Genomic DNA, 53,974 nt, shown 5'->3' with positions numbered 1-53,974 from the left:
TGTCGAACGTTCGACATGAAACTGCGCAAACGTCCCCTCTCACACGCTAGAGTGAGGGCTGGTTTTGCTCGCTTGCGGAATCCGGTTCTAGCCAAAGACGGGCTCGTCAACCGTCACCGAAAGCACCTCTTCCACCGTCGTCATGCCAGACATGACCTTGCGAACGCCATCCTCCCGCATCGACCGCATGCCGAGCTGCCTGGAGAGCGAACGCAGTTGGGCCGCCGTGCCGTTCGAGTAGATGAGCCGTTCGACCTCCTCATCTACTTTGAAAATTTCAAAAACCCCAAATCGTCCGCGGAAACCTTGTTCGTGGCACTCGTCACAACCGCGCCCACGCATAAACGTCGCCGCTCGGGCTGCCTCCGGATCGAGACCGATCGCATGCATTTCCCGAATCGTAGGCTCATAGCGTTCCTGACAGCTCGGGCATATCTTGCGCACAAGACGTTGAGCTAGGGCCGCCCTCAGGGAAGTCGCTACCAGATAGGGCTTTACGCCGATATCAACCAAACGCGTAACCGCCGAGGGAGCATCGTTGGTGTGCAGCGTACTGAAAACCATATGCCCAGTCAGAGAAGCGTTGATCGCGATCTCCGCCGTCTCCAAATCCCGGATCTCCCCGATCATGATGATATTCGGAGCCTGACGCAGGATCGCCTTCAAAGCGGCCGAAAAGCTCATGCCGATCTCCTTCTTAACCGGCACCTGATTGATGCCCGGCATCTGGTACTCGATCGGGTCCTCGACCGTGATAATCTTTCGGTCGGGCTTGTTCAAATGGTGCAGACAGCTGTAAAGCGTCGTCGTTTTACCCGATCCCGTTGGTCCCGTAACGAGCAACATGCCGTCTGGCATGGCAATCATCCGCTCGTAGGACTCCTGGTCATCTGGCAAGAACCCGAGCTCCGGCAACCCCAACATGAGCCCTGACTTGTCGAGCACACGCATCACGATGCTCTCCCCGTACGCAGTCGGCAGCGTCGAGACGCGAAGATCGTACTCAGTGCCTTCCACTTTCACCTGGATCCGGCCATCCTGCGGCAAACGCTTTTCCGCGATACTCATCTTTCCCATCACCTTGATACGGGAGATAACCGGAAGCTGTAGCCGACGCGGAGGCGGATTCGGCAGCTCTTGCAGCTGGCCATCTATCCGAAAACGCACCCGAAAACGCGTCTCAAGCGGCTCGAAGTGAATGTCGGAGGCGCGAAGACGCACCGCATCCGAAATGATCACCTGCACCAGACGAATGATCGGAGCATCGTCCTCCCCCATCATGTTGGCAGAAATTTCGACCCCGCTTTCCGCCACCTGCACCTCGTCCGCAAGCTTTCGCTCCTCCTTGCTCAAACGAGCGGAAGCCGTTTCATGCGAATCCAAATAAGAGGCGTCGATAGCGATCTCCAAGTCCTCTTCCGCCGCAAGCACCGGCTCTACCTGCTTACCGAGCAAATGCGAAAGCGTATCCAGTTCTTGGAGCGGATCGGATACGGCGACTCGAATTCGATCCCTCCCAACTGACAGCGGAAACACTTGAAAACGGCGAGCAAGCGCTTCTGGCAGAAGCGAGCGGGCATCGTCTGGCCATGGAGCCTCCGAGAGGTCGATCGAATCGATAGCAAACTCTTTGGCTAACTCGCGAACCACACTCTTCCGGTCAGCGTACCCTTTTGAATAAAGAGCCTCCAAGATCTCCTCGTCGCCAGCCTTGGGCAAGGACTCTCGAACGACACGTAGTTGCTCGTTGGAGACGAGACCACGCGATTCGACAACTTGAAGGATCAGGGTAGAATCTGCCATGCAGATTCTTTGCTAGCGCACAATATCCCTATATGGCCACCTTTTCCGGCACCTCGCTATCGATCTCTCCCAGCTTTCTCAACTCGCCCCCCGCCTCTTTCGTAATTCGCTTGGCCAAGGTCACAAGCTCCCGGTCAAACTCCACGCATTCTTCAGCCTCAAGCGTCACAAGCGTCATCTGATTCAAGTAGTTGCCCAAAATGTCATGAGCCACCCTCACTGTATTCACGACCGCCTCCCGCTTCTCTTTTTCCCGTTGCTGCTCGAGCCAGAACGCACGCTTCGTCAGGACAAAAATCAGCCCGCCAGACAAACAGACATAGGACCAGCCCTTCGCCGTTTGGATGCTTCGCAGCAACTCCGGATCCGAGGTCATCAAGTGCAGCAGGCTATCCGAAAAGAAAATCCACAACGCCCCGAACACCAAATAAGCAATGGTTATCCTTAAGTGATTATTCATACATCAAATAACATTGCATACAAAATATACCCAAACTCAACACCAGCCCAAATCACTCATCTCCAGCCTGTTGAACGATCTTTTACTCGTTCTAAACACAAAAAAAGCCGCCCCCATAAGGAAAGCGGCTTAGTCTCAAATTAGACTGCAAACGCTACTTGAGCGACATCAGGAACTCGATGTTGTTGTTCGTCACCTTCAGGCGCTTGACCAACATCTCCATAGACTCGACTCCCGGTACGCCCTGCATCACGCGACGCAAGCCGTAAACCTTCTCCATCTCTTGCGGGTGATAGAGCAACTCCTCCTTTCGCGTACCGCTACGCTCGAAGTGGATCGCTGGGAAGATACGCTTGTTGATAAGCTCGCGATCAAGGTGGATCTCCATGTTACCGGTTCCCTTAAATTCCTCGAAAATCACCTCGTCCATCTTGCTGCCAGTATCCACCAAGGCAGTACCCATGATGGTCAGCGTGCCGCCGTCCTCGATGTTTCGGGCAGAACCGAAGAAACGCTTGGGCTTTTGCAAGGCCGTCGCCTCTATACCGCCCGACATAATCTTGCCGCTGTTGCTCGCCAATGCGTTGTAAGCGCGAGCGAGACGGGTAATCGAGTCGAGCAGGATTACAACATCCTTGCCCTGCTCCACCATGCGGCGGGCCTTCTCGCAAACCATCTCCGCGCAATGCACGTGGCTCGTCGGGGTCTCGTCAAACGTTGAACTAACGACCTCGCCCTTAACACGACGCTTGAAATCGGTCACTTCTTCCGGTCGCTCATCGATCAAGAGCACGATGAGGTGCGCATCCGGCCAGTTCTCCTGCACCGAATTCGCCAATCCTTGCAGCAAAATCGTCTTACCTGTACGAGGCGGAGCTACGATCAATCCACGCTGACCAAAGCCAATCGGTGTCAACAAATCGAATGCACGCATGGATACGTCCTTCTTGTTGTTCGTCGGGTCCGGACGCTCGAGCACCAGTCGCTTGGTCGGATAGTAAGGGATCAAATCCTCAAACGGAGTGACCTTCGCGATCTCCTCCGGAGCGCCGCCCATAACTGACAAGATCTGAACCGCCGCTGGGCAACGTTCCCCCTCTTCCGGAGCAATCGCTACGACCTCGATCTCATGACCGCGCTGCAACCCGTATTCACGAATCAAAGACGCCGGAACGTACACGCTCTCAGGCTTCAGCTGATAATTGCTGACCGCGTGGACGACATAGCCATGTCCATCGTCGCTCGTATCCAAAAATCCAGTATCCTTAAAAATCTTCTTCCCTTCACGAGCAAACTTGTAAAGGGCTTCGATCACCTGCTTGCGGCTGCACTTCGGCTCGAGCTCTGCTCCCAGGGTACGGACAGCATCCGCCATCGGCTCCACCTTAAGCTCGTAGAGAGAAGTGAGATCGATCGGTTCCGCCACGTCGAGCTCCTTAAGGAGCTCCTCGCAGGCTTCCTTGTTGGGGAAACGAGCTACCGCAGGAAGTTCGCCTTCGATGTGGTCGCGCTCGGATGGAGGTGGCGGCTGGCGCCAACCGCCTTGCTGCTTGCCGCCCTTCTTGCCCTTCTGCTGCTTGCCGTGCGGCTTTCCATGCTGCTTGCCGCCGTGCTGTTGATTCCCTTGGCGGCCGCCCTGTTGCTTGTTCTTGTTGAACTTGCCCCCCTTTTGCTGGCGGTCGTTGCGATGCCCGCGATCATTTCGATCATGCTTGGGCTCCGGCTTTTCGGATGCGTCTTTCTTCTCTTCTGACTCTGAAGATTCCGCCACAACTTTCTTGCGCTCAACCTTCTCCTCCTTCACGTCAGGCACGACCTCCACGGTATCCTGGCCATCGGAGTGAGAGCCACGTCCCTTGAAGTCCGTCGGACGAAACTCGTTATCCGCCGTCTCCTTCTTGGGTGCGGGAGCGTCCTCCTTTACAGACGCTTCCTCTTTCGCTGGAGCAGGCTTTTCCGCCTCTGCCGGCTCCGCTGGCTTCGCAACCTTTTTAGCCGCCTTCTTGGCAGCCTTCTTAGCAGCCTTTTTGGCAACTTTCTTGGTCGCCTTCTTCGCAGCTTTCTTGGCGGCCTTTTTCGCCGCTTTCTTGGCCGCTTTACGCGGGAGATCGTCGAACCCGTAATCGAGCGGCAAACCGTCGTCGGGATTTAGTTCTGAGTCGCTAGACATAGTGAAATGATCCTAGAAATAGCGGGAAATCGCGTTCCCTGAACGCCAACCACAGCGGTCGCGCGTTCTAAAAAAATTGAGCTCTTATTGGGTGTGGAGGGTTTTGATTTTCGATACCAGGCGATCGACCTGTTCAGTTAGGAATTCGAGGCTGCCGTCATTGAGCAAAACGATGTCCGCAAGCTCAGCTTTCTGGGACACCGGCATCTGCCTTTCCATGCGGGCCAGAGCCTGAGTTCGATTCATTCCTCTCTGCTCGAGGCGCTCGACCTGCGTGTGCGGATCAGAGAACACGCATATCGTAAGATCAACGTTTTTCTGAAGGTTTTTTTCGAAGAGCAACGGGATTTCGATCACCCAAACGCCACCGGAATCCGAAGCCTTCTCCCAAGTCTTCCGCACACGCGGATGCAAGATAACCTCCAAGGCCTTCAAGCCCTCCGAATCCCCAAAAACGATTTTCCCCAACTCGGCCCGATCAATGCCTCCTTCGGCGCCTCGCACTCCCTCTCCAAACCTCGAAATCACCTCGGCAATCGTCGCCTCATCCTCCGCCAAAAGGTCATGCACGATCCGATCCGCATCGATCGTCGAAAGCCCGCGCTCAGCCAACAGCTTCGCAACCATAGACTTCCCGCAACCAATACCACCCGTGAGCCCAATTCTCATACACCAACTCCCTAGCCCAACCGCGCCTCCAGACAAACACAAAAACAAGCCACCATCTCCTTCACCAAACAAAACGCTTGCCCACGCCCCACCTGAGCCAGCACACTCCTTAGCTCCTGTTACCCAACTCCTTATCCCTCCATCTCAATATGCTAGCCATCGTCTCTAGCGCGGCTCTGCAAGGAATCCAGGCCGTGCCCGTACTCGTCGAAGTCAACTCCGGCGAAAGCGGAGATCCTCGCCTCATCATGGTAGGTTTGCCGGACGCCGCCGTCAAAGAGTCCGACGACCGCGTTTTCTCCGCCCTCGCCAACTCCGGCTACCGAAAGCCGCAAACCCGCACCACCATCAACCTCGCCCCGGGCGACCTCCGCAAGGAAGGCCCCATGTACGACCTGCCGATCGCCCTCGGCATTCTCGCCGCCACCAACCAGCTCTCCGGCGAACAACGACTCCGCGACTACCTCATCGGAGGCGAACTCTCGCTCTCCGGAGCCACTCGCCCCATTCGCGGGGGGCTCGCCTTCGCCCTCCAAGCCCGAGCCTCACAAAAGCGCGGAGTCATCCTCCCCCTCGCCTCCGCCCGCGAAGCCTCCCTCGTCGACGGCATCGAGGTTTACGCCGCCGAATCCCTCAACCAGGCCAAACGCTTCATCGAAGGCACCCTCGAGCTGCCCAACCTCTCCGGAAAAACCATATTCGACTCCAACGGAACGGGCCACGAGATCGATTTCTCTGAAGTCAAAGGCCAAGCCGGAGTCCGACGAGCCATCGAGATCGCCGTAGCAGGAAATCATAATCTCCTCATGATCGGGCCGCCGGGTTCGGGAAAGTCCATGATCGCAAAACGCATTCCTGGCATCATGCCCGATCCCTCTCTCGACGAATATCTGGAGATCCTGCAGATCGAATCGGCAGCGAGCATCACCCGCGATAGCCCGCTCAAAAAACACCGGCCCTTTCGAGCCCCCCACCACACAATCTCGGACGTCGGCCTGCTCGGTGGCGGCAGCATTCCGGGTCCCGGCGAGATTTCGCTCGCCCATCACGGAGTGCTTTTTCTTGACGAATTACCTGAGTACAAACGCTCCGCCTTGGAGGTCATGCGACAACCGCTCGAAGACGGCCAAGTCACCATCTCCCGATCCGCCGGCAAAGTCACGCTCCCCTGCAACTTCATGCTCGTCGCAGCCATGAACCCCTGCCCTTGCGGATATCTCGGATCCCAACAAAAGGAATGTGGCTGCTCGCCTCATCAGGTGCAAAAGTATCGCCAACGCATCAGCGGGCCGCTTCTCGACCGAATCGACCTGCACGTCGAAGCTCCCGCCCTCTCCATCTCCCAACTCCGAACAGCCAACCCCGGCGAGCCTTCCTCAAGCATCCGCCAACGCGTTGAAGCGGCTCGAGCCGTGCAACGTAATCGTTTTTCAAATACCCCCTTCAACGCCAACGCCGACATGGGCCACAAGCAGATCCAGGACCACTGCGCCATAGCCCCCGATCTAGGCGATCTGCTCCAGCAAGCGATGGAGAGGCTCTCCCTCTCCGCCCGCGCCTACGATCGCATCTTGAAAGTCAGTCGAACCATCGCCGATCTCGCCTCTTCGCCAGAAATCGAAATGCCTCACTTGATGGAAGCCATCCAATTTCGCTCGCTCGACCGAATGGGCAGCGTCTAGACCTCTCGAAACAAACCAGTGAAATCGCCCCTCGTTAAACTCATCATCCGGGCACTCGTCGCCTCCGTCCTCATTTGCTTGATCCTCTCGATCTGGGTAACATTCTACGAATGGAAGGAAGATCCCGCTGGCATTTTCAGGGGAGAAAACGGCACAAACTGGAACTTCGTCTTCGATACCTTCAACAGCTGGTTCTGGCCCAGCCTTATCTCAGTCGCTCCGATAGCTGTCGGTCTCGCAGTAGGCATCGCCTTGCTCAGACGCTTTGCCTTCAAAAAAAAGAAAGACGCTCAATAGCCCGAGCGCCCGCCCAGTACCTAGTTCGACTCCGGCCCCCGCGAGTAGAAAGGCACCAGCTCGTTGAGGTGTCCTTGCACAATTTTCGCGATATGCCCCGGAGCCAGCTCCCGCTTGTGCAACTCGAAAAGAGCCACCAAGAGAGCGAGCTCGATATCGGTCTTCTTAGCGGAAACCGACTTCATCTCAGCCACAATTTCCACCGCTTTCCGCTCTGCTCTTTTATAGTCGTCGAAATTCTTCTCGCTCGGAGTGCTCATGAGGCAAGACATGAGCCTTCCCGCCAAGAATCGTCAAACACGATCTCACGCGCTCGATACGCTTAACTGATCCAGCTCCCTCCGGCAATTGACTCCGCCCGACAGATCAACAGCGTCTCCTTGTCCTCCCAACCTCAACCTTTCGGATCTCCCATGAACACAATTTCCACGAATAGCATCCCCACACAACTTCTACGCTCTGTATTCCTGTTTCCAATACTCCTGCTGCTCGCGAGCTGCAGCGATAAGCAACCCACCTGGAAATCTATCTTCAACGGAAAAGACCTTCAGGGATGGACCGTAAAAACGTGCGGAGCGCCAGCAGGCGAAAACTACAAGAACATCGTCCGAGTCGAAGACGGCCTGCTTCGCATGGACTACAGCGAGTTCGAAACCTTCTCAAACCAGTACACTCACGTCTTCTACGAAGAGAAGCTCTCTCACTTTCGACTCCGCCTCGAATACCGTTTGCACAGCGAACGCGTCCCAGGCGGGAAACACTTCACCGAACTCAATAGCGGCGTAATGTTCCATTCCCAATCCGCGGAAAGCATGGAAGTCGACCAAGAGTTTCCGGTTAGCGTAGAAGCCCAGTTTCTCGCTTGCCACAACCGCGAGGAATGCGATCGCACCACAATGAACATCGCCAGCCCCGGCACGCACGTCACCTTGCTCGATGGAGAGCTTCGCAAAAACCACATGACATACACGAAACATCCAGCGCCACTCCGCGACGAATGGCTAGCTGTAGAAATCGAAGTCCGCGGCAACGAGCTAGTCCACCATAAGATCAACGGCGAAATCGTACTCAGCTACACGAATCCACAAATCGGAGGCACAAACCATCGCCCCGACAATTTTCCCCTCCCTGAAGGCACGCCTTTGGAAAGTGGATACATCGCCCTTCAAGGCGAAAGTCACCCCATCGACTTTCGCAATATCGAACTCATGATTCTTCCAACCGAATAGCCAACGCCCATCATGTTTTCGTCACGCAAAACGATTCCCCTCCCGTCGACCGAAGATCCAGACTACCTTAAACTCTACACCATTTCAGCCACCGGAGCACCCGTCGTCCCTTCCGACTACCTGGAACGACTCGGTGAAATCAAAAACGCCAAGCCAATCCCATGGGCTCAAACGCCAGGATTCGCGATTTTTCACGAAGGAGCATCCTTGCGCTACCTCGTCGTTTGCTGGTGGGGGAACGACAACGAACTATTCAACTCCGTATCAGTCTTCGAAAACGGAAGCTGGATCGAAGACACCTCAAAATACTCCTTCTGCCTTTGGGATCTCGAGGTTATTTGGCACGAACGAAATAGCTACATAAAGCACCTGTATTCGGGAACACAGGACTTAAACGCCTACCGCGAAGACACGTTCGCGAACTAGGAGTCTTGCCCAGCCAGTTCTAGCACGTCCTCGTACAGTTCTCTAGCTAGGACCTTACGATCGCTACCGGGCTCTCTCTGAGAGCCAAAGACGATTTTCGTCTTAACACGCTTCACTTTCGCCATACGCAACAGGTGCTCTCCGAAGCCCATATCGCCCCACCAGCAAACATCCAGAGCAGGATCGCCCTCTTCGCATTCATAATTCAAATACGCAGGAGTGATCGGCCAGCCATTGGACACCAACGGTTGTAGCAACGACGCCCGAAACGGCAGAACAGCCCTACCGTCCGTAGAAGTCCCCTCCAGAAAAAAGGTCATATTCAGTCCAACATCCATCACTTCCGCGAACCCCTTCTCCTTAGTCGCCACGTCGCTGCGACGCTTGCGGTCGATGTAGAGCGTCCCCGCCATACGACAGTACCAACCGACCACCGGCCAGCCATCAACCTCCAGCTTCGAAAGAAAGACCTGCGGAGTAACCGATGCAAGTACCACGATATCCATATACCCCAAATGGTTCGGAGCCAAAAATCCCCCGTCGGGAATCTCCCCTTGCACGGAAACATCGAACCCGAGCACTCGACACATTCGCTTCGCGTTTCGCTTCAACCAAGCCGCGCGATCTTGCCGAGACGGTTTCCGCCTGACACAGAAAAGATAGTCGAGTCCTGCGATTATGAATACGCCTACGACACCCAATAGCCGCCAGGCTTGGCGTAATCTCTTCACGAACGCATTCACGCCCTGTTTCAAAATCTAGCCGTCGGACGATGACAAGCCCCGAACTCGAACCAATCAAGATTACCCAAGAAACTTAGCCATCGCTCGAGGACCCAGCGCCCTCAAATCCAGCAAGGTAAGAAAATCGATCGTCTTGAAATCTCGATCAAGCGCCGGCTCTCCGCAGATCCGAGCTCCTAAGGTCAAGTACGCCCGCATCAAACGCGGAATATCCACCGACCGCGAGAGCTCGATAATCTCCTGCTCCCGTCCCGCCCCAACACTACAGTCAAAGCGTTCGGTGGCCTTCGTCAGAAAACGCTGCTCCGCCAGATAGCGAGTTAGCTTACAGTAGGCCGCCTGCCCGACCAGCGGATCAGTCGAAGTGATCGAGCTGCAACCAATCAAATAACGTGCCTCGCAGAGCTTCGCATACTGAGCGATCCCCTTCCAAAGCAAACCGAGCACCACCATATTCCGATGCTCCTTCGCGATGCACGCGCGTCCCAGCTCGATCGTTTCGGAACGAATAGCCTCGAAAGGTGAGAAATCAAATTCCTGCTCGCTATAGTAACCGATGTTCGCCGCGGCCGAATCCCCCGTTTGCAAACGATACGTCCCGATAATCGCTCCCGTGGTAACATGCTCGATGAGCAAATGGTCGCAAACCACGTCGAACGGGTCCGCATCCTTGCCAGTCGCCTCCGACTCGCTCAACCCCTCACCGAGCTCCACGTTGAATACACCGTATCGCAGCCGCTGGGCGGCAGACACGTCAGAATCGCTTTGCGCAATTCTTACCTTGTATGCAGAAGTTGGAGACGGTGGGATAAAATCCTGGACACGTCGTCTACGTTCGCTGGCGCTGGTGGGCATTTTACTCGTTTGGATTCGAAGGCGGATCGCTAAGAACCGCTCAAAAACAAATCTCACGAACACCCCTTCGAGTCAAGGGCGCCGCCGCCCTAAACACGCTAATTAACCAGCGCGTCACCCTCCGTTCACAAGATCGAAACAGAAAGACCGTCGGATCCAGCCCTAGAAGAACATGTCCTTCGATTTCTCGTACTCGGCAATCGCATCATCCAAGTAGCTGTGCAAGGCATTGAGACGATCCATGGAAGACGGGTGAGTCGAATTGTAGTTGTTTCCGCCCATCGGACCTTCGAGTTCGACCATACGCTCCATCACAGTGATCGACGCATTAGGGTCGTAGCCGGCACGGGCCATGTACATGATACCGATATGATCCGCTTCGGCCTCTTTGCCTTGGTCCCAACTCGCCGCCGCTTGTCCCGCGCCGATTCCGTAAAGACCCATGATCGTCGGAGCCGCGTTGATATACGTTCCGTTACCCAGAGCCGCCGTGCCGCTCACCGCGGCCGCGATTCCGATCAAAGTACTTCCTGCCCCCAACACCATCTGCTGGGATATTCGTTCGTGCGTATGCCGCGCCGTCACGTGGGCGATTTCGTGAGCGACCACCGAAGCCAGCTCGTCCTCCGTCTTCACGATCTTAAACAATCCCATGAAAACCCCGACCTTACCTCCAGGCATCGCGAACGCGTTCACCTCCGGCTGGTCAAAGACGACAAACTCCCACTCCGCGAGCGGCATATCCGCAAACACCTGCTGCGAGATTCGGAATCCCACGTTTTGCAGCATGTCATTGTAAGTCGCATGGCTCGAGATCGGCATCTGCTGCTTCATTTGCTCGAAGGCTGCGATCGACATCTTAGCGACCTCGCTATCCGAAGTCATGTTCAACTGCTTGCGACCGGTAACCGGAGTGGTGCTACAAGAAGAGAACAGAATCGAGGCGGCAAGTAATGGGGCGATTAAATATGAAGTCTTCATTGGCTGTTCGGTGTAATCTACGCTACGCGAAGAACGATTACGTCGTAGATTCAATTTCGGTTTCAAAGACACTCGCCTCAAACCCTCAGATTTGCAATAGATATCCCCAGACTCACGTAGTCTTCAAATACGTTCGACCTGCCCACGCCCAACCTTATAAATGCCTGCAAATGCTAGGGATAGCCCCCACTCCCAGCGACTTAGATGAATCCGGAACCTTAAGCTTTTCGTAATTTCCTACAACCACGCTTCACTTGCAGCCACTCTTGGCATAGTGTGTGCAGAGATCGATTTCTCGACATTTTAACCCAAAACAACCTGACACCCGCGCGACGCGACCTCACCAAAGGAGAGTAGACTATGGCAGATCTTCAAGATCCCTCACGGCAAACGCCAAAAAAACACAAAGTCATCCACTGGAACCCCGAAGAGGACGACCTCAACGCAAACTCGAAACCCGTCGTTAAAGCCTACCTAGGCGGAGCGATCGCCACGATCGTCATCGCTGGCATCGGGCTCATCACCTACTTCCTCTTCTTCTACACGCCGCCCAGCAACGACGTCGCCGAACTCGCGGAGAACGAAATCGCCCAAGCCGACCCGCGCCGGGCCTTCGAAAGCGTCTCTAGAGCCCAAGGCGTGAAAGATGCCGTAGACCGCAAGCTCGAGGCCGCCCGCCAGATGCCGATCACCGGCAACGAAGTCCTTCGCCAGAAGCTCATCAACATAGAGAAGGAGAAGATCGACGCCGACGATCTCATGACCGACTCACGCTTCGCACGAGCCATCGCTCAATACAACGTAGTCGAAGGCTTGATCGAAGATTTCACCACGGAAGTGGAAAACAAGCAAAGAGCCCGCGGGCTCTACGATTCCTTCCTCGTCCGCTCCAGCGAGCTCGAAATCGGCAAGCATCTCAACGAGGAAAAATTCGAAGCCGCGTTCGGGGCCGCCTCGGAAGGTAAAAACTTCCTCGATGCCGGCAGCTTCACACCTGCCCTTCAACGACTGGAAGAAGCCAAAGCGAATCTCGACGAAGTCGAGCAATCCATCCAAGGCTACATCCGATCCAACGCCTCTCAAGGAAACCGCTTCATCGCTCAAGGCAAAAGCCAGGAGGCCGTAGAAGCGTTCACCAAAGTCCTCGAGCTGGACCCAGCCAACGAGGAAGCTCTCAAGCAGCTCGAGCGCTCCCGCGTCGCCGACAAGGTTTTCGCCTCCCTGCAAGCCGCTAAACACAGCGAAGAAAACGGAGATTTCGAAAAAGCCCTCAGCCATTTCCAAGAAGCTGCATCCATCGATTCCGGATCCGCCAAGGCTCAGTCCGGCGTCTCTCGACTCAAGCGAAAGATAGCCGAGCGCGACTTCGCGGCCGCCTACTCCGCAGCTCAAACAGCCATCGCAGAGTCGCGCTTCGAGGACGCCATCAGCAACTACCAAGCGGCTCTCTCCATTTTCCCGGAACGCACCGATATCGAATCAGCCATCGATCGGGCTCGCTCCGAAAAGCGCCAGAACGACATCGTCACCCGCATCACCCAAGCCTACGATTTCGAGCGCGTCTACGATTGGGAAAGCGCCCGAGACCTCTATCAAGACCTCGTCAACATGGAGCCAGATCTCCAGGAAGCGAAAGATGGACTGCTTCGCACCGGACGCATGATTCGCAGCATTCTTCGCTACCAGACCCTGCTCGAGGTTGCTAAGGGCGAGGCCCAACGCACCGAGTTCCAGACAGCGATCCGTACCTTCGACCAAGCCATGAAGTCCAAGCCGGAATACCTCGAGCTCACCGAAGAGGGCGAACGCCTCCGGAAATTTCTCCAGCTTCAAAGCCAGCCCGTCGCGGTTACCATCATTTCAGACGGAAGCACCTGGGTGAGCATCCAAGGACCCTCCATGCGCAAACCCGAGAAATTCGATACCACCCAAGTCAACCTTCTCCCCGGGAAATACTTCATTATTGGAAGAAAAAAGGGATATCAGGACGTCCGCTTCGGTCTACAGATAAGGGCCGGCATGGCCCAAGAGCCTATCACGGTCTCAGCCTCCGTGAAAAACGACTTCTAAGCGACCCCACCTAAACCTCGCCAACCCCCAGCACTATGGCCAACACGCACAAAACTCACCGTCGACTCGAACTACTCTCCGTCGCGCTAGGCTTGGGCATGGTCACCGCTGCTTGGGGAAACTTCGATCCTGACCCCACCATCTACGACGCAGGTCAAAACGGAGCAAGTTCAGGTGGAGCCAATGTCCAGACAAACTCGACTCCGCTGGGCGGGCAAATCCAGGTCGTAAACGAATCGCAACTCCCGCCAATAGACATCCAGACCAACATCCCTGGAATCAACGGAAACGGCATCAACCTGCCCGGAGCAGCCGGAGCGATCGCCCAAGCTGCCGGCGGATCCAGCGGAGGTATCCCGCCGATCTTCGGCGGCGGTAGCGGCGGACAAAGCGGAGGCGGACAAAAAAGCCCCTTCCCCATGCCTTCCTCGCAAAGCCAAGGCGGGCAACAAGGTCAGCAGGGCCAGATGCCGCAGGGACAACAAAGTCAAAGCCAGTCCGGACAACAAGGTCAGCAAGGCCAGATGCAAGGACAACAAGGCCAGCAGGGACAACAAGGTCAACAGGGGCAGATGCAGGGCCAACAAGGCCAGCAGGGGCAACAAGGTCAGCAAGGGCAACAAGGGCAGCAAGGGCAGCAAGGGCAACAGGGACAACAAGGCCAGATGGGCCAACAAGGATCCCAATCAATCTCTCAACAGCTTCCGCCTCCTCCACCTGAGCACGCCATAGGAGACGAAACCGCCCAGATAGATCCCAACGGAGAATCTCAACAACAGGGAGGCGAACAAGGCGGCGAAGATGGTTCTTCCAGCCAAACTGCCCAAAATAACAACAAGCGCAAGAACGGCCCCGGCCAGCAAAATCAGGGCGAGCAAAATAGCGAAGGCGATGGACAAGCGATGCCGGAAGACATCGGCGGTTCCGCTGGCAGCAAGCGCGGCAAGGGCACCATCGACGACGTGGCGGTTCCGTCAAATCTGTAGTCGCTCCGCAATTTCGAATGAAAAAAATCCTCCTCTTCGCATTCAGCCTGATCTGCGGTAGCGTCCTCCACGCCCAGCAAGAAAAAGTAATCGTGTTTCCCGTCGAAGCCATCGTAGACGGCGCCCGATTCTCCAAACAGAAATTCAACGAGACCTACCCGGGAATCGACGTCACGCTCTACGGCCTCTCCGACGAAGGCTGGTACGTTCGCTACAAACACGAGCTGCTCACTTATCTCTACGGCCCCATCGACGACCTCACTTTCGCCCGCCGCCAGAAAAAGATAATGGAAGAGATACGACTCTCTATCGTGCTCAAAAATCCGTCGCTGAGTAGCAGCACCGTCGACATAATCCGCTTCGACTTCAACGCGACCCCCGAAAACATGGGCCAAGTCGAAGACGTCGACAACCCCTACCTCATTCCGGAACTCACCGAAGATAAAGATAAAGAATAGGGAGCGTCTTCACGCCCCCTTTCAAGGTTAGAGGCCGAGCCTACAAACTCACCCAAGCGGAATCTTCCGCGAGCGACTTGATCGCCGCGTCGGTGAAACGCATGTAGGCGAGTCCATCTTCGAAATTGGTTAGCCTGATCGGAGCCTGCTCGCGAATACTCGCTACAAAGTCCGCCTCCACATTCCAATCCGCGGTATCCTCCTCCTCAGGTTCGATCAACTCCTCTTCGCCACCCAGCAACGTTTTCGTCAAACGCCCTTCATTCAAATCCAAACGAAGCGTTCCCTTACTGCCCGCCAACACGTAGTAGTCGCTCCCCTTCCCCAACTCGAGGCCAGTCATACGACAGTTCAAGCGAAGTCCGCTCTCGTATTCCGCAATCACATCGATCGTTTCCGGAATCTCGACCTCAGACTGCTCATCAGTTTCCGCATCGTGTCGTTCCTTGGTGAATACAGCCCCGCTCGCAAGCAACCGGTCAGGCTCGATCCCAAGCCAACGCTGCACCACTTCGTAATAAATCCCGAGCATCAGAGTATTGTTGCCGCTCAACGCCCGATTCTGTCGCCAATTCAACGGAGCCTCCGAGTCGACATTCAGGCCCAACGCCTTCGAGAAGCTCACCTCTCTCAAATCCCCCAGCTCCCCCGATTCCAAGATTTTCCGGATGGTTGCGTCCCATTTCAAAGTGAACGGCGAAGGAACGATCTGAGCCACTAACTCGGAATTATCCAAAGACGCCTCAACCATTGCCTCACCTTGAGCCGTATTCATCGCCATACGAGCTTCCGTGAGCACGTGCTTCCCTGCCTTCAAAGCAGCAATCGAGATTTCCGAGTGCAAGTAAGGCCAGGTACCGATACAAATCGCGTCGATCTCGGGATCCGCTACCACATCCTCCCAACGTTCCGCGATTCGAGGAATATCAAATGCCTCCGCCGCCGAACGCGAAGACGCTTCGCTTCGGTTGCAAACGACATCGACACGAACGCCTTCAATCGCTTGAAAACCTGGTATGTGGCGAAGTCGCGTATTTGTGCCCGCGCCTATGATCCCAACTCTGAGCTCTTCCATGCCGCAGAAGTTGGCGTATCCCAGAGCTGACTACAATTCTATTTCGCGTTCGGATAGCTGCCCAGCCACTTCACAAAGGGGCAGAACTCTTTGAGCTCCTTAACCGCTTCCGCCACCGACTCTTCCTCGATATGCCCCTGAGCATCGATAAAGAAGCAATACTCCCAAGCAGTCTTACCGCTCGGACGCGACTCGATCTTGCTCAAGTTTAGTTTCCGCGAAGAAAAGACGCCAAGAGCCTTCTCCAACGCGCCCACCGTATGGTCGACAGAGATCAGGAAGCTCGACTTGAAATCTACGCCAGCCGCATGACCGCTCGACTCCTTTCCGATAACGAGAAAACGAGTTGTATTATCCAAACGATCCTGTATCCCTTCAACAACTACTGGAACACCGTAAAGATCAGACGCCAACACAGAAGCGATTGCCCCAGCCTTTGGATCCTCTTTCGCGATCTGCACTGCCTTGGTAGTGCTATCGCAGGTATGCAATGACGCATTCGGCAAATGGGCATGCAACCACTTGCGACATTGCCCGATCGCTTGATCCTTCGAATAGACACGCTCGATCGAATCCGGCTGAGATTGCGAAATCAGGCTGTGGGAAATCGGAGTAAAGATCTGCGCGCAAATCTTCAGGTCCGACTCGAAAAACATGTCCATCGAGTGAGACACCGCGCCTTCAGTGGAGTTCTCGATCGGGATCACGCCATGGTCAGCCTCGCCTTTCGCTACAAGGTGGAAGACATCCGGGATCGCTGGAGCTGCAATGTACTCGATGCTCGCCCCGAACTTCTTGATCGCCGCCTGATGCGTGTAAGTCGCTTCCGGACCGAGATACGCGATCCGCATCGGCTTTTCCAAAGCGATCGCAGCCGACATGATTTCACGATAGATCGCTCGAATCGCCTCATCGCTTAGCGGGCCTTGGTTCAGTTTTCCGAGCTTGCGAAGCACCTGTTCTTCGCGGCTTGCCACATAAATAGGCGAACCTTCCAAACGCTTTACATGGCCGATTTCAGCGGCAGTACGAACGCGCTCATTCAACAGCGTGAGCACCTCTTGATCGATCTCGTCGATCTTCTTTCTTAGCGTATCCAAATCCATGCTACTGATTCTCTTTAATATCCTCTTCCTCGGAACCTGCGTCTTCCTCCGAAGTCTCTTCTGCTACTTCTTCAGCAACTTCAGCTTCCACGGAATCGTCAACCGGCTCCTCCGCTTCTTCAACCGAGCTTTCCTCAACTGTGTCAGTGCCTTCAGCGCTTTCAGGCTCTTCCGCAGCCGTATCCGCCTCGCTCTTACGCTCTCCTTCCGGCAGCCCCATGTCCTTCTCGGTCATTTCGTGCTGGTTAGAGACCTCGTGCAGCCACTCGTCCAATTGTCCGGGAGAAAGCACGTCTGAAGCAGGAAGCTCTTCGATTGAGCGGATCCCAACGAATTCTAAAAACGATTCTGTCGTTCCGTACTGAATGGGGCGTCCCGGCAGGTCCGCACGTCCCACCACCTGTACAAACTCTCGCTCAAGCAGCTTGCTCAAAGGCGAATCGATCGAAACGCCACGGATTTTCTCCACCTCTGCACGAACGACCGGCTGGCGGTACGCAATCACCGCAAGCGTCTCAAGCGCCGATTGGTTGAGCTTGATCGGGCGCGGCTCGTCTCGCAGCAAACTGATCCACTCCCCAACAGTCGGCGAAGTCACCAGCAAAAATCCGCTATGTCGCTCGATCAGACGATACACCTCGTCCTTGTCGATCAGCTCTTCAGCGATGCGATCCATCGACTCCCGAATCTGAGCCGATGTAATGAGAGAAGGCACCTCGGTGGTCGGCATCCCGTCACCCGGCAAAAATGGTTGCTCCGGTTCCTCGAAATCGATCGGCGGCTCCGCCCCCTCCTCACCTTCCGGTTCTTCCCTCGCGGCATGGTACTTCGTGAAGACGCCTTGGATGTCCTTGACGCTCAAGGGTCCGGACGCGCCGAAAAGGAGTGCTTTTAAAACTCGGTCTAAGCTGAATGCCATGGGTTAGGAAAGGAGGGAAAAAGTGGCTGAATTTGGGCCAAAGTATAACTTGATCGCAATCCGGCCCTCTGATGTAAAGGTTCTCTTTTTTCTGGAGAGACCGCTACGGGCTCCTCGGAAGAAGGCAAATCAAAGTTTCTCAACCACCACTTCCTTTGAGCGAACAATCTAATTGCAACCGTCCTTTCTCATCTACGCTCGTTGACGGCAACGACCGCGCCCCAGCCCGCTCCATGCTTCGCGCAGTGGGCTTCACCGATGAGGATTTCAAGAAACCCCAGATCGCGATCGCATCCACTGGCTCCGACCTCACGCCGTGCAACATGCACATCGACGAGCTCGCCGAACACGCCACCAAGGGTGCCGACGCAGGTGGAGCGAAGCCGGTCAACTTCTCCACCATCACCATTTCCGACGGTATCTCAATGGGTACCAAGGGCATGCGCTACAGCCTCGTTTCACGCGAAGTCATCGCCGACTCCATCGAGACCGTAGTCGCCGGCGAAAGCATGGACGGCCTCGTACCCATCGGTGGCTGCGACAAAAACATGCCAGGCTGCATGATCGCCATCGCTCGCCTCAACCGCCCAGCCATTTTCGTCTACGGCGGCTCTATCCTCCCTGGCCTCCACAAGGAAAAGCCAATCGACATCGTCTCCATCTTCGAAGCGGTCGGTCGCCACGCAAAGGGTGAAATCGACGACGGCGAGCTCAAGGAGATCGAGTGCAACGCTATCCCAGGTCCTGGATCTTGCGGCGGCATGTACACGGCCAACTCCATGGCCACCGCTATCGAGGCCCTCGGCATGTCCCTCCCTGGTTCTTCCGCTCAGCTCGCAGTCAGCCAAGACAAGCGGGAAGACTGTTTCAACGCAGGCAAGCAAGTCGCCAAGCTCATCGAGCTCGACCTCAAGCCACGCGACATCATGACCAAGGCCGCCTTCGAAAACGCGATCAAGACCTGTATCGCACTCGGCGGCTCGACCAACATCATTCTCCACCTTCTCGCCATCGCACACGCGGCGGACGTCGATCTCACTATCGACGATTTCGAGCGCCTCGGCGAAGAGATCCCTCTCCTCGCGGACGTGAAGCCTTTCGGCAAATACAACATGTCCCACCTCATCCGCATCGGCGGCATCCAGCCAATGATGAAGATCCTCCTCGACCGCGGACTCCTCGACGGCTCTTGCATCACCGTTACCGGCAAGACCATCGCCGAAAATCTCGCAGACGTTAAGCCTTACCCAGCGTACCCAGCCGAGCAGGACATCATCCGTCCTTGGGACGACCCAATTAAGGAAACCTCCCACCTCCGCGTCCTCCGCGGAAACCTCGCTCCAACTGGCGGCGTGGGCAAGATCACCGGCAAGGAAGGTCTCTACTTCAAGGGCACTGCCAAGGTTTACGAAAACGAAGAAGACTCGCTCCAAGGCATCCTCCGTGGCGACGTTGTTGCCGGAGACGTAGTCGTCATCCGCAACGAAGGTCCAGTTGGCGGTCCAGGCATGCGCGAAATGCTCTCGCCCACATCCGCAGTTGCAGGTCGTGGCCTCATCAAGGAAGTCGCCCTTATCACAGACGGGCGCTTCTCAGGCGGTTCTCACGGTTTCGACGTCGGCCACATCACTCCAGAAGCGGCTTGCGGCGGTCCAATCGGCATCGTCAAAAACGGTGACGAAATCGAGATCGACGCGGTCAAGAACACCATCTCGCTCAACATCCCACAGGACGAGTACGACGCCCGCATGGCCGCCTACGAACCAAAGGGACCAGGTGAACGCCGTGGCGTTCTCGGCAAATACGCCGCCCTCGCCTCCTCCGCCTCAGAAGGCGGCGTGACCGACAAGAATCTTTAACTCCAATCTTCATCTTCCTCCTCCTCTTAATCCTAATCTAAAAGAGGAGGATTAAGATTATGATGAAGAGGAAGACTATGAGGTGAACAAAGCGACGCACCAAGAAGCTAAAATTCACCATTCACACTTCACACTCCACCATTACAAAAATGTCTTGGGATACATTCAAAGCACTGACCTTCGATTTCCCCGAAGTGTCGCTCTCTCTTGATCTCAGCCGTCTGGGCCTCCCAGAAGGCTACGTCGACTCCCAACGCGATGCCTTTGCAAAGGCCTTCGCTGCAATGGACGAACTGGAAGGCGGCTCCATCGCCAATCCAGACGAAGGACGCATGGTCGGCCACTACTGGCTGCGCAACGCGGACCTCGCTCCAAACGACGAGCTCAAGAACACAATCAACTCTAGCGTCGCTCAGATAAAAGCCTTCGCCGAGAAGGTTCACTCTGGTGAAGTAAAGGGTGCCAACGGCGCTTTCACCGACGTTCTCGTAATCGGCATCGGCGGCTCCGCCCTCGGCCCACAGTTCATCGCTCACGCTCTCGGCGTACCAAGCGAAGACAAGGCTCAGGTGCACTTCTTCGACAACACCGACCCGGACGGCATGGACCTCGCCCTCAACGCGATTGGCGACCGTCTCGGCAGCACCCTCTCTCTCGTCATCTCCAAGTCCGGCGGCACAGCGGAAACCCGCAACGGCATGCTCGAAGCCCAGAAGGCTTACGCCGACATGGGACTCGACTTTGCCAAGCACGCCGTGGCGATCACTGGCGTCGACTCCAAGCTCGACAAGGTAGCAGCATCAGAAGGCTGGCTCGAGCGCTTCGAGATGTGGGACTGGGTAGGCGGACGTACCTCCGTACTCTGCGCGGTTGGTCTCGTAGCAGCCGCTCTGCAAGGCATCGACATCCAAGCTCTCCTCGACGGAGCCGCTGCCATGGACAAGGTCACTCGCTCCAAGGAGATCGAGAAAAACCCAGCCGCCCTGCTCGCGCTCTCTTGGTTCTTCGCCACCAACGGCAAGGGCGAGAAAGACATGGTCATCCTCCCTTACAAGGATCGCCTCCTCCTCTTCTCCCGCTACCTCCAGCAGCTCATTATGGAGTCGCTCGGTAAGGAGTTCGATCTCGAAGGCAACGTGGTCAACCAAGGTATCGCCGTTTACGGCAACAAGGGTTCCACCGACCAACACGCTTACGTTCAGCAGCTCCGCGAAGGCGTACCAAACTTCTTCGCCACGCTCATCGAGGTACTTAAGGATCGCCACGGCCCATCCATCGATGTCGAGCCAGGCGTGACCGCCGGTGATTATCTCCAAGGCTTCCTCCTCGGCACCCGCGAAGCGCTTTCCGAAAAGGATCGCCAGTCCATCACGATCACAGTTGCCGAAATCAACGAAGGCAGCGTCGCCAACCTCATCGCCCTCTACGAGCGCGCAGTCGGTTACTACGCAACTCTCACCGGCATCAACGCCTACCACCAACCAGGAGTTGAAGCGGGCAAGAAGGCCGCCGGTTCTGCAATCGACCTCGGCAAGGCCATCGTCGAGACGCTCGAAGCAAACAAGGGTGAGTCCTTCGACGCGCCAGCCCTCGCTGAAAAGCTCGGCAAGCCGGAGTCTACAGAGCTCGTCTACAAGATCGCTCTGCACATGGCAGCCAACGCGAAAGCCGGCATCTCCAAGATCGACGGTGCCGCGTGGCACGAAGCTAAGTTCCTTGTGCTTGCCTAAGCTCTAAGCATCCGTATATTCACGGCCTGCACTTCAGTAGATACTGGGTGCAGGCTTTTTTTGGATCCACTACAGCCTACCTCCCTAAAACCCTAAAACCGGACAGTATTGACACTTAGTGTTTGCCCCTAATTGTCTATTCATACGTATCCACCGCTCGACTCGAGGTTCCCTATGCCTCATTTACAAATCAGATCGTTAATCGACCGATTCTGCTAAGTAAGTTCCTACTTCCCTCCTCTTTTCATGACCTCCTCCTCCCTTCACCCCGAAAAAGACGAGATTCGATCATGAGGCGATTCGCCGCCCGTCTGAAACAGCGCTTCCGCTCCGCCCCGCTGTCCAACAAACTGCTGCTTATCGTACTGGCCTGCAGCCTCTTAGCCCTTTCCCTCATCACTATCTCTAGCGTCGTTCGCGAATACCGAATGGCCGCCCAAAGAGAGATTGAATCGCTCAACACTCTATCGGACGTGCTCGCAAGCAGTACCGATGCAGCGCTCCGCTTCGAAGACCCAACGGCTGCGACCGCCATCCTCGCCGCACTTCGCAACGAGAAGCACATCACTTGCGGGTTCATCCTGGTGGAAGAAGGCAAAACCTTCGCGGAGTACCATCGCGACGAGCCCTGCCTACCCGCAGATGCCCTCGCTACGAACTTAGAGCCAGACATCTTCGTCGTCTCAAAACCCATACAAGTCGGTGGCGAACAACTCGGCACCTTGATCATACGCTCGGACAACAGCGACTTAAGAGCCCAGCTCATCACGGCCATAACCATAAAGTTCGCCATCCTGATCCTCTCCCTAGGAGCCTCCCTCCTGCTGGCAAAACGCCTTCTACCAATCATCACCGACCCAGTAACTGAGCTCGCAAACCTCGCACTGCGCGTATCGGAAGAGCGGAACTACGACCTTCGGGCCCTTAAGCGAAACAACGATGAAATCGGCACCCTCGTGGACAGCATCAACTTCATGCTCTCCACCGTCCGGCAACGAGACAAGTCGATCAACGAAACGAACCGGAACCTCGAAGCCCTCGTCGCAGACCGCACCGTCAAACTGGTCAAAGCTCGCGAAAAAGCGGAAGCCGCTCTCGAAGCCAAAAGCGATTTCCTCTCCACCATGAGCCACGAGCTACGCACTCCGATGAACGCCATCATCGGCATGAGCTCCGTGCTACAGGCCGACGGCCTAGATCCCAACCGGGCCCGCCAAATCGAGATCATCCAAAAAAGCTCCAGCAACCTTCTCAACCTGATCAACGACCTCCTCGATTTCTCGAAGATCGAAGCCAATCGCCTAGAACTGGAAAACATCACATACGACCTAGTCTCCTGCGTCGAAGAGTCCCTCGATATCGCGGCCGCCGCCAAAAAGAACAACCGACTCGTCTACTGCGCCAGCTTCGCCCCTAACCTCCCCTCCCAGCTCAAAGGCGATGTCACTCGCCTACGGCAGATTCTGGTCAACCTCCTCAGCAACGCCTTCAAATTCACCAAGACGGGCTCAGTCACAATCGAAGTCAATCACGTCCCCGCAGATCGGGCCACCGGCGAACGCATGCAAATCTCGGTCCGCGACACCGGCATCGGCATCCCGGAAGATCGCCTGAACAGCATCTTCGAATCCTTTACCCAAGCCAGCCAGTCCACTTCTCGCGAATACGGCGGAACCGGCTTGGGGCTGACCATCAGCTACCGGCTAGCCCTCGCCATGGGCGGCAACATCCAAGTCGAGAGCGAGGTCGGCACCGGCTCCGTCTTCCACCTTACCCTCCCCATCGACCGAGCCCAATCGCTCAACACCGTCGTCGGCAAGCCGCTTTCCGTAAAGAAGCCACTGCAAGTCGAGCTGCGAGACCTCCCGCCGGCCCTCGATGCCTCCCTCCGAATCACGCTCACCGCATGGGGTTGCAAGCTGGTCGGCCAACGCAAAGAAGCCGGAACCGAAGCGGACTTGATCGTCGCCTCCGCCCTCTCTGAGGACGAATTCCGAGCCGTGGAAAAAGCGACACGCATCCACCCAAACGACCGCGTCATCCAACTCTGCCATTCCGACCACGCCATCCTCATTCGCAAGACCACCACCGCCTCAGTGCTGACGCTTCCCATTCGGATCCGCGACCTGCGAAACACCTTGCTCAAGTACGTCGAAACCAGCGAATCCCCCCTTTACGACCCCACTAGCCCATTCGCCTCCTACCAAACCGAGAAGTGGCGCAACCTACGCATCCTGCTCGCCGAAGACAACGAGCTCAGCCGCAACGTCTTCCTCCACCACATGGAGCTCATCGGAATCGATATCGATACCGCATACAACGGAGAGCTCGCCTGCGAACTCGCCCTCGAGCACGACTATGACATCATTTTCATGGATGTACGCATGCCCAAGCTCGACGGGCTGAAAAGCGCCCGGCAGATTCGCGACAAGCAAAGCGAAAACCGGAAACGCCCCTGGATCGTGGGCTTCACCGCCAACACCGATCCCGACGCCCTGCTCGAGATAGAAAAGTCCGGCATGGACGACTACCTGTCAAAGCCAGCCGTAATCGGAGACATCGCTGACAGCGTAAACCGCTACTTCTTCGAAAGAGGTGAAGATCCCAGCTCCCTCAAGGACGCTTAAGGGGACTCCTCGAAATTAACTCCCTCGGCTCTTGCCCACCGTAAAATTCGATCCATTGTCTGGGGACCAAAATCATGAGTTTGTCCCATCGACTTGAATACTGGACCCTAATCGCCGTCGCCCGTTTCCTCTGTATCATCCCACGCCAATGGGCATTCCAGATCGGCCACGGGATAGGCAGGCTGGCCTGGGCGCTCGGTATCCGAAAGAAGCTCGTCCTCTCAAACATCGCTCAAGCACGGCCAGACGCAGACGAAGCAGAGCTCAATCGCATCGGCCGAGCAGCCGCCAGCAACTTCGGCCGGACCACCTCAGAATTCATCCGCTATGGCATCAAAGATCGCGACATCGTAAGCGGCATCGTCAAAATCGAAGGCCTCGAGGAGTTAAGAGAAACCCTCAGCCAAGGCAAAGGGGCACTCCTCCTCTCAGGACATTTCAGCTCCTGGGTCATCCATTTCGCAGCCATCTCCCTCGCAGACATTCCCCTCTCGCTCCTCATCGGCCGTCAACACAACCAAAAGGTCGACGAATTCATCAGCAAGATCCCAGGCGATCGGGTCGAAATGATCAACAAAGGCCGCGCTGCCGTAAGGAGCATCCTCGCAAAACTAAACGAAGGTCGCGCCATCGTCTTCGCTTCCGATCAACACGCAGGCAAAGGCGGCCTCATCCTACCCTTCCTCGGGAAAAACGCATCCACTCTTCCACTACCGGGATCAATCTCCGCTAAACACGACGTCCCTGTATTCACAATGTTCGGACACCGAAACGAAGACGGAACCCATTTGGTAAAGATCGAGCCCATGCCCCTTCCCGGCGGCATGACAAAGGAAGAACACAAAGTAGAAGTCATGCGACGCTATAACATAAAGCTCGGCGAAATCGTTTCCGAACACCCCGAACACTACTTCTGGTATCACCGACGCTGGCGCGAAGAGAGCGAAACACCCGTTAGTTAAACACAACCAACTCGCCGGGCTTGGACGGAGAAGAATTGAAACGATGAACAGGCTTAGGAGTTTGGTTCTGCGTTTTATTCCTAGCCTTCTTCCCTTCCAGCAAGCTGTTTAACTCATCCACCGCATTACGCAATCGGTGCGACTCCTTCTCGAGCGTATCCGCAGCATGGGCACTGTACTTCGCGCTATTGGCAGTAGATCGAGTCACATCGTCCATCTGACGCATCGCTTCCGTCGTTTGCGTGATACCCGCCGACTGCTGGGAGGTCGCGTCCGCGATCACTTCCACATAACCATCCGCTTCCCGAATTCGCTTCACGATATTCTCAAGGCGCTCCTTCGCGCGAATCGAAATTTCCGCTCCACGAGCAGAGTCATCGATCGCCTGCTCGATCTTGCTCCCCGTTTCGCTTGCCGCTTTCGACACGCGCTGGGCCAAGCTTCGTACTTCATCCGCAACGACAGCAAACCCAGCCCCCGCCGCTCCGGCCCGAGCCGCCTCGACAGCGGCATTGAGCGCCAGCAAATTCGTCTGAAAAGCGATATCCTCGATCGTCCCAATGATGTCAGCCGTCTCCGCGCTGCTCTTCTGAATCCCCGTCATCGCAGCCTCTAGCTCCGAAATCTCGCTCACTCCATCCTCCGCCGTTTCCCGAGCTAGCCGAGTCGCCGCCACCGTCTTATCCGCATTTCCTATATTCTCAGTCGAGCGATTCGAAATCTCCTGCAACGCCGCAAACGTCTCCTCCAAAGAAGAAGCCTGCTGATCACTTCCTGAAGCAAAAACGCTACTCGCAGCCAACACCTCGCCCGAAGAGGCAGACAAAGCGGCCGTAACCTCGGACATCTTCACTGAAGCCGACTGCAACCTACGATTGATAACCCTAGGTATCCAAACGCCCATGACGATCGCCACCAACACCGCAACGCCACAAATCCAAAGAATCGTCTTTCGCCCAGCAATCGCCTTTGAAACAATTCCAGCAAGCTGCCGATCAAGTTCCCCCACCATCCCATGCGAACGGGAAATAGTGCCACGCTGGATCTCTCGAATCGATTCGTACAAATTCGAAGAAGCCGCATCGATCGAGTTCGCCTTGATCGACAATTGCTCCAATTGCCCGGAGAGTCCTTCCTCGTCGACGAATCCAATGAGAATCCCCCCGAACTCGCCAAACGCGTCTTCCGCCAGCGATTCACCCACGGTGCTACCAGCCAAACTCTCCTCCAAAGTCGCCAATGCCTCCTGCGCTCCGACAATCGAGTTCATCACCTTCTCTTCAAACTGTGAAAACGCTCGGTCGTTATGCGAGAGAGCGACCGTACGTTGGGCAGCGGACACGATTTTCGACGCGGAATAGGCAAGCTCCGTCAGCGCTCCCTCCGCGATTCCTCGCTTCTCGACGCTCAATAAGTCCGCCGAAACCTCGTCCAATCGATATCCATAAGTTTGATACAACCTTTGGTACTGATCGCTGATCTTATCGAGCTCGCGAGGCAGTTCTTCCTTCATCTGAAGATAGTTCTTCCGCGTCAGATGAAGCTGAGCGACCTGAGTACGAATATTTTCAGGAAACCCCAAACTCGCCCCTTCCGATCCGAAAACAGCCTCCAGCGCCTCATCCGGATCGAACCGCTGCAATTGATCAAAAGAATTCATCGCTTCAATCCGCCTCGAGATGGCGACAATCTCATTCGCCTTGCCGACCAAAACCGAATCGCGCTTCAAGTTCGCGACAACCCGATCTTTTCCGGACTCCATCTGAGAGGACAGCTGTCCAATCGTCATCACCGCAAACGCAGAGAGAACGAGCACCAGTACAACGCTCCCTAGGAAACCTAGGAAAATTCGAAATTTTAAGCTCATGAAACGTGGGATGTGGCAGGGTTGGAAAGCTGCTTAACATGCGCTCCGATCTCGGAGTTTCGCATACCCCATCAGTCGGCAGCCACCTCCATAGCCTAAAACGCCTAACGTTACAGTCGCGTCACGAACGCGAAACATTTCGTCTCGCTAGCGAGACGGCTAAAAAATCCCACTAGGATCCCGGGCCTCTACTGATAAGAGATCTGTGACGGGCTGCAGAAATTCTGCGGAGCCCAAGGCCCATTGTAGGCAAAGGTGAAATGAGGCGAGAAACGTTCGCCCGCGTCGTAAATCGACTTTTCAAACACCCGCAAACGCTCCCGATTCACCAAGCAATTGAAGGTAACCACATCCTCCTCGGAACGAGGCAAACGGCTTTCGCGAATCTCCGCGCACCAAGGGCCAATCATCTCTTCAAGCTGCGTTTTATAGATCTCCTTCTCCTTGGCCAAGGTACGGGTGAACTTCTCACACTTCTTAGCCCGATCTCCCAAGAAGTAGAGCAAACGACCATTGAGCACCTTTCCTTTCTCATCACGAAGGTACGGGTACTTCTCGATCAAGTGGTCCAGCAGATCCGGAACGTCGAAACGCATGGTCACCTCCATCTCTACCTTCCGGTAGACCCGATGCAGCTCCTTGAGGAGGTCCTCTTGATTGTTCTTAAGAACCTTCTCGACCTGAGAAAGACTAGAAAGCGTCAAACCATACTGCAGCGGGATGATCGAAGACTGAGACATCAGCAACCGCTGCACGTGCTGGTGGGCAAAGATGTCGTCGCCCGCCAACGTCAAAGTCTGCTGGCCATAAGCGCTCACCACCGCGGACACCTCGCCAACCGTCACCATGAAGAGGTTCCTCCCCTCCACTCCGGTCAAGTCCTCTAGGTCGTGAGGTGCTTCGGATAAAGTGTATGCGTACAGGAAGATGCTCATCTCGAAAGTGGTCAGTTTCACGAGCTCGGAAACAAACTCGTAAAAAAGATGTGAAGCCACCCTCGTTCGGAGTCAATCAGCCCCTGATCCCTTTACACGGAATCGGGGAATCCATGAGAGGCCGGAACTCCCAACCCTAGGATCTCCGGCCTAATCATGGCAAATTCGCTTAAACAAGCTCTTCTCTGAGCAACCAAGCCGCATGGGCCGCCCCAACCAGAGAGATCGAGTAGTCCTTCACGATATAGACCGGAATCTTGCGCAACACCTTCTTCACCTGCTCCCGCGCATTCTGCTCGAAAAAGTAGATGAACTGGCTGCCTTCGAGGAAATAGCGCTCGTTCTTGCCCACGATACCGCCAGCGAGAAACAGGCCGCGACGCGGCAAAACCGTAGCCGAGAAATCGGCTGCCACACGTCCGTACACCTTCACGAACAAACGGATCACGTCGCGGCAAACAGGGTGGTTCTCGGCATGACGGGAAATCATGGCCGGACGCTGCAAAGCATCCGTGTCCAATATCCGTTGCAAGGTCTCATCTATCTTCATCCCCCTCATCAGGATGAAATAGTCGAGAATCGTATTCAGGCCGCGACCGGACAACAGGTCCTCGATCTCCACGATCGTGTTCGCCGACCCCTGAGCATGAGCCCGCAACTCCTCCGTCTCCAGGTCAAAGGCCGCGAAACAGGCGTGCCCCCCTTCCGACGGAAGCGCCCGATAACGGTCCCCCTCCTTGATCAGCATACCCACGCCAAGCCCCGTTCCCGCTCCCACGATCAAACTCACTGGACCGATCGGCTCCGGATCATGGCCATCCGTATGAGGCAAATGAGTCACCTCCTCAGGATTATCCAGATCAAGCAACGGCACGCCGTAGCTTATCGCCTCAAAATCGTTGATGATCCGAGTCGGGAAACCAAACGCCATCTCGATCTCCGTCCCATCCAGATTCCACTCCAGATTCGACAGATCGCAGTGGTTGTTCGAGATCGGTCCGGCGCCGCTGATCCCTGCCACCGCCACCTTGATTTCCGGAAACTTCGCTGTCGCCGCTTCGAGCAGATTGTGAATCGCCGGCATGATCGAATCGATCTCATTGCTCGGAGTCGCCGTCTCCACCAACAAATCAAACGAGCCATCCGCAACCTTTACCAAGGCTAGATTCGAGTTCGTTCCACCGATGTCTCCCGCCAGGACGACGGGCTCGCCATTCCAGGATTCACTGTGCCAGATCGCTTTCGTTTGATTCGCTTGCATAGCCATATGTCGGAAAAACGCGCAACAAAGAGCATTCCGTTCCCCGTTTCCAACACAAAATGCCTCTTCCAATTCAACGCGGCAATCCCCACTCTTGCCCACGCCCAACCTTAACCTCGCAAATGCCAACCCCCGATCAATTCGCCATCGCCCTCGCCGCACTCAATTGCGTCAGCCTTCTCCTCTTCGGAGTCGACAAGGCCCTTTCCAAAACCAAACGGCAACGCGTCTCCGAAAAAGCCCTGCTTGTCTCAGCCGCTCTCGCCGCCGCCCCCGGCGCCCTAATCGGAATGGTTCTCTTTAATCACAAGACCTCCAAATCCAAATTTCGCTACGGCGTGCCAGCCTTGCTCGCCGCCCAAGCCGGCGTCACCTACTGGCTCGCCTACGCCTAGACCTCCTGTTCCGCCCGCTCTTTCAGTTTCGCCAGTCCGTCCTCGAAGAGAGGTCCAATCATATCCGGCATCAAAAAGGCGAAGTAACCTCCGAGAATAGCAGAGGGCACGCTCCCATTCATCTCCCAGGTTACGACCATCGTTTCCCCTGACTCAGCAAAGGTGATCGAGGAAGTGTTCACGAACACATCATCGTTAAACAATAGATCAAACCAGACTCCACGTTTTGGATCAGCTTCGGTAAACACCAACCGTCCATTTCCGTCCTTATCGGTCCAGCTTTGAGAAGCTCCGACACCGGTGGTCTTATCGCCAAGAGTAACCTCAACCGAAGGATCAGCATCTTTCCACGGTCCCCACTCTGGCCACCGCTCAAGATCTCCAATCAGCGCGTACAAGGTTTCAGGTGATGCCTCCACTGCCACTTCCCGCGTCACAGTGAAATCCTTTGGCAAGAAATAGCCCACCACGAGGCCAAGGACGAACATTAGCGAGATGAAGGTTAAAATGCGGACGAGAAACTTACCCATTCTAGATATCTGCTAAGAAGTCGCCTTGCAGGCAAGCGAGGAAAGCACAGCGCCCTGCTACAATTGCTCTAGAGCAGTACTGACAATCTCATCAATCGGTAGCCGAATATCCACTACCACCGCGTCGGTCGGTTCCTCCAAGGCCTCGAGCTGCGAATCAACCAAGGTCGTCGGCATAAAATGATCCTGCCGATTGCCCACCCGTTCGAGAATCGTCTCTCGATCCCCCTTGAGATAGAGCCAGCTCACACGCGACAATCCCTCTCCAAGCGCATCCCGATAGCGTTGCTTCAGAGCGCTGCAAGCAAGGACCACGGACTCGCCTTTGGCCAAACGCTCGGACAAAACACCGTTTAGCGTCTGCAGCCATCCCGCCCGATCCTCATCGGTAAGCGGGATTCCCGAGCTCATCTTATCGACATTACTTTGCGGATGAAAATCATCCGCATCCAATATCTCGATACCCTTCGCCTCCGCGATTCGAATCGCGATAGTGGACTTCCCACTACCGCAGATCCCCATCACAAAATAGGCGACCGGCACCTCAGCCTTTTCTTCGATTACCCTTCCCACTTGAAGTACAGCGTGGAAAGCGGAGGCAGCGTAAACTCGCCTGACTGAGGGAAGTTATCGTACTCGATCGGCTCGGAATTCACGCCATTCACGTTTCCGGCATTGCTTCCGCCGTAATACTCGGAATCCGTATTCAAAATCTCACGCCAATGCCCTGCAGAAGGCAGACCGATACGGTAGTTCTCAAGCGTCACCGGCGTGAAGTGACCGATCACCAAGATCTTGCTACGGCCATCAGGCGAAGTCCGCACATAGCTGATGATGCTTGATTCAGCATCCCAGCAAGCGATCCAGCGGAACGACTCCGGTTCGAAATCCGTATAAGCCAACGCAGCCTCCGTGCGATAGATCCGATTCAAATCCTTAATCAAGGACGAGATGCCATTGTGGTCCTTAAACTCGTTGAGATGCCACTGCAGAGACTTGTCGTAATTCCACTCTTCGGACTGGCCGAACTCGCTGCCCATGAAGAGCAACTTCTTGCCCGGATACGCCCACATGTGGCCATAAAGCGAACGCAACGTCTGAGACTTATCCGTGATGGAACCCGCTCCCATCTTCATCAGCATCGAACCCTTTCCGTGCGTCACTTCATCGTGAGAGAATACAGTCACAAAATTCTCGGCATACTGGTAGAGCATGCCAAACGTCAGGTTGTTCTGATGATGCTTACGGTAGATCGGATCCTTTTCGAAATAGGACATGTTATCGTGCATCCAGCCCATGTTCCACTTCAAGTCGAAGCCAAGGCCACCCTCAGAAGGTGGTTTGGTCACGCCTCCAAACGAAGTCGACTCCTCCGCGATCATCAGCGTGCCAGGATAGTACTTGTGCACGAGATCGTTCGCTTCGCGCAAAAACGCGATCGCTTCCAAATTCTCGTTACCGCCATACTGATTCGGAATCCACTGCCCCTCTTCGCGAGAATAATCGAGGTAAAGCATGGAAGCCACCGCATCCACGCGCAGACCATCGATGTGGTAGCGGTCAAGCCAGCTCAGAGCATTCGCCACCAAGAAACTCTTCACCTCGTGACGACCAAAATTGAAAATCAAAGTGCCCCAGTCCATGTGAGCCCCAAGGCGAGGGTCTTCGTGCTCGTACAAACACGTTCCGTCAAACCCGGGCAAAGCGAAGATATCACGCGGAAAGTGAGCCGGCACCCAGTCCAAGATCACGCCGATATCGCGTTGGTGCATATAGTCGACGAAAGCCTTGAAATCATCGGGCGTGCCAAATCGATGCGTTGGCGCGTAGTATCCAGTCACTTGATACCCCCAGGAGCCATCAAACGGGTGCTCCGCCACCGGCATCAGCTCGATATGCGTAAACCCATGCTCGGTCACGTAATCGGCAAGCTCCACCGCTAGCTCCGCGTAGGTCAACGGACGTTGGTCTTCATCCCAGCGACGTTTCCAAGAGCCGAGATGCACCTCGTAAACACTCATTGGCTGATCGATCGCCTGATGGTTCACGCGCTTCGCCATCCAAGCCTGGTCACTCCAGCCGTACTCAGAATGATCATAAACGATCGACGCATTGTTCGGCGGCGCTTCGAAATAGCAGCCATACGGATCCGTCTTTAAGAAAATGTCACCATTCTTCGCTCGAAGCTCAAACTTGTACATCTCGCCCGGTTCCATCCCAGGCACAAAAAGTTCCCAAACGCCGCTCGCGCCCAAAGAGCGCATCGGATGGTAGCGACCATCCCAATCGTTAAAGCTCCCCACTAGGGAAACCCGTGACGCATTTGGCGCCCATACCGCGAACGAAACTCCCGGCACTCCATTCACCACCTTCGGGTGAGCCCCGAGCTTCTCATAGATGCGGTGCTCGTTCCCCTGGTTGAACAAGTACAAATCCGAATCGCTGATCGTCGGCAAAAACGAGTACGGATCGTAAAACTGGCGAATCTCCTTGTTTCGCTGCTCCGACCGCAAACGGTAGGCAAACACCTGGTCGCGGTCCTCGATCAGGACTTCGAAAAAGCCATGCTCGTCGACTTTCTCCATCGGATAGCGAGGGCCGTCCTCAGAGCCGGCGTCCACCACCTCGCACTTCTCCACGCCACTTAGGAAAGCGCGGACCAATATCCCCCGCTTCTTCCCCTTCGTGAAGGGGTGCATCCCCAGAATATCGTGCGGCGTGCCCGCCGTCGCGTCGATGAACCGTTTTAAATCTTGCTTCGAAGTGTACATAAAAATGTCCGAATTGAGTTGGCTAATGACTGTCGAACCCGATGCCATCCTTGGATAGGATACACAAGGCTAAACAAGTTACAAACCCATGATAATGAGCAAACTCCCTGCCAACTTTTTCACAATATTTCCCCTCGCCAGCCAGCGCCCTCCGGCAGCCCCCTTAAGCGAACTCTCGAAGCCCCTCTTGATCCTTGCCAGCCCGCTCTCCGCCTCCCTTATTAGACAGCTCTCAATCCTGACCTGATGATCGAGCTTATCCGCAAACTCACTTTCCCTCTCCTTCTCGCCCTGTCTCTCGGCCTCGCCACGCTGCAGGCCCAAGACATCGAGCTCATCCCGAGCGGTCCCGTCACCTACGACCAGAACACCGGGGAACTCGTGGCAACCGATGGAGCCCAAATCACCTACGGCGACTGGCTTCTTTCGGCCGAGACCATACGATTCAACCAAGAGTCCGGAAACGCCACCGCCACCGGCAAAGTCGTCTTCTCCCGCTACGACCTGCGCCTCACCGCCGACAACCTGACCTACCGCCCCAGCGACCAATTCGCCCGCGCCGAAAATTTCAGGGCCGGCAACGGGCTCTACTACGTCGAAGGCAACCTCCTCGAAGGCAACCCCGACAACTTCCGCTTCGAAGGCGTCAACTTCCACCCCGGCGAGCCCGGCACCTTCCTCTTCGTCGCCAAGGCCGGCGAACTCGCCCTCATCGACCAAAACGAAGTCCGCGGCAAACGCCTCTTCTTCAAAGTCGGCGCCGTCCCATTCCTCCTCATCCCCAACATCACCCAGCCGCTCGACGCCGAAACCAACCTCTTCAAACCCACCATCGACTACAGCGGACACATCGGAGCCCTCATCGGAGCCGAAGCCCTCGCCCCCGTCAACGAGCACATCCGCCTCGGCGGAAACGTCGCCCTCACCACCGAACGCGGGTTCCTCGTAGGTCCCGCCGCCCGCTACAGCTTCGACGAAGAGAACTACACCGTCAGAGGCGCCTTCATCTCCGGCTACATCGACGACGACGGCGAACCCGGACGCGGCGTCGACGGCGAGCTCATCGACTCGGACCGCTACTTCGCCGAGTGGAAGCACCGCCAGATGTGGACCGACAACCGAGCCAACATCAACGCCTACGCCCGCTACTGGTCCGACTCAGAGGTCACCCGCGACTTCTACGAAGAATCCTTCGACCGCATGCAAGATCCAGACTCGTATCTGGAAGCCAACTACAACGCCGACAACTGGCAACTATCCTTCTTCACTCGAGCCGCCCTCGGAGAGTTCCAAACCTACGTCGAACGCCTCCCCGAGCTCCGCTTCACCTACTTCCCCACCGAGCTCGGCCACGGCTTCAGCCATAGCGGATTCTTCTCCGCCGCCCGACTCCAGCAAAACACGGTTTCCAACCAAAGCGTCTCCAGCAACAAGCTCGACGCCCACTACGGAATCGAGTGGAACAAATCCCTCTCCGACGGCATCAACCTCCGCCTCAAAGCCGGAGCCCGCGGCCTCCGCTACGACGACGCCGAATCCTACATTCAATACTCCTTCGGCGGCAACCCCGCCCCCTCTCCAGACCAGCAAACCTTCAGCGGCAACCGCGCCTACGGCGAGCTAGGAGCCGACCTCAACCTCAAAGCCTACGCCACCTACGACTTCCAAAACGAGTCCTGGAACATCTCCGGCATCCGCCACATCTTCGAGCCACGCCTCTCCTACCGCTACGTCCCAGAGCTCACATTCGACGACTCCCTCAATGGCCGCCAGCTCTTCTACCAGCCCAACACCCCCATCAACGCCCGCGGCGTCGATTCCCTCTACATCGAGCAAGGAGCCTTCGCCAACTACCTCCCCTCCCTCGATCTCGAAAACCGACGCGACGCCGACAACATCCGCGAAGACCACAAACTTCGCCTTGAATTGAGAAACCGGATACAAACCCGCCACAAAGACGGCGGATCCCGAGACCTCGCCCGATTCGACCTCGCCACCGACTACTACCTCAAAGGCTCCGAATACGCCGAAAAATACTACTCCCTCCTCAACCTCGATTTCGAGCTCACCCCAGCCCCATGGCTCGAGCTCACCGCCTTCACCCGGCTCGATCCCGAAGACGGATTCTCCTTCCAAGAGTTCAACTCCAGCATCGCCATCAAAGACGAAGGCTACTGGAAAATCGCCTTCGGCTCCCACTACCTCGACGGAGACTCCAGCTTCAACAACTCCTTCTACCAATTCCAGTCCCCCTTCTACTCCTGGCAAACCTGGCCCAACTACGGCCGCAGCTGGCCCGAATACCGCAACCTCCGCCTCGAGCAATACTTCGCCCACCTCGAGTACCAGTTCTCCGAAAACCTCAAGCTCTACGCCACCACCCGCTACGACGACGAATCCGGCGTCTTCTACGAACAGCGTATCGGCATCATGCAACGCGCCCTCGAGCAATTCGGACTCCAATACGAGCTCCGCATCTACGACGGCGATCGACGCGAATCCGACTTCGGCGTATCCATCGGTATCGACCTCTTCGACGAATAGGAACGCAACGCCCCATCCTCACCAACCCCGGAGGGCAACGCTCCGTCGTTGCCGCAGAACCCGATCACAATTGTCCAAGCCGCTCCTAAACAAAGAACTCAGACTCGCCCGGCTACACAACCAGCGACGCATCGCCTTCTCGCTGATCGAGCGATCCCGTACCCTGCTCAAGCCAGGCACCGCCTTCACCCGCGAACTACACGAGCTCTTCCGCTCCCAAGGCAGATTCGGCTCCAAAGACCGCCGCCTCTACCGCGAGCTCATCTACACCTTCCTCCGTTACCTCCCTTGGCTTGAAGAAAAGCTCAAAGACCAAGACAACCTCCTGGATACACTCATCCAACTCGCCGCCCCAACCCCCGAGATAAGAAGCCTGTATCCAACCCTCTCCGACAAAACCGCCCACGAGTCGATCTCCGAACAACGCTTCAAAATCCTCAAACGCGAAGCCCATCAACTCGAAGAGCTCCTCCCTCCTTGGTTTGGAGAACACACAAACCGCAAAGTATCCATCCCCACACTACTCACTCTCATCACCCGCCCCCCACTCTGGCTCCGCATCCAAAGAGATCCCAAAGAAGACCTCGTCGACCGCCTCAAAGCCACCGCCACTCCCGAACAAGCGGAGCAAATCGCGAAGCACCCGCTCATCCCCGACTGCCTGCACGCCCCAGCCGACTATCCGCTCGCCAATCACCCCAGCTACCTCGAAGGCGAAGTCGAGATCCAAGACATCTCCTCCCAGATCCTCCTCAACCTCCTGAAAGAACCGCCCCGAGGCAAATGGCTCGACGCCTGCGCCGGAGCCGGAGGCAAGACCCTGCAACTCGCCAACCTCCTCAAGCCCTACGGAAAAGTCACCGCCTTCGACCCGCGAAGCTCCGCCCTACGCGAACTCCAGTCCCGCGCCAAACGCTCCGGACTACGCAACATCTCCGTCCTCCAGCAACGCCCCACCAAAGGCAGCTACGACGGCGTGCTCGTCGACGCCCCCTGCAGCGGCTCCGGCACCTGGCGACGCCACCCCTACCTCATGCGCCAGACCCGCGAGGAAGACATTTTCGACCACGCCAAAACCCAACTCTCCATCCTCAAGAGCTACTCGACGCTCGTCGCCGACGGCGGCCTGCTCGTCTACAGCACCTGCTCCCTGAGCCGACACGAGAACGAAGCCGTAGCCGAACGCTTCCTAGAAACCGAAAAAGCCTTCCGTCACGAGCCGCTCTCCCCTCGGTTCGGATTCCAAGACCGCGGACGAGGCATCACCGTCCACCCCGAAGACCACAACGGCGACGGCCTCTACGTCACCACCTTCCGCAAACAAGACTAGGAACTCGCCCCGCATCCTCCACTTTTCACCCTTCACATTTCCCACTTCCCTCAGCACTCTTCCCACATGCCCGAACCGACCGAGACCGGAGTAGACTATTTCGCCAACGCCCTTTCCAACCCGCTCAACACCCAGACCGAGTCTCTCCTCCGGCCCCCTTCCTTCGACGAATTCGTCGGGCAAAAAAAGACCGTCGAGCGACTCAAGATCATGTCCGGAGCCGCTCGCAAGCGCGGCGAGCCCCTCAACCACATCCTCCTCTCCGGCCCTCCCGGGCTCGGCAAAACCTCCCTCTCCTTCATCCTTGGAGCCGAAATGGGCCGCAACGTGCGCATCACCTCCGGCCCCGTCGTCGAAAAGGCAGGCGACCTCGCCGGCATGCTCACCAACCTCGAAGAAGGCGATATCCTCTTCATCGACGAGATCCACCGCATCCCCAAAACCGTCGAAGAATACCTCTACTCCGCCATGGAGGACTACTGCATCGACATCATGATCGACCAAGGGCCAAACGCCCGCAGCGTCCGCCTCAACATCCCCCGCTTCACCCTTGTCGGAGCCACCACCCGCAACGGCCTGCTCACCGCGCCCCTACGCTCCCGCTTCACTCTGCAAACCCGGCTCGACTACTACGGCCCCGAAGACCTCCTCAAAATCGTGCAACGCACCTGCCAGCTCCTCAGCGTCCCCGTCGAAACCGAAGGCGGACTGGAGATCGCCCGCCGCGCCCGCGGCACCCCGCGCATCGCAAACAACCTCGTCAACTTCGTGCGCGACTACGCCGAGGAAAAAGGAAACGGCACCATCACCAGACCGATCGCCCAAGCCGCCCTCGAGCTCCTCGAGATCGACGCTCGCGGACTCGACGAAATGGACAAACGCATCCTCCGCGTAATGGCCACCACCTACAACAGCCGTCCTGTCGGATTGAATACACTTGCAGTCGCAGTCGGAGAAGAAAGCCACACCCTTGAGGAAGTCCACGAACCCTACCTAATCCAAAGCGGCTACATCCAACGCACCGCCCAAGGCCGCGTCATCACGCCAGACGGATTACTCGCCATCGGACTCACCGCAAGCGAAGGCTAAAAGGTGTCCCATCCGGGGAACAATTCCTCCCCGCCGAACACTAACTCCCTTGTTGTTACCCCATGGGAGCGAAGCATTCCAACTCAGCTCGAATCCTCAAGACCGTCGGCCTCACACTTCTCGCCGCAGGTTCCTTCGCCATTGCCCGCTTCCAAGCGCCACCCGAGCCCCAAACGACAGGGATCACAGCCGATCGAGCCCCCTCCCCGGGCACCCCGCCCGACCTTGTGCTCGAGTCATCTCAGCTCGCCGCAAACCACCCTCTCGGAACGCTCAACTCCGCTTTCTCATCCGGAGAACGCTTCAATATACACTACACCGCGCTACTCCTCACCCAAAACCACAGCCCCCAACAAATCGGCCAACTCTTGCTCGGCTGCGCAGACTTCGAAGGCTCCGACGCCGATATCGTCAGCCTTATCTTCGCCCTCGACCTCGCCTACCGAGACCCGAACCTGCTCACCCAGGTCCTCCGCCAGACCCACAAGTCGGGGAATCGCTACCTAGACCTATCGAGCCTTTTCTACTACTGGGCTTCAGCCGCTCCCCAAGACGCTTTTGACACAGCTCTCAAGCTCCCTCAACACCTTCAACGCCAAGCGTTCCAAGGAGTATCCAGATCAGGAATACGAGAAATAAAGAAACAGGTCGAAGCCTACTTGAGTAGCTCCAACTACCGATCCTCCGGCAACAGCGAATCCCGAGAGAAAGCCATCCAGGCCATCGCCCAAAAAAGCTGGAAATCCGATCCCGAAGGCTTCCTCCGCTTCTTCTCCAAAGGATTCCAAAACCGCCCCCTCGACGGGCTCGAGCACGCTCTCGAGATCGACGATCCCCACTTGCAAAGCCGAGCCCTAGACAGTCTGCGGCACTCGAAATGGGAAGACCCCATCGAAGGACTCAAAACCGCACTCGCCCTCGTCGACGAAAACAACATCCCCAACCCGCAGAAGCGACGCGGATTTATCGCCAACATAATTAACCGAGCCGGCCCCGAACACTACATCGAAGCCATCGGCGTCCTCGAAGCCGCCACCTCGCCCCAGGAGCGAGCCAAATACCTCCCCCTAATCCAACCCGGCGATCACAAATCGATCGCCACGCTCCTCTCCTCCAGCTTCATCCAGTCCATTCCCGATTCCCCGAGAAAAACGAACTTCCTCCGCAATACCCTAAACTCCTTTGCCCACACCGACTGGGAGCGTTCCCTCGAACTCCTCAACCAACATCTCCCCACGCATATCGTCGAACAAAGCATTCCCATTCTCGCCAACAACGCCTACCGCATAGACGGAAGCCAAGCCGCGATCCATCTCCTAGAAGCGACAAGTTCAAACGAGCTAAGAACCCAAACCATCCAACAGCTCGCCAACTCCTGGGGACAAAAAGATCCCCTCGGCTACCTCAGCTGGACCCTCTCCGAACCCAACCAAGCCGAACTCCTAAGTGCGCAAAAAAACGCCATCAACTATTGGGCGAAAAGCGATATGGAGTCCCTCAGGCTCTTCGAGTCCGAAGTCGAAGAAGGACAATTCAAAACAGCCCTTCAGCAAGGCATCGGCGTGGGGCTCGCCGCAAGCGATCCGTATTCCGCTATCGAATACGCTTCCACCATCAGCGATATCGAAGCGGCAGTCCCCATCGTAAGCCAAGCTGCCTACACCTTGTCCCAAACAGAACCGCGAGCCGCAGCGGAGCTCATCGTTTCGATCTACCCGGACAACCCATCCGCTCAACGAAGCCTGCAGCGAATCGGTAGAACCTGGGCCGATTCAGATCCCCAAGCCGCCTCCGTTTTTTTCAGCAACCTCCCCGAAAGCCACTATACCACACGAGCACTGGCCAGCACCCTACAACGCTGGGTACATCAAGATCAGAATGCCGCCATCGACTTCATAACAAACCTGCCTTCCGGAAACAGAAGGGACCAGGCCATTACCAACACCGGATTGCTGCACAGCCTACAAAACAGCCAATCGGACGATCTTCCCAAACTGCTTGAGATGATCGAAAACCCAGAACTTCGCACCAATCTTCAAAAGAGGCACCTCAATCCAGGCTCCGGAAATGGATAAACGCCCCACCAGTCAATCTCTCTTCAAGGCGCTATCCGTCCTAGCGATCGTAGTCGCGGGGTACCTTATAGGCGTATCCACAAACCGATCACAAACGCTTGAGACTGTCACCTCATCCCAGCAGCAGTATAAATCCACTCCCACCAGCAACCAGGCCCCTTCGCCTGAATCAAAACAATTCGACTCCTCAGCCTGCATTAAGAAACTCAAATATTGGGCCAGTTCCGCAGACGCAATTTCACAGCAGTTTCCACTCTACGACACCATAGCAAACACCCGAGTCGACGCCTTCGAGGAAGTCGCGCTCCATCTGATCTTCGACCAGAGTCCCACCGGTAAAGAAGCGATCGAAGTCCTCTTCCTCCATTGGCGAGTCGAGAACCCTCTTTCGCTCCTCCGCTTCCGACACAGCGCCAACGAGTTCTGGGGCCCCTTCACCTACTACAACACAAGCTTCATCGTAGAGCGCCTCCTCCATCACGATCCGAGCGAACTTCTCTCCACCCTAAAAGAACTCGAAGCCAAAGGCGCCAAACTCGAAGCCGAGTACAAAGCCCTCTTTCGCCTACTCAATGAAACCCCGCCAAACGAGCAAACTCGCCTTCTCGCCGCACACATCCAGCAGCGAGCTCTCGAACTTGGCATCGATCTCACGCCCACCCTCAAGCAACCGCCCTCCTCTCAGCAAACACCCGTCACCGTCGCTAATGTACTGCTCGAGCTGGAAAACAACCCCAGCAATGCCCACAGCGTCTTTTCAAAACTCGTCACGCAAGACGTAGAAACCGCAGTTGAACTAGCCCTCAGCATCCAAGATCCGAATACACGTCAATCTTTCATTTCAACATCCATAAGTCATTACACCTCCGCCTACCCACACGACTCCGTATGGCTACTCACAGAACTCTACAAACCCAACGACTACAACACCTCGAACCAGCTGATCAGAGCCCTCGGCTCCGCCCTCAAAGCCGACCCCTCCGCCGCAAAATCATGGGCTGAAAACGAAGAGGCCAGCCCCCTGCTCACTCGCCTTCTGCGAAACAACCATCTCTCCGATCCCAACTTGCTCCCAATCCTCCTCCATCAGCCCGATTCCCAGTGGAGAACCGAGCGCATAAAGTACTGCCTCCGCAGCCTCGGCCAAAATGACTACGCCGCCGCCGACGCCTGGATCTCACAAAACCTCAGCGGCCGAAACGAACTCCAGTCACGAATCAGCCTCATGCATCACTCCCTCGAGAAAGATCATGAGGGAACCCTGGCGTTCGTGCAACAAATCCCGCCCGGTCCCGACCGAAATTTAGCGGTCAGAACCATGGTCCAATCCTGGGTACAGAAGGATTTCGACGCCGCCCTCGCTTGGGCCAAAAAACGAACCGACCCAAGCGACCGATCAGAAGCCTTCCAAGCCCTCGCCCACCAATGGGTCTCAACCGACTTCGCCGCAGCGAAAGCCTTTTCGGAAGGAGATATCCCTAGCCAAACCCTAAAGGCCTATCAACAAGTCGTCTTCGAGCACCTACGGCAATACAAGACACCCCAGGAAGCGCTGGACTACATGATCAACACCTCCAGTGAAAACAACCACACCCACCAACTACGAAGAGCCCTTTCAGACTACGCCAACGAGGACCCCCGAGCCGCCTTCGAGGTAGCCGTCAAGTATCCTCAATACAATCACATCACAGCGCGAGCCATTCACTCCTGGTTCGAACAAGATCCACCCGCCGCCCTAAACGCCGTACTGAAGCAGACTGGGCCCGTCGCCGAAACCGGTATTCAACAAGCCGTAAACACCTACACCCACTACGACCCAAAAATGCTACTCGAGCTTGAACACAAAATGACAAGCCCCGAGCAAGCAGACGCCTTTTACCACGCAGTCAAAAACAACCGGCAACTCCGGCTATACAGCCAAGACATCTACCAGCAGCTCGTCAGCACTCCCAAAAACTAGCCGGGGCTTCACTACGAAAAATCCCAATCGCCTCCCCACAAGCTCGCAGGAGCAAACTCCACGCTATTCCCCGCCGGGTCCCTTACATAGAGTGAAGTCCCGCCACTCTGCCACTGCATCTCTTGCTCGATCTCAACGCCAAGCTCTTTAAAACGCTGCCTCCATCCAGAAAGTTCCTCCTCCGTCGCCGCAAAGGCGATGTGCCCCTCTCCTCGCGCCCCATGACTCGGAACCGGACGCCCAGCCTCCACGCTCCGGCGAGGGTCAAACAAAAGCAACACACTATCCTGTAGTCTCAAAGAGACTACAACGTCAGACTCGCTGTAAAGCTCTAGCCCGATAACATCACGATAAAACCGAGTCGTCTCCGCCAGATTCTCCGCATACAGAATGGTTTCGAAAATACGTTTCGCCCTCACAGGTCGAAATCTAGGTCAAAATCGAGTTTGAGCAACAAAAAGCCCGCTCCCGATAAGGAGCAGGCTCGTAAATTCAGATTCTCGAAAAACGGACTAGGCGTTCGCTAGAGCGTCCTTGATACGCCCCATCGCCTCTTCGATCTTTTCACGAGAGTTGAACGCGCTGATACGGATGTGACCTTCTCCACAAGTACCGAAACCAGCACCCGGCGTACAAACGACACCCGCTTCGTTCAACAGCTTGTCAAAGAAATCCCAAGAAGGCTGTCCGGTTTGGATCCAAACGTAAGGAGAGTCATCACCTCCCACGCACTTGTATCCAAGCCCTTCCATCGCGCCACGCACGATCTTCGCGTTATCGAGGTAGAAGTCAGTAAGAGCCTTGATCTCAGCCTTCCCCTCCTCCGAGTAAACAGCTTCCGCAGCCTTTTGCACCGGATAGGAAACGCCATTGAACTTCGTGCAATGGCGACGGTTCCAAAGCGCATGCACGCTGTGCTCATTCCCAGCAGCATCCTGAGCCTTGAGAGACTTCGGCACCACCGTGTACGCGCAACGAGTACCCGTGAAACCAGCATTCTTCGAGAAACTGCGGAACTCGATCGCGACATCACGAGCGCCTTCGATTTCGTAGATGCTCTGCGGCAACTCCGGATTACGCACGAATGCCACGTACGCCGCATCGAAGAGAATGATCGCTCCACACTCCTTCGCGTAGTCAACCCAAGCCTTCAACTGCTCCTTGGTCGCAGTCGCGCCAGTCGGATTGTTCGGGAAGCAGAGATAGATCAAGTCAACCTTCTCTTCCGGAATAGAAGGAACGTATCCGTTTTCTGGAGTCGAATCGAGATATACGAATCCTTCGTAGCGTCCATCGACGTTCGCGCCCGTGCGGCCGGCCATCACATTGGTATCGACATAAACTGGATAAACCGGATCCGGAACGGCGATCTTGATGTCTTCGCCAAAGATTTCCTGGATGTTACCAGAGTCACACTTGGCGCCGTCGCTCACAAAAATCTCGTCCGCATCGATGTCCGCTCCGCGGGATTCGAAGTCATTCTTGGCAATTGCTTCGCGCAGAAACGCATAGCCCTGCTCCGGACCATAGCCGTGAAACCCTTCACGCGTCCCTTGCTCATCGATCGCCGCATGAAACGCCTTCTGACACGCTTGCGGAAGCGGCTCAGTCACATCGCCAATGCCCAGACGAATGATCGGCGAATCAGGATTCGCCTCCTGGTAGGCAGAAACGCGCTTGGCGATGTCAGAAAAAAGGTAGGAAGCCTTAAGCTTCAGGTAGTTTTCGTTGATGCGGATCATGATTGGAAATTAGGTTGAGCAGGCATCACAGCCAAGAGCTCCAACGAGTCAACAAAGGACGAACACTCGGGCAGCAGGAATCCCTACGAAACAGTCAATTCGTTCGCGTTTTCTTCGCTCCTCAATTAGATAGGACGCCTCGGTTCCTCAACGACTCCTCCCATGAACTCCGCAACACCAGCCCCAAGCATCGCCTCTATTCGAGATACGATCGGCCTACGAGCAGGTCGCCATTTCGAACTCGCGATGCGACACTGCATCGACGACCCCAAGGTCGTCAAAAACGAGTCCTACATCCGAATCCTTACCGGAGAACCAAACCCATTAGGCAACTTGGCGGCTATTGCCACCTCTACCGACAACGCTTCAATCGCCGAAATAGCCAAAACCTACCGATCCATCTCAGCGCCCTCGGCCTTCGTCTTCGTAGAAGCAATCGACGAAACCGTCCGCACCACCTTGGAATCACACGGATTCAGCGACACCGGCGGGATGCCAGCGATGGCTGTCGACATAGATACCGTCAAAGAAACCAAGCTTCCCGACGGCTACGCGTGGAAACGAATCGGCACCGAAACGGAAGCCAAGAAATGGACCTCAACGCTCGCCCTCGGCTACGATCTCCCCGTCAGGGTGGCGGAGCTCTTCTCGCCCGAGCGCTACGGCGATAGTCTGCTAGAGCACGAGTCCCTCCAATTTTGGGCCGTCTACTGGGAGGATAAACCAGTCGCCACCTCTATGCTTTTCCTCGCCGACGGGCTCGCTGGAATCTACTGCATCGCAACGCTTCCTGATCACCGCAAAAAAGGCATCGGCGCATTCGCGACCGCTCAACCCTTGAAAATCGCCAAAGCCTGCGGCTACTCGGTCGGGGTCCTGCAGTCCTCAGAAGCGGGTCACTCGGTCTACCTAGGGCTCGGGTTCTCCGACTACGCCCTCATGCCCATGTACCTGCGGATTCCAAGCTAAGAGCCGGCACTCAATCCTACTTGCCGTCGTCGACCGACTCAAACGGCACCTCGATCTCCTCGTCCTCGGAAGCCAAATAGTGGCAGCCTTTGCTTTCGGGATTCAAGCTCGCCGCATGCACCACCAGCATCGCGGACTTCACGGCGTTGCGAAGCTCCACCAAGGAGCGCGTCAATCGAGCCCCCGCGTAAAATCCGCCGATCTCCTCCGCAAGTTGGCTCAAAATGCGTCGAGCCCGCATCAAGCGGCGCGGCGAGCGGATCAGCCCCACGTAATTCCACATGGTGCTTTTGATCAAACGCATATCCTGACGAATCAAAACCTCGTCGGCTTGCCGCTCCGGGCTCACCCACTCGTGAACTTCGGGCAAGTGAAACTCTTCATTCGCAACATCCTTAGCGTCCGCGAGCGCCGTCATCTTCGCGCCAACAAGACACTCCAGCAACGAAGTGCTCGCCAAACGATTCGCCCCATGCAGCCCCGTACAAGCCGTCTCCCCAATCGCATTGAGATTGAGCACCGAGGAACGCCCTTGCAGATCGGTATAAACGCCCCCGCAGGTGTAATGCGCCGCTGGAGCGACCGGAATCGGCTCCCGGCTAATGTCCACTCCGCAAGCCAACGCCCGTTCGTAGATCGACGGGAAGCGATCCTTGATGAAGCCAGGCGACTTACTGGAAAGGTCGATGTAAACGCAGTTGTCTTCCGTCCCCAAAAGCTCGCGATGAATCGCCCTCGCCACGATATCTCGAGGGGCTAGAGACTTCATTGGATGCTGCGTATCCATAAACGCATGACCATCGCCATTGACCAGTACACCCCCTTCTCCTCTAACCGCTTCCGAAACCAGGAAGAGCTGGCAATTCTTCTTCAGAAATACCGTCGGGTGAAACTGAACGTATTCAAGATCTATGACACGCGCCCCAACTCGCTGAGCCATGGCAACCCCGTGCCCCACCACACCTTGCTGGTTAGTGGTATTGCGGTACACCTGGCCAAGGCCACCCGTGGCAAGAATCGTTTTCTTCGCCTTGATCGCCTTGATATCGCCGCTGAGAGCGTCGAGAGCGTAAACGCCGATACACGTGATCGGGCGGTACTTGTCGAGTGGATCCGCGGAGTTGTGCGAAAGCGTCAACAAGTCGATCGCCACATGGTTCTCAAGCAAGCGGAGTCCCGGCATCTCACGCACGTAATCGTGCATGTTGTTTAGAATAGCCCGTCCCGTAACATCCTTCGAAAAGATGATCCGCTTGTCGCTGTGCCCGCCCTCGCGGACGTATTTGAGCTTACCAGCCTCATCCCGATCAAAGGGCACAGTCACCGTGTCGAACAAAAGCTCGTCCACCGCCGACTGCCCTTCCCTCACTAAGGTTGCAACCGCCTCAGGATTCGCAGTGTGGCCCGAAGCCACGATGATGTCCTTTTCAAGCTGCTCCGGATTGAAGGCGGTATCATAGATGATCCCGCCCTGAGCCCATTTGCTGTTGGCCCCCATCGAGAGCTCGTCAGCGCATATCATGGTGACCGAAAGCCCTTGGCGGGTCGCGTGGTGAGCATAGGCACTCCCCGCAAGCCCAGCGCCGATCACGAGGCAGTCTGTATAAAGGGTTTCCACTCTATCGAGACACGAAAACGGAAACTAGCAACCCTTGCCAGGCTGGTGCGGAGCCCCTTCGGCGATCTCAAACATGCGATCGATCGAATGCAGAGCCTTCAGTCGGAGATCCTCCTCCAACTCGATCACCTGATCCTCACGCGGGGCGATCAACACATCGCGAATCTTCTGCAAAGAATTCATCTTCATGTACGGGCAAAGCTTACAACCAGATATAAAGCGCTTTTCAGGAGCTTCCACTTCGATGCGCTCCACCAAACCACATTCGGTGAGCATCATGAAATAAGGCGCTTCCGTCGCCTTCACGTACTGCATCATTCCGCCAGTACTGCCGACATAGTCGCTCTTCTCCGTGATGTTCAAAGTACACTCCGGATGCGATACCACCTTCAGCCCCGGGAATTTCCCCCGAGCGTCCGCAATGATTGTCGGATCAAAGTCATCATGCACGATACAAGTGCCATCCGAGGAAACGATCTCCTTATCGATGCCGAGCTTCTTCATTTCGACCCGGATGTTCTCAGCCATCAACTTGTCCGGCACAAAAAGGATCTGCTTCTGAGGAAGAGAAGCCACGATCTTATAGACGTTGCTCGAAGTCACACAAACATCGCACTCCGCCTTTACCTCGGCCGTGCTGTTGATGTAGCACACCACGGCAGCATCAGGATATTGCTTTTTCAGCTCCCTCAACTGCTCGCCCGTCAAAGAGTCCGCCAAGGAACAACCCGAAGCGCGATCGGGCACGACCACTTCAGATTCGGGAGAAAGAATCTTGGCCGTCTCGGCCATGAAAACCACTCCAGAAAAAACGATGCTCTTCGCTCCCGACTGCTTCGCCTTCAGGCTCAGCATATAGGAGTCCCCCGCAAAGTCCGCCACGCCGTACACGATTTCCGGTTCGACGTAGGAGTGAGCCAACACGACAGCCCCCTTCTCCTTTTTAAGATCATTGATCTCTAGCGTGAGCGGAGCGATTTCGCGACACTCCTCTATATTCCAAGAACGGCTCGCCTCGCACTCCACGTGCATAAGCTTGGCGAGGAGACGTTCCGCCTCCGCCTCGATTTGGGCTTCCGAATAGTTTCTGTTTTCTGCGGCGCTAACCATGGTTTGAGCACTAGCTAAAATTAAAGGCATAGAGCTTGAGCGCTTCACCCAAGAAAGGAAAGCATTTGTAGACACTTCATCATTCTACATTCCTACCTCTTAATTCAAAGAGTGGTACCCAGGGTGGGATTGGATTGAGGCTAGAACGCCTCAAGTCCTTCGGACCGCCTGCGGCGCCCCATCTCCGCTCGAGAGACTCGCTCCGTCGAACCAAGGTTCTCGTCCCACAAAGTCTCATCTCGCAAAACTTCATAGTTCTGCATTCCAACCTCTTACTTCAAAGAGTGGTACCCAGGGTGGGACTCGAACCCACACTTCCGGAGAAAGCGGATTTTGAATCCGCCGCGTCTACCAATTCCGCCACCTGGGCTTCCTCGATGGGAAGATGCAAACCTGTTCAGCCTGCAGAGAAGATTGGGAGTTGTGCCACGCCTAGGAAGTGTTGCAAGCCAAATTGAAAACCACTCCGCACCTTACGCGATTTTCGCCCCGCCAGATCATAAAAAAGATTCGAGCAGGAGAACCGAAAGAAACATATCTAACTGATAGTCTGCAACTTAAACAACCTGCAATAAATATTCAGAAAAACACCAACAAACTTTGAACGTATCCCCCATCACTACGTCTATCTTTGCAGGACATAATAAGGGTTTGTTCAATTTTGTATCTAGTTTGTAGTTTGATAAGTCGAAAGAGGTGCCGCTTAGCGGCGCCTCTTTTCGTTTTCAGAGTCCCTCTTTCCCGTAAAAAGAAAAAGACGAAAAAACTCCCAAAACTTTTGAACGAATCCGCTCCCAGCGCGCCTATCCCAGCATATAGGTAGTTTAAATTTCTAGAATCTGGTTTGTAGTTTGATAAGTTAGGAAAGGCGTCGCGAAAGCGGCGTCTTTTCTATTTGTAAGGCCAAGCCTCTCGCTTCTTAGCTTAAGCATATGCCAGACTTCCGATGCTTCTGCGAAAACTTGCCCGACTCGATTGGATCTCTCGTCGATCTTAGTCCTGAGGAATCGAATCATCTGGTAGCAGCCAATCGCGCCCGAGAAGGAGACCCCGTCCGCGTATTCGACGGAAAAGGCCTAGAATGCGACGCCCGTCTCACCAACGCCAACAAACGTAAGGCCACCCTCACGCTCGAGACGATCCAACGCGTTCCTCACCCTCCCTTTCGCATCGCCCTCGGCCAAGCGCTCCCCAAAGGCAAACTGATCGAAAGCATCATCAAAAAAGCGACCGAGATCGGTATCCAGGAAGTGTACCCGCTATCCAGCAGCCGAGTGGAATCAAAGATCGATCCGAAAAAGGCCTCCTCCAAAAGCGCGAAATGGGAGCTTGCCGCTCTCGAAGGAGCCAAACAAAGCGGCAACCCAAGGCCTGCTGAAGTTCATCAGGTTTGCAGCCTCCCAGAACTCCTAGACCTTTCCCAAAGCTACGAGCTCAAACTGATCGCCAGCCTAGAGGAGCAAGCCGTCTCCCTAAAGCAACACCTAGCCCGTTTTTCCAGTTCTCAAAACGGCAAGTCTCCGAAGTCCGCGATCTGGCTAATTGGCCCCGAAGGCGACTTCACTCCAGAAGAGTACGAACAGGCCTACCAAGCGGGGTTCTTGCCCACGACCCTCGGCCCCCACGTCATGCGCAGCGAAACCGCAGCCATCCACGCCCTGAGCATCACACACTACGAACTCAACTCATTCTCCAACGGCGAGTAATTTCCAAGCGGTTCCCTGACCGGCCAATAGTGTAAAGAACTAGGTCTAGCTGTAAGAAACAGCAACAGATCATGCTTCGCCATTGTTTAGAGCGAGAGACGATCTCACTCATTCTCAATGCCTTACGGGAAGCATCGCAAAACTGGCATCAACAAAGCTAGTACGTAAGAGCCTAAGGCCAGCGGGCTTCAAAGCCTGCACTCGCAAATCGATGAAACTCCACTCAGCTTTCCTAGAAAATCTCCCAATCGCGGCTCAGCTTTCGGACGAAGCGGAAAGCTCCGACGTCGGACTCGCAATCAGCGGCGAAGTCGGCTTCATCATCCTAGGCACTTTGCTCCTCGCAGTCGGAAGCTACGTTTTGATCGCTAAGCTTTGTCGCAGCCTTGCATCGAGCGGGAGCGAATAATCCCGCTAAGCAATTTTCTTTTGAACAGTCGCACTTCACTTCAGGCATCTTAAAGTGGGAAGCGGCCTTGTGCCGCGATTCTCAGCACCTAAACAAAAGATAAAATCCCGCTAAGCAATTCTAGAGAGCTCTACCAAGTCATCAAACCGCCGGCGAAGGTGAATCCAGCGCCCACCGAGCAGAAGATGATATTGTCGCCCTCTTCGAAAATCTCCTCTTCAGCGGCCCATCCAAGAGCCATTGAAACCGACGCGGCAGACGTGTTTCCGTACTTGTTGATCGTTACCACAAACTTCTCGTAAGGAATCCCCACGCGCTTGCTGACCGCTCTTAAAATACGGGCGTTCGCCTGATGAGGCACAATCCACGAAACGTCCTCCGGCTTCAGGCCATGACGCTCCAAAGCGCTTTCGATAATATTCGAGAATGCCAATACCGCACGCTTGAACACCACGCCTCCATCCATCTTCAGATAGAAGGAATCCAGATCTTCACCCGGCTTCGGCATCGGATACAAAGCTCCGCCGCCCACTCGAGAAATGGCATCCGTGAAACGCGCATCGCCGCTGAGCTCCAAACGATGCAAACGATGTCCCCCATCCCCTTGAGTCAGAATCGCCGCCCCCGCGCCATCTCCGAAAAGAAACGCGGTCTCGTGATCCTTGGGATTGGTGATGCGCGACAAAATTTCCGCCGTCACTACTAGGATGTTTTTGGCAGTGCCGCCGTAGATAAGGCTACGCCCGACCTCCAAAGCATACAACCAGCCAGAACACGCAGCATTCAAATCAAAGGCCAAAGCCTGTTCGATCCCAAGCTCCTTCGCCAAAATGCTAGCGGCTCCGGGAACCGGATGATCCGGCAAAAGCGTCGCCACTACCACCGCGTCGATGTCGGAAACCTCCAGCCCTGCCATCTTAAGAGCGTGACGGGTAGCCGTGCTTGCCAAACTCGTCGCCGACTCGCCCTCGGAAATCACGTAGCGCTGCTGAATGCCAGTCACCTTGACGATCTCCTCCTCGGTCTTACCGGGAAACTGTTTCAGGATCTCGGCGTTAGAACGCATGTTCTTAGGAACCGCATAGCCGATCCCCGCGACACATGCAGTGTGCGTCGCGCCTGACCCAGCCACGCCAACGCCAGACACAGCCAATGGAGCAGCCTCTTCAGCTGGCTTATACCCTTCGATGTCATCACCCGTCACACGTCCGCCAGGACCTGTTCCCACGATATCCGTTATCGCAGCCGGATCCAGCCCTCGCTCGAGCGCAAGTTTCTTGGCCCGTGGAGTCCAACGAATTCCATTGGCCTTCGCCACCGGAGCCGGGGCTGCCACAGCCGCCGGAGCAGGCGTCGCAACCACCTCTTGCATCACTTCCACAGCCACAGGTTCAGCAACCTTCTCAGGCGCCGCTTGCGGAGCAGCCGCGCCATCCACCGCAAGGTGAGCGACAGAAGTATCCTCCGTCTCGATACGGACGAAAGGCGTACCGACTTCCAAAATATCGCCAGCTCGACAGTGGATCTCCTTGATAACCCCATCGCACGGAGCCTCGAAATCGAAAACCGACTTATCGCTTTCTAGTTCCGCGAGCTTCTCGCCCTTGGAGATTTCCTGACCCGCCTCGACCTCAAGGTCGATCAGGGTCATTTCGTTCACCGTTGCTCCCATAGATGGGATCGGCACGTCGATTTGGAAGCTCATGGCCTGGCTCGTTTTTTCAGAAAGACGTTCGGGAAAAATCCTGCGAATTAGCGATTTTCTTCCCTCTTGATGGCGGCTCCCACAAACGCTTCGAAAAGCGGGTGGGCCTTGTTCGGTTTGGATAGAAACTCAGGATGCGATTGTACAGCGAGGAACCACGGGTGTTCCTTAAGCTCAACCATTTCCACGAGATTGCGCTTTGGATTAACCCCGCTCACAAGCAAGCCAGCAGACTCGAGACGCTCGACAAACTCGTTGTTCACCTCGTAGCGGTGGCGGTGACGCTCACGCACGCTCTCTTCGCCATAGGCTTCAAACGCCCTCGTTCCGGGCTTAACTTTACACTCGTAAGAACCGAGTCGCATCGTGCCGCCCTTGTCCACGACCTCCTTCTGCTCCTCCATCAAATTGATGACCGGGTTCTCCGTGTTTTCGTCAAACTCCAAGCTGTTCGCATCCGCCAAGCCCAACACATTGCGGGCGAACTCGATCACCGCGATCTGCAAGCCAAGGCACAAACCGAAATAAGGAATATCGTTTTCACGAGCAAAACGGACCGCCGCGATCTTACCTTCCGTACCGCGATCACCAAAACCGCCCGGCACCAAGATCCCGTGCAAGCTCTTCAGCGACTCCAGCCCCTCCGGATTCTCCAGCGACTCGGCGTCCAAACGCTTGATCGTCACCGCGCAATCATTCGCGATTCCCGCGTGCGTGATCGATTCGTAGACCGACTTGTAAGCGTCCTGCAACTCGATGTACTTGCCGACAACGCCAATCGTCACCCGCTTCGATGGCGACTTCAAGCGACGCACAATATCCGTCCAATAGCTCTCGGCCGGAGGCGGCGCGTCGAGCTTCAACAAGTCCACCACCAAGTCGTCGAGCTTCTCGCGGCGCAACATAACCGGCAACTCGTAGATCGAAGACTCCACGTCGATCTCCTCAATCACCGCCTTAGCAGGCACATTACAGAAAAGACTCATCTTCTCCCGCAACTCGTCTTCGATCGGATGCTCCGTACGGCAAACCAAGATGTCCGGCTGGATACCGATCTCGCGCATCTTCGCCACACTCTGCTGGGTCGGCTTGGTCTTCAGCTCTCCCGCTGCCGCCAAGTAAGGCAAAAGCGTGCAGTGGAGGAAAATCACATTGTCGCGCCCCGCCTCGAGCGCGAACTGACGCATCGCTTCCAAAAACGGCAAGCCCTCGATATCGCCCACCGTGCCACCGATTTCGGTGATCAGGATGTCCACGTCCTCGCTCGCTTCCGCGATACGCTGCTTGATCTCGTTGGTCACGTGCGGAATCACCTGCACCGTCTTGCCCAAGTACTCGCCGCGACGCTCCTTCTGGATGACCGACTCGTAGATCTGCCCCGAAGTGAGATTGTTAAACTGGCTCAGCTTGCCCGAAGTGAAACGCTCGTAGTGGCCAAGGTCGAGATCGGTCTCCGCCCCGTCATCGAGCACGTAAACCTCGCCATGCTGAAACGGATTCATCGTGCCCGGATCCACGTTAAGGTAAGGGTCGAACTTCTGGATTCGCACCGTGCAGCCACGCTCTTCCAGGAGCGCGCCCAGAGATGCGGCCGTCAAGCCCTTGCCGAGCGACGAAACGACACCGCCCGTCACGAAAATATACTTCTTTGCCTTACTGTTTTCCACGTTGGCTGCCATGAGAATTAGAATAAAAAGAGGAGGTCAAACTACATCGCGCTACTGAGCTAAAATCATCCAGCCGGCAAACACCACGATCGCCAAAAGCGCCACCGTCACCAGCACCACCATGCCGATTCGCAACAACTTCCAGACGACCCAGCCAAGACCGAGCCCGACGATAACCAAGCATGCCGTGACAAGCCAGGACGGGTATACTTCGTAGAGTCCTTTAAATTCGTCGATCAGCTGCGCCATGGGGGGCGACTCTAGGAGAGCCCTCTCCACCGCATCAACCCCCAATTCCCAAATCCGTAAAATTGCAGTCCACCCGCCACCCGAAGAACTTTTTTCAAAAAACTCCCGACTCCCCCTTGACCCTGCGCCATACTACAAGCCCTACACTGCTCAACATCATGAATCAGGAAACACTCACCCGAGGCCAACTCGCCAAGCAATCAGGCAAAACCTTCGAAACCATCCGCTTCTATGAAGAGAAAGGCCTGCTCACCCACGCCTACCGCGACAGCTCGAACTACCGCCGCTACCGAGCCTCCGATTCAGATCGCCTCATCTTTATAGAAAAGGCCAAGCAACTCGGATTCACTCTCCGCGAAATCGGCGAAATCCTCGATCTCCACGACCGCGAAGCCGGAGCCTGCAAGACCCTCGCTCAAAAAGCCCAACGAAAGCTCGCCGAAATCGATCAGCAAATCGCCGACCTCGAACGCCGCCGCGAACTTCTCAAACGCTTCGACAGCTGCGACGCCCTCGACCTCGTAGACTGCGATTGCGACGTCATCGAACACGCCAAAAACGGCGCCGCCGACTGCGACTGCTAAAGATAGGGCGGTCTGGCCCAGACCGCCGCGATACCCTCCATCCCACACACCGCCAACCCAGCGGCCCAAGCTACCGCTTACCCAAAATTCAACCAACAACACACAAACAAAATGAAAAACGAAACAAAGATAGAAATCATCACCGCAACCGCATGCTGCGCCGATTCGGCAGATCAAAACTGCTGCCAAGACCAATCCTGCAACTGCGAACTCACCTTGTATTCAGCCGATACCGACAACGGTAAAGCGCGAGCCGCCGAACTCGGAGCCCAATGCTTCCCCGCCGTCGCCATCAACGGCCAGCTCCTCCCCTGCACCCCCACCGCAAACTGCTGCTAAGGTAGCGGCCGC

46 protein-coding genes and 1 tRNA gene are annotated in these 53,974 nt (G+C 55.8%); 22 read left to right on the top strand and 25 right to left on the bottom strand.

Annotated features, from left to right (window positions below; all coding sequences use genetic code 11):
* Positions 1–87 precede the first annotated feature (87 nt).
* The 4 genes from JIN87_RS21960 to coaE form a co-directional block, all read right to left on the bottom strand.
* On the bottom strand, positions 88–1,803 hold the full coding sequence (locus JIN87_RS21960) for a GspE/PulE family protein (protein WP_200357777.1): 1,716 nt from the start codon (positions 1,801–1,803) through the stop codon (positions 88–90).
* Positions 1,804–1,831: 28 nt separating this feature from the next.
* Positions 1,832–2,263 (bottom strand): hypothetical protein, encoded by a 432-nt coding sequence (locus tag JIN87_RS21955; RefSeq protein WP_200357776.1) that lies wholly within the window; start codon positions 2,261–2,263, stop codon positions 1,832–1,834.
* A gap of 154 nt (positions 2,264–2,417) precedes the next feature.
* Positions 2,418–4,433: a transcription termination factor Rho gene (rho, locus tag JIN87_RS28955; RefSeq protein ID WP_200357775.1), complete on the bottom strand. Its 2,016-nt coding sequence runs from the start codon at positions 4,431–4,433 to the stop codon at positions 2,418–2,420.
* A gap of 84 nt (positions 4,434–4,517) precedes the next feature.
* Positions 4,518–5,102, bottom strand: a complete 585-nt coding sequence (coaE, locus tag JIN87_RS21945) for a dephospho-CoA kinase (protein WP_200357774.1) — start codon at positions 5,100–5,102, stop codon at positions 4,518–4,520.
* 149 nt (positions 5,103–5,251) lie between these two features.
* Here coaE and JIN87_RS21940 point away from each other — a divergent pair, with 149 nt between their 5' ends.
* Together JIN87_RS21940 and JIN87_RS21935 are read left to right on the top strand one after the other, a co-directional pair.
* Complete coding sequence (locus JIN87_RS21940) at positions 5,252–6,784, top strand: YifB family Mg chelatase-like AAA ATPase (protein ID WP_200357773.1); 1,533 nt, start codon at positions 5,252–5,254, stop codon at positions 6,782–6,784.
* Positions 6,785–6,802: 18 nt separating this feature from the next.
* A complete protein-coding gene (locus JIN87_RS21935; RefSeq protein WP_200357772.1) occupies positions 6,803–7,081 on the top strand; it encodes a hypothetical protein in 279 nt (92 codons plus the stop codon).
* A gap of 20 nt (positions 7,082–7,101) precedes the next feature.
* Here JIN87_RS21935 and JIN87_RS21930 read toward each other — a convergent pair whose 3' ends face one another.
* Entirely contained in the window at positions 7,102–7,341 is a 240-nt protein-coding gene (locus tag JIN87_RS21930) for a hypothetical protein (protein ID WP_200357771.1), read from the bottom strand.
* A gap of 153 nt (positions 7,342–7,494) precedes the next feature.
* On the opposite strand from JIN87_RS21930, the gene JIN87_RS21925 reads away from it, so the two are divergent.
* Both JIN87_RS21925 and JIN87_RS21920 read left to right on the top strand, forming a co-directional pair.
* A complete protein-coding gene (locus tag JIN87_RS21925) occupies positions 7,495–8,310 on the top strand; it encodes a 3-keto-disaccharide hydrolase (protein ID WP_200357770.1) in 816 nt (271 codons plus the stop codon).
* 12 nt (positions 8,311–8,322) lie between these two features.
* On the top strand, positions 8,323–8,736 hold the full coding sequence (locus tag JIN87_RS21920) for a hypothetical protein (protein ID WP_200357769.1): 414 nt from the start codon (positions 8,323–8,325) through the stop codon (positions 8,734–8,736).
* Here JIN87_RS21920 and JIN87_RS21915 read toward each other — a convergent pair.
* The 3 genes from JIN87_RS21915 to JIN87_RS21905 form a co-directional block, all read right to left on the bottom strand.
* Positions 8,733–9,467, bottom strand: coding sequence for a lysophospholipid acyltransferase family protein (locus JIN87_RS21915; RefSeq protein ID WP_200357768.1), 735 nt, complete (start codon positions 9,465–9,467; stop codon positions 8,733–8,735). The two genes, JIN87_RS21920 and JIN87_RS21915, sit on opposite strands and share 4 nt — an antisense overlap.
* A 72-nt stretch (positions 9,468–9,539) precedes the next feature.
* The gene (locus JIN87_RS21910; RefSeq protein WP_200357767.1) at positions 9,540–10,334 is read right to left on the bottom strand and encodes a GNAT family N-acetyltransferase; all 795 of its coding nucleotides are present in this window, start codon (positions 10,332–10,334) and stop codon (positions 9,540–9,542) included.
* Between the two features lie 162 nt (positions 10,335–10,496).
* Complete coding sequence (locus JIN87_RS21905) at positions 10,497–11,315, bottom strand: M48 family metallopeptidase (protein WP_200357766.1); 819 nt, start codon at positions 11,313–11,315, stop codon at positions 10,497–10,499.
* Between the two features lie 360 nt (positions 11,316–11,675).
* Here JIN87_RS21905 and JIN87_RS21900 point away from each other — a divergent pair, with 360 nt between their 5' ends.
* Genes JIN87_RS21900 through JIN87_RS21890 form a run of 3 tightly spaced genes read left to right on the top strand, consistent with a single transcriptional unit; the run spans position 11,676 to position 14,829 of the window.
* Positions 11,676–13,385, top strand: coding sequence for a hypothetical protein (locus tag JIN87_RS21900; RefSeq protein WP_200357765.1), 1,710 nt, complete (start codon positions 11,676–11,678; stop codon positions 13,383–13,385).
* A gap of 35 nt (positions 13,386–13,420) precedes the next feature.
* Positions 13,421–14,371, top strand: a complete 951-nt coding sequence (locus JIN87_RS21895; RefSeq protein WP_200357764.1) for a hypothetical protein — start codon at positions 13,421–13,423, stop codon at positions 14,369–14,371.
* Positions 14,372–14,388: 17 nt separating this feature from the next.
* The gene (locus JIN87_RS21890; protein ID WP_200357763.1) at positions 14,389–14,829 is read left to right on the top strand and encodes a hypothetical protein; all 441 of its coding nucleotides are present in this window, start codon (positions 14,389–14,391) and stop codon (positions 14,827–14,829) included.
* A gap of 40 nt (positions 14,830–14,869) precedes the next feature.
* On the opposite strand, the gene JIN87_RS21885 is transcribed toward JIN87_RS21890, so the two are convergent.
* The 3 genes from JIN87_RS21885 to scpB are packed head-to-tail and all read right to left on the bottom strand — an operon-like array spanning position 14,870 to position 17,929.
* Positions 14,870–15,904 carry a Gfo/Idh/MocA family protein gene (locus JIN87_RS21885; protein ID WP_200357762.1) on the bottom strand — a complete coding sequence of 345 codons (1,035 nt, stop codon included), beginning with the start codon at positions 15,902–15,904 and terminating at the stop codon, positions 14,870–14,872.
* 38 nt (positions 15,905–15,942) lie between these two features.
* Entirely contained in the window at positions 15,943–17,010 is a 1,068-nt protein-coding gene (pheA, locus tag JIN87_RS21880) for a prephenate dehydratase (protein ID WP_200357761.1), read from the bottom strand.
* 1 nt (position 17,011) lies between these two features.
* Entirely contained in the window at positions 17,012–17,929 is a 918-nt protein-coding gene (scpB, locus tag JIN87_RS21875; protein WP_200357760.1) for an SMC-Scp complex subunit ScpB, read from the bottom strand.
* A 155-nt stretch (positions 17,930–18,084) separates the two neighbouring features.
* On the opposite strand from scpB, the gene ilvD reads away from it, so the two are divergent.
* The 4 genes from ilvD to JIN87_RS21855 all read left to right on the top strand — a co-directional run bounded on the left by ilvD (position 18,085) and on the right by JIN87_RS21855 (position 25,107).
* A complete protein-coding gene (gene ilvD / locus JIN87_RS21870) occupies positions 18,085–19,788 on the top strand; it encodes a dihydroxy-acid dehydratase (RefSeq protein WP_200357759.1) in 1,704 nt (567 codons plus the stop codon).
* 149 nt (positions 19,789–19,937) lie between these two features.
* On the top strand, positions 19,938–21,518 hold the full coding sequence (locus tag JIN87_RS21865) for a glucose-6-phosphate isomerase (RefSeq protein WP_200357758.1): 1,581 nt from the start codon (positions 19,938–19,940) through the stop codon (positions 21,516–21,518).
* A gap of 290 nt (positions 21,519–21,808) precedes the next feature.
* Positions 21,809–24,145, top strand: coding sequence for an ATP-binding protein (locus JIN87_RS21860; protein WP_200357757.1), 2,337 nt, complete (start codon positions 21,809–21,811; stop codon positions 24,143–24,145).
* Between the two features lie 74 nt (positions 24,146–24,219).
* On the top strand, positions 24,220–25,107 hold the full coding sequence (locus tag JIN87_RS21855) for a lysophospholipid acyltransferase family protein (protein ID WP_200357756.1): 888 nt from the start codon (positions 24,220–24,222) through the stop codon (positions 25,105–25,107).
* Here the strand turns inward: JIN87_RS21855 and JIN87_RS21850 are convergent.
* From JIN87_RS21850 to JIN87_RS21840, 3 genes are all read right to left on the bottom strand, one after another.
* The gene (locus tag JIN87_RS21850; RefSeq protein ID WP_200357755.1) at positions 25,100–26,974 is read right to left on the bottom strand and encodes a methyl-accepting chemotaxis protein; all 1,875 of its coding nucleotides are present in this window, start codon (positions 26,972–26,974) and stop codon (positions 25,100–25,102) included. The genes JIN87_RS21855 and JIN87_RS21850 overlap by 8 nt on opposite strands.
* A gap of 188 nt (positions 26,975–27,162) precedes the next feature.
* Positions 27,163–27,909, bottom strand: a complete 747-nt coding sequence (locus tag JIN87_RS21845; RefSeq protein WP_200357754.1) for a GvpL/GvpF family gas vesicle protein — start codon at positions 27,907–27,909, stop codon at positions 27,163–27,165.
* 169 nt (positions 27,910–28,078) lie between these two features.
* Positions 28,079–29,170 carry a glucokinase gene (locus tag JIN87_RS21840; RefSeq protein WP_200357753.1) on the bottom strand — a complete coding sequence of 364 codons (1,092 nt, stop codon included), beginning with the start codon at positions 29,168–29,170 and terminating at the stop codon, positions 28,079–28,081.
* Between the two features lie 122 nt (positions 29,171–29,292).
* On the opposite strand from JIN87_RS21840, the gene JIN87_RS21835 reads away from it, so the two are divergent.
* Entirely contained in the window at positions 29,293–29,565 is a 273-nt protein-coding gene (locus JIN87_RS21835) for a DUF1294 domain-containing protein (protein ID WP_200357752.1), read from the top strand.
* On the opposite strand, the gene JIN87_RS21830 is transcribed toward JIN87_RS21835, so the two are convergent.
* The 3 genes from JIN87_RS21830 to glgB are packed head-to-tail and all read right to left on the bottom strand — an operon-like array spanning position 29,562 to position 32,866.
* Positions 29,562–30,095, bottom strand: a complete 534-nt coding sequence (locus tag JIN87_RS21830; protein WP_200357751.1) for an SRPBCC family protein — start codon at positions 30,093–30,095, stop codon at positions 29,562–29,564. The two genes, JIN87_RS21835 and JIN87_RS21830, sit on opposite strands and share 4 nt — an antisense overlap.
* A 57-nt stretch (positions 30,096–30,152) precedes the next feature.
* On the bottom strand, positions 30,153–30,668 hold the full coding sequence (locus JIN87_RS21825) for a gluconokinase (RefSeq protein WP_200357750.1): 516 nt from the start codon (positions 30,666–30,668) through the stop codon (positions 30,153–30,155).
* The gene (glgB, locus tag JIN87_RS21820; protein ID WP_234033554.1) at positions 30,656–32,866 is read right to left on the bottom strand and encodes a 1,4-alpha-glucan branching protein GlgB; all 2,211 of its coding nucleotides are present in this window, start codon (positions 32,864–32,866) and stop codon (positions 30,656–30,658) included. The genes JIN87_RS21825 and glgB overlap by 13 nt, the downstream gene beginning before the upstream one ends.
* 246 nt (positions 32,867–33,112) lie before the next feature.
* On the opposite strand from glgB, the gene JIN87_RS21815 reads away from it, so the two are divergent.
* The 5 genes from JIN87_RS21815 (at position 33,113) to JIN87_RS21795 (ending at position 41,864) form a co-directional block, all read left to right on the top strand.
* The gene (locus tag JIN87_RS21815) at positions 33,113–35,410 is read left to right on the top strand and encodes a putative LPS assembly protein LptD (RefSeq protein ID WP_200357749.1); all 2,298 of its coding nucleotides are present in this window, start codon (positions 33,113–33,115) and stop codon (positions 35,408–35,410) included.
* A 70-nt stretch (positions 35,411–35,480) separates the two neighbouring features.
* On the top strand, positions 35,481–36,740 hold the full coding sequence (locus JIN87_RS21810; protein ID WP_200357748.1) for an RsmB/NOP family class I SAM-dependent RNA methyltransferase: 1,260 nt from the start codon (positions 35,481–35,483) through the stop codon (positions 36,738–36,740).
* Between the two features lie 66 nt (positions 36,741–36,806).
* Entirely contained in the window at positions 36,807–37,829 is a 1,023-nt protein-coding gene (gene ruvB, locus JIN87_RS21805; RefSeq protein ID WP_200357747.1) for a Holliday junction branch migration DNA helicase RuvB, read from the top strand.
* A 62-nt stretch (positions 37,830–37,891) separates the two neighbouring features.
* Positions 37,892–39,904 carry a hypothetical protein gene (locus JIN87_RS21800; protein WP_200357746.1) on the top strand — a complete coding sequence of 671 codons (2,013 nt, stop codon included), beginning with the start codon at positions 37,892–37,894 and terminating at the stop codon, positions 39,902–39,904.
* A complete protein-coding gene (locus JIN87_RS21795) occupies positions 39,897–41,864 on the top strand; it encodes a hypothetical protein (protein WP_200357745.1) in 1,968 nt (655 codons plus the stop codon). The genes JIN87_RS21800 and JIN87_RS21795 overlap by 8 nt, the downstream gene beginning before the upstream one ends.
* 11 nt (positions 41,865–41,875) lie before the next feature.
* Here JIN87_RS21795 and JIN87_RS21790 read toward each other — a convergent pair whose 3' ends face one another.
* Positions 41,876–42,283 carry a VOC family protein gene (locus JIN87_RS21790; RefSeq protein WP_200357744.1) on the bottom strand — a complete coding sequence of 136 codons (408 nt, stop codon included), beginning with the start codon at positions 42,281–42,283 and terminating at the stop codon, positions 41,876–41,878.
* 93 nt (positions 42,284–42,376) lie between these two features.
* Positions 42,377–43,606, bottom strand: coding sequence for an LL-diaminopimelate aminotransferase (locus tag JIN87_RS21785; RefSeq protein WP_200357743.1), 1,230 nt, complete (start codon positions 43,604–43,606; stop codon positions 42,377–42,379).
* A gap of 162 nt (positions 43,607–43,768) precedes the next feature.
* Here JIN87_RS21785 and JIN87_RS21780 point away from each other — a divergent pair, with 162 nt between their 5' ends.
* A complete protein-coding gene (locus JIN87_RS21780; protein ID WP_200357742.1) occupies positions 43,769–44,575 on the top strand; it encodes a GNAT family N-acetyltransferase in 807 nt (268 codons plus the stop codon).
* Positions 44,576–44,591: 16 nt separating this feature from the next.
* On the opposite strand, the gene JIN87_RS21775 is transcribed toward JIN87_RS21780, so the two are convergent.
* The 3 genes from JIN87_RS21775 to JIN87_RS21765 form a co-directional block, all read right to left on the bottom strand.
* Positions 44,592–46,193 carry an L-aspartate oxidase gene (locus JIN87_RS21775; protein ID WP_200357741.1) on the bottom strand — a complete coding sequence of 534 codons (1,602 nt, stop codon included), beginning with the start codon at positions 46,191–46,193 and terminating at the stop codon, positions 44,592–44,594.
* A 24-nt stretch (positions 46,194–46,217) separates the two neighbouring features.
* Entirely contained in the window at positions 46,218–47,303 is a 1,086-nt protein-coding gene (gene nadA, locus JIN87_RS21770) for a quinolinate synthase NadA (protein ID WP_200357740.1), read from the bottom strand.
* 285 nt (positions 47,304–47,588) lie between these two features.
* A tRNA-Leu gene (locus JIN87_RS21765) sits at positions 47,589–47,673 on the bottom strand.
* 562 nt (positions 47,674–48,235) lie between these two features.
* On the opposite strand from JIN87_RS21765, the gene JIN87_RS21760 reads away from it, so the two are divergent.
* Both JIN87_RS21760 and JIN87_RS21755 read left to right on the top strand, forming a co-directional pair.
* A complete protein-coding gene (locus tag JIN87_RS21760) occupies positions 48,236–49,009 on the top strand; it encodes an RsmE family RNA methyltransferase (RefSeq protein WP_200357739.1) in 774 nt (257 codons plus the stop codon).
* Between the two features lie 211 nt (positions 49,010–49,220).
* Positions 49,221–49,418, top strand: a complete 198-nt coding sequence (locus tag JIN87_RS21755; RefSeq protein WP_200357738.1) for a hypothetical protein — start codon at positions 49,221–49,223, stop codon at positions 49,416–49,418.
* Between the two features lie 130 nt (positions 49,419–49,548).
* On the opposite strand, the gene JIN87_RS21750 is transcribed toward JIN87_RS21755, so the two are convergent.
* From JIN87_RS21750 to JIN87_RS21740, 3 genes are read right to left on the bottom strand one after another with little or no spacing between them, the layout of a single operon-like run.
* A complete protein-coding gene (locus tag JIN87_RS21750) occupies positions 49,549–51,123 on the bottom strand; it encodes a beta-ketoacyl-ACP synthase 3 (RefSeq protein ID WP_200357737.1) in 1,575 nt (524 codons plus the stop codon).
* Between the two features lie 47 nt (positions 51,124–51,170).
* Positions 51,171–52,802, bottom strand: a complete 1,632-nt coding sequence (gene pyrG, locus JIN87_RS21745; protein WP_200357736.1) for a CTP synthase — start codon at positions 52,800–52,802, stop codon at positions 51,171–51,173.
* A 39-nt stretch (positions 52,803–52,841) separates the two neighbouring features.
* On the bottom strand, positions 52,842–53,039 hold the full coding sequence (locus tag JIN87_RS21740; protein ID WP_200357735.1) for a hypothetical protein: 198 nt from the start codon (positions 53,037–53,039) through the stop codon (positions 52,842–52,844).
* A gap of 158 nt (positions 53,040–53,197) precedes the next feature.
* Between JIN87_RS21740 and JIN87_RS21735 the strand changes: the two genes are divergently transcribed.
* Together JIN87_RS21735 and JIN87_RS21730 are read left to right on the top strand one after the other, a co-directional pair.
* Positions 53,198–53,623, top strand: a complete 426-nt coding sequence (locus JIN87_RS21735) for a MerR family DNA-binding protein (protein WP_200357734.1) — start codon at positions 53,198–53,200, stop codon at positions 53,621–53,623.
* 111 nt (positions 53,624–53,734) lie between these two features.
* Positions 53,735–53,962, top strand: a complete 228-nt coding sequence (locus JIN87_RS21730; RefSeq protein ID WP_200357733.1) for a hypothetical protein — start codon at positions 53,735–53,737, stop codon at positions 53,960–53,962.
* The last annotated feature ends 12 nt before the right edge of the window (positions 53,963–53,974 follow it).

It is taken from the genome of Pelagicoccus mobilis, assembly GCF_016595505.1.
GTDB lineage: Bacteria > Verrucomicrobiota > Verrucomicrobiia > Opitutales > Opitutaceae > Pelagicoccus > Pelagicoccus mobilis.
The sequence above is the reverse complement of the archived record's forward strand: the minus strand, read 5'-3'. Positions and strand labels throughout refer to the sequence as shown.

Coding starts and splice junctions, on each gene's coding strand:
- JIN87_RS21835 (WP_200357752.1), top strand. CDS start 29,293: ATGCCAACCCCCGATCAATTCGCCATCGCCCTCGCCGCACTCAATTGC.
- JIN87_RS21850 (WP_200357755.1), bottom strand. CDS start 26,974: ATGAGCTTAAAATTTCGAATTTTCCTAGGTTTCCTAGGGAGCGTTGTA.
- JIN87_RS21860 (WP_200357757.1), top strand. CDS start 21,809: ATGAGGCGATTCGCCGCCCGTCTGAAACAGCGCTTCCGCTCCGCCCCG.
- JIN87_RS21940 (WP_200357773.1), top strand. CDS start 5,252: ATGCTAGCCATCGTCTCTAGCGCGGCTCTGCAAGGAATCCAGGCCGTG.
- JIN87_RS21930 (WP_200357771.1), bottom strand. CDS start 7,341: ATGAGCACTCCGAGCGAGAAGAATTTCGACGACTATAAAAGAGCAGAG.
- JIN87_RS21910 (WP_200357767.1), bottom strand. CDS start 10,334: ATGCCCACCAGCGCCAGCGAACGTAGACGACGTGTCCAGGATTTTATC.
- pyrG (WP_200357736.1), bottom strand. CDS start 52,802: ATGGCAGCCAACGTGGAAAACAGTAAGGCAAAGAAGTATATTTTCGTG.
- nadA (WP_200357740.1), bottom strand. CDS start 47,303: ATGGTTAGCGCCGCAGAAAACAGAAACTATTCGGAAGCCCAAATCGAG.
- JIN87_RS21800 (WP_200357746.1), top strand. CDS start 37,892: ATGGGAGCGAAGCATTCCAACTCAGCTCGAATCCTCAAGACCGTCGGC.
- JIN87_RS21905 (WP_200357766.1), bottom strand. CDS start 11,315: ATGAAGACTTCATATTTAATCGCCCCATTACTTGCCGCCTCGATTCTG.
- JIN87_RS21925 (WP_200357770.1), top strand. CDS start 7,495: ATGAACACAATTTCCACGAATAGCATCCCCACACAACTTCTACGCTCT.
- JIN87_RS21815 (WP_200357749.1), top strand. CDS start 33,113: ATGATCGAGCTTATCCGCAAACTCACTTTCCCTCTCCTTCTCGCCCTG.
- JIN87_RS21885 (WP_200357762.1), bottom strand. CDS start 15,904: ATGGAAGAGCTCAGAGTTGGGATCATAGGCGCGGGCACAAATACGCGA.
- ruvB (WP_200357747.1), top strand. CDS start 36,807: ATGCCCGAACCGACCGAGACCGGAGTAGACTATTTCGCCAACGCCCTT.
- coaE (WP_200357774.1), bottom strand. CDS start 5,102: ATGAGAATTGGGCTCACGGGTGGTATTGGTTGCGGGAAGTCTATGGTT.
- glgB (WP_234033554.1), bottom strand. CDS start 32,866: ATGTACACTTCGAAGCAAGATTTAAAACGGTTCATCGACGCGACGGCG.
- scpB (WP_200357760.1), bottom strand. CDS start 17,929: ATGGCATTCAGCTTAGACCGAGTTTTAAAAGCACTCCTTTTCGGCGCG.
- JIN87_RS21740 (WP_200357735.1), bottom strand. CDS start 53,039: ATGGCGCAGCTGATCGACGAATTTAAAGGACTCTACGAAGTATACCCG.
- JIN87_RS21960 (WP_200357777.1), bottom strand. CDS start 1,803: ATGGCAGATTCTACCCTGATCCTTCAAGTTGTCGAATCGCGTGGTCTC.
- JIN87_RS21755 (WP_200357738.1), top strand. CDS start 49,221: ATGAAACTCCACTCAGCTTTCCTAGAAAATCTCCCAATCGCGGCTCAG.
- JIN87_RS21795 (WP_200357745.1), top strand. CDS start 39,897: ATGGATAAACGCCCCACCAGTCAATCTCTCTTCAAGGCGCTATCCGTC.
- JIN87_RS21845 (WP_200357754.1), bottom strand. CDS start 27,909: ATGAGCATCTTCCTGTACGCATACACTTTATCCGAAGCACCTCACGAC.
- JIN87_RS21750 (WP_200357737.1), bottom strand. CDS start 51,123: ATGAGCTTCCAAATCGACGTGCCGATCCCATCTATGGGAGCAACGGTG.
- pheA (WP_200357761.1), bottom strand. CDS start 17,010: ATGGATTTGGATACGCTAAGAAAGAAGATCGACGAGATCGATCAAGAG.
- JIN87_RS21855 (WP_200357756.1), top strand. CDS start 24,220: ATGAGTTTGTCCCATCGACTTGAATACTGGACCCTAATCGCCGTCGCC.
- JIN87_RS21840 (WP_200357753.1), bottom strand. CDS start 29,170: ATGCAAGCGAATCAAACGAAAGCGATCTGGCACAGTGAATCCTGGAAT.
- JIN87_RS21785 (WP_200357743.1), bottom strand. CDS start 43,606: ATGATCCGCATCAACGAAAACTACCTGAAGCTTAAGGCTTCCTACCTT.
- JIN87_RS21920 (WP_200357769.1), top strand. CDS start 8,323: ATGTTTTCGTCACGCAAAACGATTCCCCTCCCGTCGACCGAAGATCCA.
- JIN87_RS21735 (WP_200357734.1), top strand. CDS start 53,198: ATGAATCAGGAAACACTCACCCGAGGCCAACTCGCCAAGCAATCAGGC.
- JIN87_RS21865 (WP_200357758.1), top strand. CDS start 19,938: ATGTCTTGGGATACATTCAAAGCACTGACCTTCGATTTCCCCGAAGTG.
- JIN87_RS21890 (WP_200357763.1), top strand. CDS start 14,389: ATGAAAAAAATCCTCCTCTTCGCATTCAGCCTGATCTGCGGTAGCGTC.
- rho (WP_200357775.1), bottom strand. CDS start 4,433: ATGTCTAGCGACTCAGAACTAAATCCCGACGACGGTTTGCCGCTCGAT.
- JIN87_RS21730 (WP_200357733.1), top strand. CDS start 53,735: ATGAAAAACGAAACAAAGATAGAAATCATCACCGCAACCGCATGCTGC.
- JIN87_RS21895 (WP_200357764.1), top strand. CDS start 13,421: ATGGCCAACACGCACAAAACTCACCGTCGACTCGAACTACTCTCCGTC.
- JIN87_RS21900 (WP_200357765.1), top strand. CDS start 11,676: ATGGCAGATCTTCAAGATCCCTCACGGCAAACGCCAAAAAAACACAAA.
- JIN87_RS21830 (WP_200357751.1), bottom strand. CDS start 30,095: ATGGGTAAGTTTCTCGTCCGCATTTTAACCTTCATCTCGCTAATGTTC.
- JIN87_RS21760 (WP_200357739.1), top strand. CDS start 48,236: ATGCCAGACTTCCGATGCTTCTGCGAAAACTTGCCCGACTCGATTGGA.
- JIN87_RS21955 (WP_200357776.1), bottom strand. CDS start 2,263: ATGAATAATCACTTAAGGATAACCATTGCTTATTTGGTGTTCGGGGCG.
- JIN87_RS21780 (WP_200357742.1), top strand. CDS start 43,769: ATGAACTCCGCAACACCAGCCCCAAGCATCGCCTCTATTCGAGATACG.